A 54,557-nucleotide genomic window follows, 5' to 3' on the forward strand; every position below is an offset into this window, starting at 1 on the left:
TCAGATATTTGCCGTCCGGCGACAGCTGCACCGCGCGGGGGGCGGGACCGTCCAGCGAAGGGCTGGCAAAGATGCGCTGCAACGTCAGTGCCTGCGCGGGCTGGGCCTGCGCCCCGGCGTCAGCCATGCCGGCCCCCATTGCGATCGCGGCCACGGCAACACCCAGCATCCATTTGCGCATCCAACACTCCGACATGCCGGCACCCTGCGGCCGGTGCGGGCTGGTTTATCGTCGCGGCTCTGCGCGTAAAGGGGTGAAGGTGGGCGGGCGGCACGATTCGCAACCGGGCGCGCGATGGACAGGCTTCGCAAGCATCCTATCCACGATCCTGAAATTTCGCACGAATCTGCACGCCGAAGAATATCTTCTTACTTCACTATGAATATACTCGACGTGGAGCTTAACTATGTTAATATGGCATTCAACTTGAGTATAACAATATTGACTAGGCCAATCAGGCTAAAAGCGGGCGCGTCTGATTGCTGTGGAGAAATTGCCGCATGTCCGTCGATGGTCTTGCCTCGATGCGTAATCCCGCTCCTGCGGAGTATGCTGCACGGCTACTCCAGCAGAACTGGCCTGGATTCATCCAGCTCACGCCCGCCGATATCGGCCTCAGTAATGGCGAACAGGGCGCAGCGGATTTCCTGGCGGTGGTCGCGTCGCTCAGCGACGCGGGCTATCTTTCGTACGAAGCGCTGCTCTTGAACGCGGAAGGGCCGATCCTGGTGGATGCCACCCTTACCGCGCGCGGACGCGCCGTTCTGACGCCCCCCACCGATCTGGCACACTGACCGGCCAGGACCGAGTCGGCTGCGTCAGTGAATGCTGACGAAGTTGCGCTCCACCTGGCCCGCCAGCGCGCGCAGTACGGCGACATCGGCCTCATGGAACGAGCGCGAGTCGCGACCGAGGACGGCCAGCGCGCCCACGCGGCGACCGGCATTCCACAGGGGGACCGAAAGCTGGCTGCGATAACCGAGCGCCAGCGCCTCCAGGGGATCCGCCAGCGCCCTGGCGGACTCCGCGGCATCGATACCATCCGCGGTCGCGAGCACCGAGCGCGATCCCGCCTGAAGTACCGCAACATCCCCGCGCAAAAGTGCCACCGCCGCGCGGGCAATCCGGCGCTCCTCCTGCCAAGGATTTGCCTCCGCCACCTGCTCGACACTGCCACCGGCAGCGATATTTACCATACTCCAACGCGACATTTCGACACCCCGATGAAAACGGTTGTCTTTTATGCGACTCGTGTAGTTGCGGGCAGTACGGACTTTTACCATTGGGCAAATCCCGCGCGGCGATCGACGCGCTTGTTCCAGATCGAGACGCGCCGAGATAGTTATCAACCGGTTAATTCGTTACGCTGGCAAACCGCATCTAGGCAAAATTTGCCGCGCGACGTAAACGGCCCGCGACGCTACGGCGGCGCGTACGAATCGACTGATTCGCGTCTCCGCAGCTGCATGAAAATTGTGCAACACGTGCGTCGTGTCCCGAAGCGACTCCGCCCGGACTGGCGGAAACATGGCTGAATGCGCCGCCGCATGGCGCGTCCGGCCTGGGCTGCAATCATGGTTCTGAGGAGGAATGCATGTCGATGAGCGTGGAGGGAGGCGATGCGTTGAATGCGCTCGATCCGCGCTGCATCACAGCCATCGCCGACGCATTGCAGCGCAGCTGGCCCGGCAGCGCGACCCTGAGCCCCACCGCGCTCGGGCTGGAGGCATCGCTGGACCGCCACCATGCCTTTATCGCCGCAATCCAGGGACTCTGCGACCGGGGCTTGCTCGCCTATGAGGCCCTGCTGATCGGCATCGGCGGACCGGAAGTCCGCGATGCGGCGCTCACCGCGCGTGGCCGCGCCCTTCTCCAGAACGACATGCTGCGCGCTGCCGCCTGAGCGGCGGCCTGTGTCGAGATCGCTGCGAAAGCGCGTCGGGGCCCTGGGCGTCGGCGCCTACTCTCGCGCGCAGTGTCGGCCAGTCCGGCACTGCAGGGCCGATGACGAAAAAGGGCGTGCGAACCGCTCGGTCCGCACGCCCCTTCGCATTCTGGGAAGACCAGCCTTATTCGGCGGCCTGCGCCTCGGTGCGGGTGTCGCGGCGCTCGGCGATACGCGCCGACTTACCGGTACGACCACGCAGATAGTAGAGCTTCGCACGACGCACGACACCGCGACGCACGACCTCGATCGAATCGATGTTCGGCGAATAGAGCGGGAACACGCGCTCCACGCCTTCACCGAACGAGATCTTGCGGACGGTGAAGTTCGAACCCATGCCCTTGTTGGCGCGCGCGATGCACACGCCTTCGAAGTTCTGCACGCGGGTGCGCTCGCCTTCGACGACCTTCACACCGATGCGGACGGTATCGCCCGGGCGGAATTCCGGAATCTTCTTGGCTTCGTTGAACTTGGCAATCTGCTCGGCTTCGAGCGTCTGGATGAGGTTCATCTCAGTCAGTCCCATGTTTTCGCCGCGCGCCAGAGGGAGACTGGACCCGAACGCCCTCATGGCGTTCCCAAAGGTCTGGCCTCCTTAGCCGTGTATCGGTCTCCGCCATGGCGCGACGCCAGGCTTCGATCCTCGCATGATCCCCCGATCGCAGCACTTCGGGGATCGTGCGCCCTTCCCATTCAACAGGTCGGGTATATTGCGGATATTCGAGCAGCCCCGTTTCGAAGCTCTCGTCCATGCCGCTGGAAGCCGCGCCCATTACGCCGGGAACGAGCCGAATGCAAGCATCGAGCAGGGTCAGCGCCGCCATTTCGCCGCCCGAAAGGATATAGTCGCCGATCGAGACCTCCTCGATCTCCCGCGCCTCGAAGATGCGTTCGTCGAACCCCTCGAAGCGGCCGCAGAGCACGATCGCGCCGGGCCCTGCCGCCAGGTCCCGCACGCGGTCCTGGGTCAGCGGCCGCCCGCGCGGTGTCATGGCGAGCAGCGGCCGCCCTTCCCGCGCAACGCTGTCGATCGCCGAAGCGACCACGTCCGCACGGAGCACCATCCCCGCCCCGCCCCCGGCCGGCGTATCGTCTACCGAACGGTGCTTGTCGGTCGCGAAGTCGCGGATCTGCACCGCCTCCAGCGACCACAGTCCCTCGCGCAGGCCGCGCCCGGCAAGCGAAATGCCGAGCGGGCCGGGGAACATCTCGGGGTACAGCGTCAGGATCGTGGCAGCGAAGGTCACAGCGTCCAGTTCTCAAGCTTGAGGTCGGGGATGTCGGCGAAATCCCGTTCGTTGTTGGTGATCAGCGTCAGGCCGGCCGCCAGCGCCTGCGCCGCGATCAGCCGGTCGCGCCGGGCCCGGCGGAAGGGCAAACGCGCATACACCTCCGCGGCGGCGGCGTCGAACGGTAGCAGCACGACGTCGCGAAGAAAGCTTTGCAAGGCGCGCTCGGCCTCGGGTGCACGAATGCCGAGCCGGACCTCTGCATAGCTGATGGCAGATACGGCAAGACTGCCGCGCACCTGCTTGCGGACCCGCGCATTGAGCGGCACAACCGAACCCTGAAGCAGGTAGATGCAGATATTGCTATCGAGCAGAAAGACCGGATCAGACATCGCGCCCTAGCTTGCGCAGATCCCAGTCCAACGCGCGCTCTTCCAGTTCTCGATCCTCGTCGGGGATCAACTTCAGATTCGGAAGTGCGCCGATCCAGTCCCCGCCGATCGTCTCCTCGCCGTCCACCGGCTCCACCGAAAAGCCGCGGCGTTCCTCGCGCAGTACGACTTCCGCGCCTTCCTTCAGGCCGAGCGCCTTGGGCAGGCGCAGTGCCAGCGAATTGCCCGACTTGAAGATCCTGGCGCGATATTCCTCGCCCATGGGCCACCTCCGTATATACGGGATGTATATACATTCACACCGAAGCGCAACGCGCTCAGAACCAGTCTTCGATCCGCAGACCCGGCACCGCACGGAAATCGCGACCGTTGCGGGTGACCAGCGTCGCACCCAGCGCGAGCGCATGTGCCGCGATCAGTCGATCGTGCCGGCCGCGCGCGGCGCGAGCAGCGGGGAAAGCCCGTGCCGCCATCGCATCGAAGCCCAGCACCGGAACCTGCTCGAGCAGCGCGTCCAGCGCGGCACCGTCCTGCCCCGCTCCGTCCATCAGTTCCGCGAGGCTGATTGCCGAGATCGCAATGGCGCTCGGCCCGGCCGCCGCGATCCGCCGCGCGACCGGCGCGCCGCCGCCGCGCAGCAGGCGGATGCAGACGCAGGTATCGAGCAGATAGTCGGGCACGGCCATGCGCCGCCCTACACCGGATTACGGAACCTGTCGCAAGCCCAAGCGCTGGCGGGCGATGGACGATTGCATCATCATCGGCGGCGGGCCCGCGGGGCTTACCGCGGCGATCTATCTCAGCCGCTATCACCTGAAGATCCGCCTGTTCGATTGCGGATCGAGCCGCGCCGCGCTGATCCCCTGCACGCACAACCATGCCGGTTATCCCGAAGGCATCTCGGGGATCGACCTGCTCGCGGCGATGCGGGTCCAGGCAGAGAAATACGGAACCGTGCGCGAGGCAGCGAAGGTCACCGGCCTGCATCCGATCGAGGGCGGGTTCGCGGCGCGGATCGGCGACCGTGAGATACGCGCGCGATCGGTGCTGCTGGCAACCGGCGTGATCAACCACCGCCCGCCGATGCCCGACGACCTGCACGACATGGCGCTGGCGCGGGGACAGCTACGCTACTGCCCGGTGTGCGACGGCTATGAAGTCACCGACAAGCGCGTCGCCGTGTACGGCACCGGCGAACATGGCGCGCGCGAGGCGCTGTTCGTCCGCAGCTTCACCAAGGACGTGACGCTGATCGCCCCGGATCGCCACGACTTGCCGCCGGCGCAGATCGACCAACTGGAGGCCGCAGGCGTGGCGCGCATGGAGGGTCCGGCGAGCGACTGGGCGCTGAAAGACGATCAGATCGTCCTGACCCTGCCGAGCGGGCGCCAGCGGTTCGACAGCCTCTACCCCGCGCTGGGATCTCATATCCGATCCGAGCTTGCCGTCCAGGCGGGCGCACGCGCCGACGAAAGCGGCTGCCTGGAGGTGGACGACCACCAGCACACCTCGCTCCCCGGCCTTTTTGCCGCGGGCGACGTCGCCAAGGGGCTGGACCAGATCAGCCACGCCATGGGGGAAGCGGGAGTCGCCGCCACGACCATCCGCAACATGCTGAATGCCGAGAGGCCGCTGTGGCGCTAGCCGCGCAGACGCCCGCCCGGCTGTTCCTCGGCAACAAACCGAATCCGCGGCGAAGGCAAGCAACGAAAGCGCCCCGCACCATGCAGGGATCGTCACGCCCGGCGGATCGCAGAAGAGGGTAGACTAGGCCTCGAGGAAAACGCTCGCCACGACGAGCTTTTCGCCATCCCAACTCGGCACCGCCTCGGGCCGCATCGGCACCATGAAGCGCTTGCCGTCGGGGCGTTCGATCTCGATCACGTCGCCCGCGCCGTAATCGTCGATCGCGACGACGCGGCCGATCGGCGCCCCGTCCTCGCCCAGCACGGGCAGGTCGAGCAGGTCGATATGGTAATATTCACCCTCGCCCAGCGGCGGGAGGGCGGAACGCGGCACCGTCAGTTCGGTGCCGCGCAGGGCCTCGGCGGCGTTGCGATCCGCCACTTCGGCGAAGCGCGCGATCACGCCATTGGATCCCCCGCGCACCGACTTGAGCGTCAGCGCGCCGCCGTTGAAGCTTGTATGCGCCGCCAGATCCTCGGCGAACACCTTCAGCCGCACCTCGCCGGCGATGCCGTGCGCACCGATCACGGCGGCAAGCGTCACCGGGCGATCGCCGCGGTTCGAGGAAGCGGAAGGTTCTGCCATGAGGGAGATCTGCGATGCACAAGGCATCCCTCCCGCCGATGACGGGAGGGACGTTCAGCCTCAGGCCTCGGCAGCCTCTTCGGCCGGTGCGGCAGCGGCTTCGGCAGCTGCCTTGGCCTTCTCCGCACGCTCCTCGGCGCGCTCCTTGGCCTTCTCGCCCGGAACCGCCTTGTTCGGGTTGTTGCGGGCCGCACGCTCCTTGACGCCGGCAGCGTCGAGGAAGCGGGCAACGCGGTCGGTCGGCTGCGCGCCGACGCTCAGCCAGTACTTGGCGCGCTCGCCGTCCAGCTTCACGCGCTCGGGCGAGTCCTTGGCGAGCAGCGGGTTGTAGGTGCCGATCTTCTCGATGAACTTGCCGTCGCGGGGCGCACGACCGTCGGCAACGACGATCCGGTAGTACGGGCGCTTCTTGGAGCCGCCGCGCGACAGACGCATGGAGAGAGCCATTCTACTTCACTTCCTTCTAGAGATACGATTGAAACAGGTTGAACTAAATTACTTTTTCTTCAGCAAATTCTCGAAGCCCGGCGGCAGCTTGGCACCGCCCGGCAGACCCGGCAGGCCGGCGCCCACCTTGTCCATCATCTCGCCCATCTCGGCCCCGCCCAAGGCGTTGCCGATGCCGCCCATGCCACCGCCCGGACCGCCCTTGGCGAGCATGCCCAGCATGCCCTTCAGGCCGCCCATCTTCTTCAGGCGCTTCATCGCGGTCTGCATCTCCTGATGCATCTTGATGAGCTTGTTGACGTCCTGCACGGTGAGACCGCTGCCCTTGGCGATGCGGATCTTGCGCTTGGCGTTGAGCAGCTCGGGCTTGGCGCGCTCCTTGGGCGTCATCGAACCGATGATCGCGTCCATGCGGATCAGCACCTTGTCGCCGCCGACCTGGTCGACCGCGGCCTGCGCCTTCTTCATGCCGGGGATCATCCCCGCCAGCGCGCCGATGCCGCCCATCTTGCGCATCTGGTTCAGCTGCGCGCGCAGGTCGTTCATGTCGAACTGGCCCTTGGCGAGCCGGTTCGCCATGCGCTCGGCGTCTTCCTGCTCGATCGACGCCGCGGCGCGCTCGACCAGGCTGACCACGTCGCCCATGCCGAGGATTCGGCCGGCGACGCGCTTCGGGTGGAACGGCTCGATCTGGTCGAGCTTCTCGCCCATGCCGGCGAACTTGATCGGCTGGCCGGTGACCGCGCGCATCGACAGCGCCGCACCGCCGCGCGCATCGCCGTCCATACGCGTCAGGATCACGCCGGTCAGCGGCACCTGCGCAGAGAAGTTGCTGGCGACGTTCACCGCGTCCTGGCCGGTGAGCGAATCGACGACGAGCAGGATTTCCTGGGGCTTCGAGATGTCGGCCACCGCCTTCATCTCGTCCATCAGCGCCTGGTCGACGTGGAGACGTCCGGCGGTGTCGAGCATCACCACGTCGAAGCCCTGGAGCTTCGCCGACTGGAGCGCCCGGCGCGCGATCTCGACCGGCTGCTGGCCGGTGACGATCGGCAGCGTCGCCACTTCGGTCTGCGTGCCGAGGACCGCGAGCTGCTCCTGCGCGGCCGGACGATTGACGTCCAGCGACGCCATCATCACCTTCTTGCCCTGCTTCTTCAGCAGCTTGGCAAGCTTGGCGGTGGTGGTGGTCTTGCCCGAGCCCTGCAGACCGACGAGCATGATCACCGCCGGCGGCGTGACGTCGATATGCAGCTCGGCGGTGTCGGCGCCGAGCATGTCGACCAGCGCGTCATGGACGATCTTGACGACCTGCTGGCCGGGCGTGACCGACCGCAGCACCTGCTGGCCGACGGCCTGCTCGGTTACCTTGTCGACGAACTCGCGGGCGACGGGCAGCGCGACGTCCGCTTCCAAGAGCGCCACGCGCACTTCGCGCATCGCGGTCCGGACATCGGCCTCGGCGAGCGCGCCACGTCCGCGCAGGCGCTCGAAGACGCCGCCCAGCCGATCGCTCAAACTCTCGAACATGATGCCCAGATCACTCCAAATCAGTCATTGCCCCGCCAAACGCAAAACACGCCGGCGGACGAAACCTCGTCGGCCGGCGTCACCCCTTGGGGTGGCAAATGTCTCGCGTCCACGACGGAACGGTGGGTCCCCTTAGCGAGAGTGGCAGCGGAAAGCAACCTCCTAGGGTTTAACCCGATCTACACGCCTCGCATGGGATTACACCGCTTCATTTGTATGAGGGGCGTAGTGCGTCGATGACGCGGCATCAGCAACAGGACCGGCATCCGCCCCGCAAGGATCGCACGGGATCGGTTTTCGGCGCACTCGGCATCGCCTCGCTGCTGCTGGCAGTTGCGATCGGCGTGTTGCTCACCTTCGACGGCGTTACCACCACCGTGCCGCAGACCTGGCTGATCGGCGCACAGCTGCTCAATATCGGGCTGATCCTGTCGTGCTGGCGCCGCCTTGGCGCGCGCGAGGTCCGGCACCCCACCGGCGATCGCATGCAGGGATTGTACAGCCGGGATGCGCTCACCGGATTTCTCAATCGCCACAGCCTGACGGAGGAAGGCGCCGCCATGTTCGCCCGCGCGCATCGCCGCAGCCAGGCGGTGGCGATGCTGGTGTTCGACCTCGACCGGTTCAAGGCAATCAGCGATCTGCATGGACATGCCATGGGCGATGCGCTGGTGCGCATGGTCGCCCAGGCGGTAACGGAAGCCCTGCCCCAGATGGCGCTGGCGGGGCGCCTGGGGGTCGACGAATTCGCCTGCGCCTTTCCCTTCGATCCCCGCGAGCCCGCCATCGTCGAGCGGATCGCCGAACGTATCGTCGCCCGGATCGGCCAGCCTTTCGACGTGGACGGCACGCCGCTGCACATCAGCTGCTCGCTCGGCATCGCGCGCTCCGACTTCGACTGCCCGAACATCGACGCGCTGCTGCGCACCGCCGACATCGCGATGCATCAGGCCCAGAAAGCCGGCAGAAATCGCTTCGCCTGGTTCGATCCGGCGATGGAGCGGGCGCTACAGGTACGCAGCGCGCTGGAGAGCGGCCTGCGCCTCGCCGTGCCGCGGCAGGAGATCGTGCCCTATTTCGAGCAGCAGATCGATCTGGCGAGCGGGCGACTGCACGGCTTCGAGGTGCTCGCCCGCTGGGAGCATCCCAGCCACGGCATGATCCCGCCGGACCGGTTCATTCCCGTTGCCGAAGACACTGGCCTGATCGGCGACCTCTCCCTCTCGATCATGCGCCAGGCGTTTCATGCCGCGCGCGATTGGGATCCGGGCCTCAACCTGTCGATCAACATCTCGCCCGTGCAGCTGCGCGATGCGTGGCTGGCACAGAAGATCATCAAGGTACTCACCGAAACCGGCTTCCCTGCGCACCGGCTGGAAGTGGAGATCACCGAGAGCGCGCTGTTCGACAATCTGGCGCTCGCCCAGTCGATCGTCGGCAGCCTGAAGAACCAGGGCGTCCGGCTGGCGCTGGACGATTTCGGCACCGGCTATTCGTCGCTGGCGCATCTGCGCGCCCTGCCCTTCGATCGCATCAAGATCGACAAGAGTTTCATCCTCTCGCTCAACGAGAGCGCCGACTCCGCCGCGATCGTCAACACCATCCTGCGGCTGGGCGAGAGCCTGAACCTGCCGATTACCGCCGAGGGCGTGGAAGACGCCGCGATCGAGGAGCGGCTGCGCGCGATCGGCTGCGCCAAGGCGCAGGGCTGGCTCTACGGCAAACCGCTGTCGATCGCCGGCGCCCGGCGCCTGCTCGCCGAGCGACGGCTGATCCTGCAGCCCGGCCCGCGCCTGGAAGGCGGCGACGCTACCAGCCAGCTCCAGGCCGGCTGAGATAGTCCAGCTCGTCCGGGGTCGAGATCCTGCCCAGCGCCTCGTTCCGCGCCGGGAACCGGCCGAAGCGGCGGATCGCCTCTTCATGATCCCGCGCATAGGCGAGCCATTCATACTCCCCCAGCGCGGTGAACAGGCGGAGGCTCTGTACCTGCAGGGCAGGATCCTCGGCATGTTCGAACGGCAGATACAGGAACAGGCGTTGCTCCTTCGACATCCTCTGATCCCACCCCCGCGCCACCGCCGCCTGCGCAAGCCGCTGCGCCAGGGCATCGCCGGCAAAGGCCTCCGCCTTGCCGCGATGGATGTTGCGGGAGAATTGATCGAGCAGGATCACCGCGGCGAGCAGCGTATCCGGATCATCGTCCCACCCCGCCGCACCGCATGCCAGCACGGAGTCACGCAGTTCGCCGAACAAGTCGGCAATCTCCCGGTCGAGCCCGTCGGACTTCAGAAACCACTGTTCAGGCAGAAGCGCATCGAACCAGAACGCCAGCACTTGCCGGGCCTGGTGTTGGACTTCTGCGGTCGGCGTCCTTAGATCGCTCGCCAATGTCCCTCTCCTCGCCCCTTATCCTTAACATGGGTTGCCGGCTGAACCTAGCCGAAGGCGAGTCGATCCGTGCGCTGCTAACCGGGCGGGACGCGATCGTGGTGAACAGCTGCGCCGTGACCAACGAAGCGGTGAAGCAGACGCGGCAGGCGATCCGCCGCGCGCGCCGCGAGCGGCCGGATGCGGAGCTGGTCGTCACCGGCTGCGCGGCGCAGATTGATCCGCAAGCCTTCGCGGCGATGCCCGAGGTGGACCGCGTGATCGGCAATGCCGAGAAGCTGCTGCCGGAGGCGTGGGCATCCGAGGCGAAGGTGCAGGTGCAGGACATCCTCGCGGTGCGCGAGACCGCGCCGCACCTCGCCGCCAGTTTCTCCACCCACGCCCGCGCGTTCGTCGAGGTCCAGAATGGCTGCGACCATCGCTGCACCTTCTGCGCCATCCCCTTCGGCCGGGGGAACAGCCGCTCGGTGCCCGCGGGCGCGGTGATCGACCGGATCGCGATGCTCGCCGAGGCGCATGGCGAGGTGGTGCTGACCGGCGTCGACCTCACCAGCTACGGCCATGATCTGCCCGGCGCTCCGACGCTGGGGTCGCTCGTGGAGCGCATCCTGAAGCACGTACCCAGGCTTCAGCGACTTCGGCTGTCCTCGCTGGATGGGATCGAAGTCGACGATCGGCTGTTCGCGCTCCTGACCCAGGAGCCGCGCCTCATGCCGCACGTTCATCTGTCGCTCCAGGCGGGCGACGACCTGATCCTCAAGCGGATGAAGCGCCGCCACAGCCGCGCGCAATCGGTGGCACTCGCCGAACGCCTGCGCGCCGCACGGCCGGAAATCGCGATCGGCGCCGATCTGATCGCCGGCTTTCCGACCGAAGACGAGACGATGTTCGCCAACACGCTTGCCCTGATCGCCGATTGCGGCGTGGTGCATGCACACATCTTCCCCTATAGCCCGCGCGCCGGCACGCCCGCCGCGCGCATGCCGCAGGTGGCCCCCGCCACGATCCGCGACCGCGCCGCCCGGCTGCGCGCAGCGGCGGCCGAGCAGCGGGCGAACTGGCTAGAGACGTTGGTCGGCAGCCGCCAGCAGGTGCTGATCGAGCGCCCGGGCGACCGCGGCCATGCAGAGAATTTCGCCGAGGTGCGGCTGACCGCGCCTCGGCAGACTGGAGAAACGGTGAACGTGACGATTGCACGCGTCGAAGACGGAAAGCTGGTCGCATGAGCGGACCCGGCTGGCATGAAAAGCTGCTCGGCGGCTTTCGCAAGACGTCGGACCGGCTGCTCGGCAACCTCGCCGGCCTGTCGCTCGCCCGGCTGGACGAGGCGACGCTGGACGAGATCGAGGAGGCGCTGATCGCCTCGGACCTCGGCCCCGCCACCGCCGCCAAGGTGCGCGCGCGGCTCGCCGAGGGGCAGTTCGAGCGCAACCTGGAGGAACTCGGCATCCGCGTGATCGTCGCCGAGGAAGTCGCCAAGGTGCTGGAGCCGGTCGCCAAGCCGCTGGAGATCGAGGCGTTCCCGCGCCCGCAGGTGATCCTGGTCATCGGCGTCAACGGATCGGGCAAGACGACCACGATCGCCAAGCTGGCGAACCAGCTGCTGGAGCAGGACTACAGCGTGATGCTGGCGGCGGGCGACACCTTCCGCGCCGCCGCGATCGGCCAGCTGAAGACCTGGGCCGAGCGCATCGGCGTGCCGATCATCTCGGGCGCCGAGGGCGGCGACGCGGCCGGCATCGTGTTCGAAGCGGTGAAGCGCGCGACCGAAATCGGCACCGACGTGCTGATCGTCGACACCGCCGGCCGCCTGCAGAACAAGCGCGAGCTGATGGACGAGTTGGCCAAGGTCCGCCGCGTGCTCGGCCGCCTCAATCCGGCCGCGCCGCACGACGTGGTGCTGGTGCTCGATGCGACCACCGGCCAGAATGCGCTCAACCAGATTGAGGTGTTCAAGGAAGTGGCGGGTGTGACCGGCCTGGTCATGACCAAGCTCGACGGCACCGCGCGCGGCGGCGTGCTGGTCGCGGCGGCCGAGAAATACGGCCTGCCGATCCACGCGATCGGCGTCGGCGAGAAGGTCGACGACCTGCGCGGCTTCGACGCGAACGAAGTCGCCCGCATCATCGCCGGCGTGGAGGACGTTACCCATGGCTGATGCCGCCACGCCCCCAAAGGCATCCGCCGGCCTGCGCATGGCGCTCGATTACGGGCCGCTGATCGTGTTCTTCGCGGTCAACAGCCTCGCCCCCGGCATCCAGCTCCAGCGCATTCTCACCGCGACCCTGGCCTTCATGATCGCGATGGCGGTGGCGATCGCGGTCTCGTGGTGGAAGACCCGCCATGTCTCCCCGATGCTGTGGATCACCGGCGTGCTGGTGCTCGTGTTCGGCGGGCTGACCCTCTATTATCACGACCAGACCTTCATCCAGGTCAAGCCGACCATCGTCTACGCGATGTTCGCGGTGATCCTCGGCTATGGCCTCATCACCAACAAGCCGCTGCTCCAGACCATGCTCGAATCCGCCTATCCGGGCCTGAGCGCCAAGGGCTGGCGGCTGCTGACGATCAACTGGACCGTGTTCTTCGTCGCGATGGCAGTGCTCAACGAAGTCATGCGCCACATGCTCGACTGGGATCGCTGGGTGACGTTCAAGACCTGGGTGGTGATCCCGCTGACTTTGGTGTTCGCCATCGCCAACATCCCGATGCTGCTCCGCCACGGCCTGCAGCTCGAAAAACCCGAGGACGCACCGCTCCCCCCGGAGGGCTGATCCCAGGATGCGCCCGCTGCGCCACCCGGCAACATTCCGTGCGGTGCGCGCGGCGAACAGTCTGCGCCGGCAGATCCGGTCGAACACGCTGCTGTTCCTGCTGCTGGCGATGGGCGTGGGCGCAGCCGCGGGCCTTGCAGCGATCGCGATCGGGCAGACCGCGCGCGGCATGCAGCGTCTCCTGTTCGGTCTGGCGATCGGCGAGCATCTCAGCGCCGCGAGCCATATCGCGCCGCTGCGGCTGTTGGCGCTGCCGGTCGGCGGGGCGCTCCTGGGCTGCACGCTATGGCTGCTCCGCCGCCGCAAAACGGTCGACGTGGTCGAGGCGAATGCGCTGCATGGTGGACGCATCCCGGCGCGCGACACTGCGACCGTGGTGGGCCAGACCCTCCTTTCCAACGGCTTCGGCGCCTCGGTGGGACTGGAAGCAGCCTATGCGCAGGCCGGAGGCGGCCTCGCCTCGCTGCTCGGCCAGCGCCTGAAACTACGCCGTGCCGACCTGCGCACGCTGATGGCCGCCGGAGCCGGCGCGGGCCTCGGTGCCGCGTTCGGGGCACCGCTCACCGGTGCCTTCTATGCTTTCGAAATCGTGCTCGGCGCCTACACGCCCGCCATCGTCGCCCCGGTGGTGGTCGCGTCGCTGACCGCCGCGACCATCGCCCGCGCGCTCGGCATCCACCCCTATGTGATCAGCGCGGGCGGCGCCCATCCCATTGGTACCGCGGATTACCTCCTCTATGCGCTGCTCGGCGTGCTCTGCGCCGGCTTCGGCATCGCGCTGATGCGGCTGGTCTCGCTGGTGGAGGCAGGCGTACGGCGCAGCCCGATCACTACCGCCTGGGCGCCGCTGGTCGGCGGCGTGCTGATGATGCCGCTCGCCCTGCTCTCCCCGCAGGTCCTGTCGAGCGGCCACGGCGCGCTGGACATCAACCTGGCTGCACAGGCGACGATCGCCTCGCTGGGGCTGGTGATCCTGCTCAAACTGCTGGGCTCCGCCGTGTCGCTCGGATTCGGCTTTCGCGGCGGCCTGTTCTTCGCGTCGCTGTTCCTCGGCGCGCTGGTCGGCCGCTTCTACCAGCTGGCGCTCGCGGACGTGCCGGGCCTGCACGCCCTCACCCCCGATGATGCGGCGGTGGTCGGCATGGCGGCGCTCGCGGTGGCGGTGGTCGGCGGGCCGATGACGATGTCGCTGCTGGTGCTGGAGATCACCCATGATTTCAGCATCACCGGCGTGACCATCGCCGCGACGCTGATCGCCAGCACGATCGTACGCGAAGCGTTCGGCTACAGCTTCTCCACCTGGCGCCTCCACCTGCGCGGCGAAACGCTGCGCAGCGGCCGGGATGTGGGCTGGGTCCGTGCGCTAACGGCCATGCGGATGATGCGGCGCGACGTGTCGACCATCGCCGCCGATACGGATATCGCGACCTTTCGCGCGCGCTTCCCGCTGGGCTCGACCAAGCGCGTCGTGCTGCTGGACGCCAAGGGCCATTACGCCGGCATCGCCGAAACCGCGGCGGTGTGGAGCCCGTCCGCCGATCAGGCGGGCCGCGTCGGCAGCATGGCGAAGTTCGTGGATAGCGCCCTGTCGCCGGACATGACGATCGCGGAAGTGCTGGAAGCCTTCGACGCGAGCGTGGCGGACGATCTGGCGGTGCTGTCGAGCGACGGGCAGGTGCTGGGTCTCATCACCGAGAGCCATGCGCGCCGCCGCTATGCCGAGGAGCTGGAGAAGGCCCAGCGCGATCTATACGGGGAAAACTGATCCCCCCACCCGGCAACCGGGCGGGGGGATCGAAAGAGCTTCAGCCCTGCTGGTCGGCGCGGGCAGCGCCCTCGCCGTCGAGGTTCTGGGCAACGAAGTCCCAGTTCACCAGCTTGGTCAGGATGGTGTCGACGAACGACGGGCGCGCGTTGCGATAGTCGATGTAATAGGCGTGTTCCCACACGTCGATCGTGAACAGCGGCTTCACGCCGTGCGCGACCGGCGAGTCGCCGTCATGGAACGAGGTGACCTTCAGCGTGTCGCCGTCGAGCACCAGCCAGCCCCAGCCGCTGGCGAAGTGGCCGACCGATTCCGCCTTCAGCTTCTCGAGCAGCGCCTCGTGGCTGCCGAAGTCGCGGGCGATCATCTCGGCCAGCTTGCCGGTGGGCGCCACATAGTCCGGCGTCAGGCACTGCCAGAAGAAGCTGTGGTTCCAGATCTGCGAGCTGTTGTTGAACAGGCCCTTGTTGCCCTTGTCCTTGGCATAGGCGATCACGTCGGTGAGCTTCGCGCCGGCCAGCTCGGGAATGTCGGCAACCAGCTTGTTGCAGTTGTCGACATAGGCCTTGTGATGCTTGCCATGGTGGAAGTCGAAGGTCTCGGCCGACATGTGCGGCGCGAGCGCGTCCTTGGCGTACGGCAGTTCGGGAAGTTCGAAGGCCATGTCATGCTCCTCTGGCATTGGTAAGCTTGTTCGCTCGCCTAACGCACGGGACGGCATCGCGCCGCAACATTTTTTGTTTCGCCCCTGATCGACCGGGCCGATCAGGGGCGACGCTTCATCGGATGTCGAGCATCACGATCGCCTTGGCCGGCACCTGCACGGTCAGCGTGCCGCCGGAGAGGCTGGCACCGGTGAACGGCATGGGCTGGATCGCGTTCGGCGCGGCGAAGTCGTTATGCGCGTCCATCCGCTCGCCGGTGAGGATGCGGCCGGCCACCTGGGCGCCGGTCACGCCGTCCAGCTTCACGCTGACGCTGGCAGGCCGATTCGGATCGACATTGACCAGGCCGACATGCACCACGCCATCGGTGCCGCGGACCGCGCTGGCGCTGACCGCGCGCATCGTCCACTGGTCCTTGTTGTACCAGCGCGACTGCACGTCCACCGGCAGTACGGTGCCGTCCTGATAGTCCTTGTACAGATCGAATGCCCAGTAGGTCGGCGTCTTCACCATCTTCGCGCCGTCGGTGAGGAGCATCGCCTGCAGCACGTTGACCATCTGCGCGATGTTGGCGCCGCGCACACGATCGGCATGGCGGGCGAAGATGTTGAAGTTGAGCGCGGCGACCATCGCGTCGCGCAGGCTGTTCTGCTGGTAGAGAAAGCCCGGATTGGTGCCCGGCTCGACATCGTACCAGGTACCCCATTCGTCGACGAGCAGCGCGACCCGCTTCTTCGGGTCGTACTTGTCCATGATCTTGCCGTGCTCGGTGAGCAGCTCCTCCATCTTCAGCGTCTTAGAGAGCGTCCGCGCCCAGCTTTCCTCGTCGAACCCGGTTGCCGCCCCCTTCTTCTCCCACGGTCCGGGCACGGTATAGTAATGCACGCCGATACCGTCGATCTTGTCGCCGGCCTTGCGCATCATCACGTCGGTCCAGGTATAGTCGGCCCCATTGGCGCCGCTGGCGATCTTCATCAGCTTCTGGCCTTCGGGCACCTTGAGGAAGGTGGCGTAGCGGCGGGTGACGTCCGCGGCATAGTCCGGCAGCATGTCGCCGCCACAGCCCCACAGCTCGTTGCCGATGCCGAACATCGGCAGCTTCCACGGCTTGTCGCGGCCATTGGCGCGGCGCTGGTTGGCGATGGTCGATTTGGTCGGCGAGGTCATGTACTCGACCCACTCGGCCATTTCGCTGGGCGCGGCGGAGCCGACATTGCCGGAGACATAGGCTTCGGCACCCACCACTTCGGTAAAGTCCATGAACTCGTTGGTGCCAACGGCATTGTCCTCGGTGACGCCACCCCAGTTGGTGTTGACCTTCACCAGGCGCTTGGCCTTGGGGCCGATGCCTTCCCGCCAGTGATACTCGTCGGCGAAGCAGCCGCCCGGCCAGCGGATCACCGGCACGCGGATTTCCTTCAGCGCGTCGATCACATCGCGACGGAAGCCCTTCACGTTCGGGATCTTGCTGTCGGTGCCGACCCAGAGTCCGCCATAGATGCCGGTGCCGAGATGCTCGGCGAACTGGCCGAACAGGCGGCGGTCGAACTTGGCGCCCGGCTGGTCGCCGTGCACAGTGACGGCATCGCTGCCGCTCTGCGCCATGGCCGGCAGGGCCGCGATAAGCGCGATCGCGCTGATGAAGCTTCGCATCATGGAGTCTCCGTTGCGCGACCGGCGCGCCTTGGCTGGGGTGATCGCTTGGCGCCCGCGTGCGGCGCGGCAGGAAATCGGGGCTGAACGGATCGCGCGGCCGGCTTTGGCGCCGACGGCATATCCAATGCTGTAGCCGGCCATCGCCGTGCGCATCCCCTCGCTCCCCCAACGCCCGCAGGCATTCTTATTGTCCGACATGATACGGGGCCGCCATGCGGAGGCAAGCACCTTCCCCTCGGGGTCTGTAATTTTTCTTTGCTGCGAGCCCGCACCTTGCAAACCGACCTTTCCAGACGGCCGGCGACACCCGCGCCGTTGACGCCCCGCGCGCACGCTTATAGCCAGACAAAAACATCAGGAGATATGGATGTCGAGCGGGACGCTTCGTACAGACGGTATCGGCCGGCGCGGCCTTTTGCAGGGCGCGGCGGCGCTGGGTGCGCTGGCAGCGGCTCCCCCTGCCGGAGCAGCGGCGAAGGCGCCGCAGCTCGCCCCGACGCCGCCGATGGGCTGGAACAGCTGGAACAGCTTCGCCACGACGATCACCGAAGCGCAGGCGCTGGAGACTGCCGCCATCCAGGCACGCGAGCTGCTGCCGTTCGGCTACACCATCTTCACCATCGACATCCAGTGGTACGAGCCCGAGGCCAGCAGCTACACCTACAACGCCAAGCCGATGCCGACGCTGGACGCATTCGGCCGATTGCTGCCCGCCCCGAATCGCTTTCCCTCCGCCGCGGGTGGTGGTGGCTTCACCGCCATCGCGAAGCAGGTCCATGCGCTGGGACTGCGCTTCGGCGTGCATCTGATGCGCGGCATCCCGCGGCTGGCGGTGGAGCGCAACCTGCCGGTGCTGGGTGCGAACGGCATCCGTGCCCGCGACATCGCCGACACCGGCAGCACCTGCCCGTGGAACCCGGACATGTTCGGCGTCGACATGCGCAAGCCCGGCGCCCAAGCCTATTATGACAGCGTCTTCGCGCTGTTTGCCGACTGGGGCGTGGATTTCGTCAAGATGGACGACATGAGCCGGCCCTATGACGCGCACGCACCGGAGATCGAGGCGGCGGCACGGGCGATCCGGGCAAGCGGGCGGCCGATGCTGCTCAGCCTCTCGCCGGGCGAGACGCCGGTGCCACGGGCCGAGCATGTCGCACGCCATGCGCAGATGTGGCGCATCTCCGACGATTTCTGGGATGAGTGGACGCTGCTCGACGCACAGTTCACGCGACTGGAGAATTGGAGCGCCTATGCGCGTCCCGGCGCGTGGCCGGATGCCGACATGCTGCCGCTCGGCCGCCTCGCGCTGGGGCAGCGCGATACCAAGTTCACGCCGGACGAGCAGCGCACGCTGATGACCCTCTGGTCGATCGCGCGGTCACCGCTCATCATGGGTGGGGATCTGCGCCACCTCGACGCGCCGACCCGCGCGCTGCTGACCAATCGGGAGGTGCTGGCGGTAAACCAGGCGAGCAGCGAGAATCGCCCCTGGTTCGTCGCCGATCATCGACGCGTCTGGACCGCCCGCGCGCCGCAGGGCGGGCATTATGTCGCGCTGTTCAATACCGGGGACAAGGATGGCGAAGCCACCTTCGACCTGCGGCTGCTCGGCCGCACCGGCGCAACGCATGTCAGGAATTTGTGGGAGGGTCGGGACGAGGGGCCCTGCGCCGTACGCATGGTCCGAACGCTGCCGTCGCACGGCGCAGGGCTGTATCACATCGCCTAGGGCCCGCCGGGTCCCGGCTCGACCCTACAGAAAAAGGGCCGGAACTTGCGTTCCGGCCCTTCCTCAAATCACTCGGCGTCGGCCTTCTTCTTGGCCGCTGCCTTTTTCGGCTTCGGCGCGGCTTCCTCGCCCTCGCCTTCCGCCTTGGCCGCCTTCTTGGCAGCCGGCTTCTTCACCGGCTCGGCATCGCCTTCGGCGGCCGGCTCGGCGTCTTCCGCCTTGGCCTTCTTGGCAGCCGGCTTCTTGGCGGGCTTTTCTTCACCGGCCTCGTCCGAAGCATCGGCCTTCTTGGCGGCCTTCTTCTTCGGCTTGTGGTTGTCGTGATCGTGGACGTGGGTGCCCGACGAGAAGCCGTCTTCGCTCTCGATTGCGGCTTCCAGCTCTTCCTTGGTCACTTCGCGATCGGTGATCTCGGCCTTGTCGAACAGGAAGTCGACAACCTTGTCCTCGAACAGCGGCGCGCGCAGCTGGGCAGCCGCCATCGGCTCCTGCTGGACATACTGGATGAAGCGCTGGCGATCCTGCGGGCCGTACTGCTGCGCGGCCTGCGCGATCAGGCGGTTCATTTCCTGCGCGGTCACTTCGACGCCGTTGGCGGTGCCGATTTCGCTGAGCAGCAGGCCCAGGCGCACGCGACGCTCGGCGATGGCACGATATTCGTCGCGCTCGCCTTCCAGCTCGGCGAGGGCCGCGGCCGGATCTTCCTCATGCTCGGTCTCATGAACGAGCTGGTGCCAGATCTGGTCGAACTCGGCTTCCACCATCGACGGCGGGACCGGGAAGTCGTGGCCGGCGGCGAGCTGGTCGAGCAGCTTGCGCTTCATGTGCGTGCGGGTCAGGCCGTTGAGCTGCTGCTCGATCTGGCCCTTCAGCAGGCCGGTAAGCTGCTCCAGATCCTGGAGGCCGAACGCCTTCGCCATGGCGTCGTCGATCACGGTCTCGCCGGCGGTCTGCACCGCGGTGATCTTGACGTCGAAGGTCGCGGCCTTGCCGGCGAGATCCTTGGCGCCGTAATCGTCCGGGAAGGTCACGTTGAGCTGCTTCTCGTCGCCGACCTTCACGCCTTCGAGCTGCTCCTCGAAGCCCGGGATCAGGCGGCCCGAGCCGAGCTCGACGGCCATGCCTTCGCCGGTGCCGCCGTCGAAGGCGACGCCGTCGACCTTGCCGGCAAAGTCCATGACGACCTGGTCACCCGTGGTCGCGGCATGGCCCTCGGCGGCATCGTCCCAGCGCTTCTGCTGGTCGGCGAGCTGCTTCAGCTGCTCCTGCACTTCCGAATCCTGCACCGGCACCGTCAGGCGCTCGAGCTTCAGGCCTTCGATCGACGGAGTCGGGACGTCCGGGAGCACTTCCAGCTCGACCTTCACTTCCGCGTCGCCGCCGGGCGCATACTCGCCCTCGAGGCTGACCGACGGCTGCATCGCAGGGCGCAGCTTGTGGTCGGCGATCAGCTGCTGGATGCCTTCCTGGATCGAGCTGTTGAGCGCGTCCTGCATCAGCGCTTCGCCGTGCATCTTGCGAACCAGGTTGGTCGGCACCTTACCGGGGCGGAAGCCGGGCATGCGAATCTGCGGCGCGACCCGCTTGACCTCGGCATCGACCTTCGAATCGATGTCCTGGGCGGTGATCTTCAGCGTGAAGGCGCGCTTCAGGCCCTCGTTCAACGTCTCGACAGTCTGCATTCTCAGGCCTTCTAAAAGAATCGGAATTGCGGTGTACCACACATCAGCCGCGAAGGACTGGTGCGGGCGAAGGGAGTCGAACCCCCACATCTTTCGATACTGGAACCTAAATCCAGCGCGTCTACCAGTTCCGCCACGCCCGCAGGGGACACCGCCGGTCGGCGGGCTCTATAGCAGTCATGGGGTTCGGGGCAAGTACGAAGCAACGATTGGGTGTCGCAAGGCGTTGGGGCTGAAACGAACAGGAGATGTGCCATGCCGGTAGAGCCCCCCATCCAGCCGACCACGCCCCCGCCCGAAGCCCCGGCGCCGGATCCCGGCCAGCCGGGCGGTCCACCGCCGGAGATCAATCCGCCGGGCCCCGACGTCGACGTGCCGGCCCCCGAGACTACCCCGAGCATCGATCCGGGCATTACCCCCGGCCAGCCGGTCGCGTAAACGGAAAGGACATGACCATGCCAGACATCACCAACGATCGCGACGATCCGCGCCCCGATATCCAGCAGGCCGTGGAAGCCCGGTCCGACGCCGCCGATGCTGCCGCCAAGGAAGGCATGCCGCTCACCAAGGCGGTGCCGCTCGGCGCTGGCGGCGAGAACGGCGCCGACGGGGTCGTGAAGAATCAGGACCTGAACCAGCAATAGCCCCCTGCCCTAACCTGCGATGGCAGCGGCCCACCGACATGGCAGGGCCACTGTCACCGGTCGGAGAATATCGTCGCGATGATCGAACGTCACCTGCGCAAGCTCCGGCTCCGCGACACGATCGACGCCGCCGAAGAGGCTGCGTTGCGGGGTACCATCGTCGACACCGTGGTACATCCGGCGGGCCGCACCATCGTGCGTGCCGGCGAGGAGCTGAACTATTCCACCCTGCTGCTCGACGGACTGATCGGGCGGTACAAGGATCTCAAGAACGGGCAGCGGCAGATCACCCATGTGCATGTCGCCGGAGATTTTGCCGACCTCCATGGCTTCACGCTCAAGCGCCTTGATCATGCCCTGCTCGCGCTGACGCCCTGCACGATCGCGCGGGCATCCCACACGCGGCTGCGCGAGATAACCGAGACGCTGCCGCACCTGACGCGGATGATGTGGTACTCCACCAATGTCGACGCGGCGATTCACCGGGAATGGGAGGTATCGCTTGGCCGCCGTTCGGCGATCCAGCGGGCGGCCCATCTGTTCTGCGAACTCCATGTTCGCCTGGGCATCGTCGGGCTGTCGGACGAGAATGGATATGGGCTTGCCATCAGCCAGGCCGAGCTGGCCGAGTGCCTGGGCCTGACACCCGTCCACGTGAATCGCGTGCTGCGAGAGCTTCGCGAGCGCCACCTCGTCGAATTCCGCAACGGGCGTGTCTCGTTCGAGGATCTGCCGGCGCTGCGGCGACTCGCCGAATTCGACCCGGGCTATCTTTACCTGACGCCGCAGCCGCTCTGAGGCGGATCAGCCGGCGACCCGGCGCGCCGAGACGATCTTGACCGGCGCCTCGGGCACTTCGCCCTTGAAGCTTCCCATGATCGTCTTGGTCGGCGACGTGGGCGCGTCGAAGATCTTCAGCAGCACATCGCGCCCCTCGATCACGCGCCCAAAGGCCGCGTAGCCGAGATTGTCGCCGGGCTTGCTCGGGTCTGCGTCGAAGGACGGCTGGTCGCCGACCATGATCGTGAACTCCCCCCGCGCGCTGCCCGGCGCCAGGCGCGGCAGGGACAGCGTGCCGTCGAGATGCTTGATACCCGTCTCGGTCGTAGGCTCATGCTTGATCGGCGGGTACATCTTTGCGGCAGCGTTCTGGATGCCGAACTGGACGAAGCCGAAATTCTCCGCCGGCTTCACGGTGCGGTAGAACACCACGCCGTCCAGCCGCTTCGCATCGACATAGCGCAGGAAGTTTCGAGCGGAGACCGGCGCCTTGTCGAGATACACCTCGACCACCATCCGGCCTGCGCTCGTCTCGATCGCGACCTTGGGATTGGTAGCCGGGGACACCGGCGGGGTCTGCGCCGAAGCCGCGAGCGGAAACAGGCACAGGGCCAGGACGACCAGTCGACGCAACATCCCCTCGCCTCCCTTAGCTCAGCGCCTTCTTCAGCAGCTCGTTGACGACCGCCGGATTTGCCTTGCCGGCCATCGCCTTCATCGTCTGGCCCACGAAGAAGCCGAACAGGGCCTCCTTGCCGCCGCGATACTGTTCCAGCTGGTTCGGGTTCTTGGCCAGGATCTCGGCGATCACCGCCTCGATCGCGCCAGTGTCGCTGGTCTGCTTCATCCCGCGCTCTTCGACGATCTTGCCCGGCGCATCGCCGGTCTCCAGCATGATCTCGAACACCTGCTTGCCGAGCGTGTTCGAAATCGTCCCGTCGGCGACCAGCGCGAGCAGCTCGGCGCCCTGTTCGGGGCTGACCGGGCTCTCCTCGATGCCCTTGCCGAGGCGATTGAGCGCGCCGTACAGGTCCGAGAGCAGCCAGTTGGCCGCGGCGCGCGCGACTTCCTGCTCGCCCTTCTTCTGGATCCGTGCGCTCTCGGCGAGCAGCGCCTCGAACCAGCGCGCCGTTTCCGCCTCGGCGGTCAGCACCGCGGCGTTGTACGCGGAGAGACCCAGCGACTCCTCATAGCGGCGACGCTTGGCGTCGGGCAGCTCGGGCAGGCTGGCGCGGCATTCCTCCAGGAAGGCATCGTCCAGCTCCAGCGGCAGCAGGTCGGGATCGGGGAAGTAGCGGTAATCCTGCGCGTCTTCCTTGGAGCGCATCGACCGGGTTTCGCCCTTGTCCGGATCGAACAGGCGCGTTTCCTGGACGACGCGGCCGCCGCTCTCCAGCACCTCCACCTGACGACGCGCCTCATATTCGATCGCCTGCATCACGAAGCGGACCGAATTGACGTTCTTGGTCTCGGTGCGCGTGCCGAGCGCGTCGCCGGGCTTGCGGACCGAGACGTTCACGTCGGCACGCATCGAGCCCTGGTCCATGTTGCCGTCGCAGCTGCCGACATAGCGCAGGATCGAGCGGAGCTTGGAAAGATACGCGCCAGCCTCCGCGGGCGAGGCCATGTCCGGCTTGGAGACGATCTCCATCAGCGCCACGCCGGCGCGGTTGAGGTCGACATAGGATCGGGTCGGATGCTGGTCGTGCATCAGCTTGCCGGCATCCTGCTCGACATGAATGCGCTCGACGCCGATCGCCTTCACCTCGGCTTCGGGATCCTTCTCGTCCAGACTGATCGTGATCTGCCCCTCGCCCACCAGCGGGTGGAAGAGCTGGCTGATCTGGTAGCCCTGGGGATTGTCCGCGTAGAAATAGTTCTTGCGATCGAAGCGCGACCATTTGTTGATCACCGCGCCGATCGCCATGCCGCTGCGCACCGCCTGGCGGATGCACTCGCCGTTGAGCACCGGCAGCATGCCCGGCATCGCGGCGTCGACCAGGCTGACTTGGCTGTTCGGCTCGGCCCCGAACGCCGTTGCCGCGCCGGAGAACAGCTTGGCCTGCGACGTGATCTGGGCATGGACTTCGAGGCCGATCACGACCTCCCATTCGCCGGTGTCGCCCTGGATTCGGTAGCTCGATGCAGTCTTGGTCGCCATGTGCTCTTCACAAGGTAATGGGATATATGGTGCCAAGCCTATCGCGCGTCGCGGCGCTCAGGTCCAGCGGGCAATTGGCGGGCGGGCGGGGCAACGATTTCACGCGCCGCGGGGATCCCGTCTCACGAGACGGTTCCCAGACGGGACAAACCGCTGTTATCAACGATTTCTTCGGCATTGCACAACGAGAGTCGATCCACTACCCAGCCCGACGATATCGGATTCAAGCATGCCAATAAACGGGGGTAGCACCATGTCGCCGCAAGACACCACAGGTGCCGGACGCTTTTCCGGACTGAAAATCGCCGTGCTGCTTCCTTGTTACAATGAAGAAGTAGCTATCGGCAGGACGGTCGCTGCATTCCAGGCCGCGCTTCCGGAAGCGACGGTCTATGTTTACGACAATAACAGCCGCGATCGGACCTGCGAAGTCGCCGCCGAAGCCGGTGCGGTCGTCCGCTCGGAGCGGATGCAGGGCAAGGGCAATGTCGTCCGCCGCATGTTTGCCGATGTCGAGGCAGATATCTACGTACTGTCCGACGGCGACCTGACCTATGATGCCGACGCCGCGCCGCAGCTCGTGGAACGCCTGATCGAGGAGCAGCTCGACATGGTCGTCGGCGCCCGCAAGTCGGAGGTCGAGCTGGCCTATCGCCGCGGCCACCGCTTCGGCAATGCGATGCTGACCGGCATGCTGGCCCAGCTGTTCGGCCGCAGCTTTACCGATATCCTGTCGGGCTATCGCGTCTTCTCGCGTCGCTTCGTAAAGAGCTTCCCAGTGCTTTCGGCCGGTTTCGAGATCGAAACCGAGATCAGCATCCACGCGCTGGAGTTGCGCATGCCGGTGTCGGAGATCGTCACCAACTATGCCGCGCGCCCGGAGGGTTCGACGTCGAAGCTCTCCACCTACCGCGACGGCTGGCGCATCCTGCGCACGATCGTGAACCTGTTCCGCATCGAGCGGCCGGTGCTGTTCTTCGGGGCCCTTGGCGGCATCGCCATCCTGCTGGCGGTCCTGCTCGCGATCCCGCTGGCGATCACCTATGCGCAGACCGGCCTCGTGCCCCGCCTGCCGACCGCGGTGCTGGTGACCGGCCTGACGATCGTCGGGTTGTTGAACCTCTTCACCGGCCTTATCCTCGACACGGTGGTGCGCGGCCGGCGCGAGATTCGGCGCCTTGCCTATCTGGGCGTGCCGGCACCGCGCGCTTGAGGAACCCGTTTCGGGACGGAGCATTGCTTCGTCCCGTACGATTGAATGTACGGAGCGGATTGTCGGTCGCAAAATGACCACTTCCGCAGGCTTGCATGGCAATGCCACACTCCGAGCTGCGCATCGCGCAAAAGAGGAACTGGGCGGACCATGACGGTTGCACGATGGAAGCTGACGGACCTAGTTTTCGCCTTCCTCGCGCTGCTGCTGTTTCTGGTGCCCGCCGCGCTGAACCATAGTCCGATTCTCTACCCGGACTCGCTCGGCTATTTCCAGGCCGGGCGCGCCGCCACCCATGCGGCCCATATCCAGCTGCCCGCAGCGCCCGCCGCGCCCAGTCAATCGGAATCGATGACCAAGCTCGGCATCGAAACCGCGGACGGCGTGTCGGACGCGCGATCGGTCTATTATGGCGCCGCCTTCGTCATCGCCTGGTCGCTGTTCGGGATCTGGGCGCTACCGCTGGCGCAGGCGATGCTGTGTGTCGTCGCGATCTACGCGGCACTCCGCAGGCTTGCGCCCGATTCCACCCGGCTGCAGCGATGGGCGGTGGTAGGCGCCATCGGCCTGTTCGGCGGCGCCGGCGCCTTTGCGACGACGATAATGCCGGACGTCTTCGCCGGGCTGCTGATCCTGAGCGTCGTCATCCTCGCCATATATGGCCGGGCGCTATCCCGAACCGAAATTGCCTTGTGGCTGGCGCTCGGCGTCGCGGCAGTATTGTTCCACAAGACTCATCTGCTGCTCGCAATCGGGCTGCTGATCGCGCTGTTCCTGTTGGGGCTGCTGACGCGGCGCATGCGCTGGCGAGGGATCGCCCTCGTCGTCGTGCTCATCGGGATGGGCGGGCTCGGCCAAGTGGCGTTCAACATGGCGGTGCGGCATGCGGGTCTGTCGACCTATTCGCCGCCCTTCCTGATGGCGCGACTGATCGGGGACGGCACCGCGGAGAAATATCTGCGGGAAGCCTGCCCGCAGCGGCATTATACGAGCTGCCGTTTCCTGCCCGCGATGCCGATGACGGAGAATGAATTCCTGTGGGCCGGCAATCGACAGCCGGCAGCCGGATTTGCAGCCCTCAGCGCAGCGGACAAAGCGCGTGTGTGCGACGAGCAGATGGCCATCGTGCTCGGGACGCTGCGAACGCACGGGCTGGAACAGCTCGGCAAGAGTGTCGCGGCCATATTCCGGCAGCTCGGCACCGTCGGCATCACGGAATATTCGGTGGTCCCGCGCGATGATCGGCAGCAACTGCTTCACCCCGACATCGCCGCCTACCAAGGCAGCGCCATCGCGACCCATACCATGCCGCTGCAATTGATCAGCGGATTGATGCTGGCATCTTACGTGCTCGGCGGGCTGGTACTGATCGGGACCTTCATCCGGCTGCGGCGCGGCGCTGGCCTTTCGGCAAAGCAATCCGGCTGGCAAACCTCCCTTTTCGACGGGACCTTGCTGATGGGGTTTGCCGTATTGATGAACGGTGCGATGTGCGGCGCGATTTCCGGTGTTTTCGATCGCTATCAGGGGCGCGTCGCCTGGCTGGTGCCGCTGTTCGCACTGGCGGTGCTGCTGCAGCTTCGTGCCAGCAAGCGCCCCATTCTCGAACCCCGGCAATGACGCCCGCTTTCGCTCGCCTGCAAGACCGTACACCGAACCGCGCCTCCATGACCATGGCCCGGCCGGATCTTTGTGACCATGTTGCTGCGTCGAGGAAGACGGCAGCGGACGCACATCCTGGGAGACACGCATGACCGCGCGACGCTGGCTGAACTGGCCGCTCCTCTTCGTGATTGGCGCATTCGCGATGCGACTGATCTGGGTATTGGCAACCGGTCGGTTCATCGCCATCCCCACCGAGAACCAGCGCGTGGCCGCCAGCCTGGCCGAACATGGCACCTTTGCCGACGCTTATGGGTTCGGCACGGGCGCAACAGCCCATGTCGGGCTGCTCACGCCGCAGATTGCCGCTGCAATCTATGCGTTGTTCGGCGTCGGAACTCCGATCGCCGAGTTCCTTCTCAGCGCGATCGCCATCTTCCTCGTGTGCCTGAGCTTCTGGCTCGCCTGGCGCTGCTTCGAAGAAGCCGGGGCACCACGGCTGGCCGGATTGATCGCGCTGGCGATCGTGTGCTTCCTGCCGATCCAGTTCAGCCTCGAAGCGGTGGAGCTCCGCGCAGGCGAACAACCGATCGCGGCGTGCATGCTGCTCGGCCTTCTGCTCGCGGTGCTGAAGATCGACGGGCGCGCGCAACTTCCCACGGCACGCGATCTCGTGCTGCTAGGCCTGTTGACGGCGATCTCCTTCCTCATCAGCCCCTCGGTCGGGCTGGGGGCGGCCGCCATGTTCACGCTGGTATTCCTTCGGCGTGGTGCCTGGAAGCCGCTGTTCCTGGTGGGCGGCACCGCGGCGCTGACGGTTGCGCTGGTCGGCGCCGCCTGGGCTGTCCGCAACGAGCACGCGATCGGCGCTCCGATCTGGCTGCGCAGCAACATGGGCCTGGAACTGGCGCTTGCGAACCATGACGCAGCGGTTGCCCCGCGCGACCCCAAGAAGGTGTATATCGACCGGCTGTACGAGATCCACCCGTCGGTCAACATGGCGCCGCTCAAGGCTGCCGGAGGCGAGGTACCCTATAGCCGGAAGCTGATGGAGCAGACCAAGGCCTGGATCGCCGCCCATCCGGATCGCTTCCTGCGACTGGTCGGCCAGCATGCGGTCGAATTCTATCTGCCGCCGCGTTGGTTCTGGGGCACGTTCGGCGGCTCGGCGGCCGGGATCCCGATCCCCGTTCGACAGGCGATGCTGGTCGGCGCAGGTCTGCTCGGCCTCCTGGCGATTCCCTTCCTCGCGTGGCGGAACCGCAAATATCGCTATGTGGCGCTGGCATTGGTACTGCCCGCACTGCCGTATCTGATCACGCAGCCGATCCTGCGCTATCGGTATCTGATATCGACCCTGCTGATCTTCATGGCCGTGGACGCACTCGTGCGCCTCTGGTTTTACCTCCGCGCGCGATCGGCGGCGGCTCCGGCAACAACGCCGGCCTGAGCCGCGCGCGACCGGTTCCGGACCGGTGGGCACGCAGCCCTATGCCGCGTCCATACGACGGCACGGCCCATGCGTTCGCACCTGTACCAGAAAGAAAAAGGGCGAGGCCTAGGCCCCGCCCCTTTCGCTGTTACCACCAGGCCTGCGGCCGTGCGGTGAAGCCTGCGCGCTGTTCCAGCGCCAGGCCGGCGTTGAGCACGCCCTGCTCGTCGAACGGCTTGCCGATGATCTGCAGCCCCAGCGGCAGACCCGCCGCATCCAGACCGCCCGGCACGCTCATCGCCGGCACGCCGGCAAGGCTCGCCGGCACCGTGAACACGTCGTTGAGGTACATCGCAAGCGGATCGACCTTCTCGCCCAGCCCGAACGCCGCGCTTGGGGCGGTCGGGGTCAGCAGCAGGTCGCACTGGCTCCACGCATTGTCGAAATCGCGCGCGATCAGCGTGCGGACCTTCTGGGCCTGGGTGTAATAGGCGTCATAGAAGCCGGCCGAAAGCACATAGGTACCGATCAGGATACGGCGCTTCACCTCTTCCCCGAACCCCGCGGCGCGGGTGGCGGCGTACATGTCCTGCAGGTTCTGGCCCTCGGCCAGATCGCGCAGGCCGTAGCGAACGCCGTCATAGCGGGCGAGATTCGACGAGGCTTCGGCCGGTGCGATGATGTAATAGGCCGGCAGCGCATATTTGGTATGCGGCAGGCTCACGTCGACGATCTCGGCACCCGCATCCTTCAGCCAGGCGATGCCCTGCTGCCACAGCGCCTCGATCTCCGCGGGCGTGCCGTCCATCCGGTACTCGGCCGGGATGCCCACGCGCTTGCCGCGCAGATCGGCGGAAAGGCCCGCCTCCCACTGCGGCACGGGCATGTCGAGCGAGGTCGAATCCTTGGGATCGAAGCCGGTCATCGCTTCAAGCAGGATCGCGCAATCGCGCACGTCACGCGCCATCGGGCCGGCCTGGTCGAGCGACGACGCGAACGCTACCACGCCCCAGCGCGAGCAGCGGCCGTAGGTGGGCTTGATACCCGAGATGCCGGTGAAGGCCGCGGGCTGGCGGATGGAGCCGCCGGTGTCGGTGCCGGTTGCCGCCGGGCAAAGTCGTGCGGCAATGGCCGCCGAGCTGCCGCCCGAGGAGCCGCCCGGCGCGAGCGGCGTGTTGCCGCCGTCGTTGCGCCGCCAGGGCGAGATGACGTTGCCGAAATAGCTGGTCTCGTTCGACGAGCCCATCGCGAACTGGTCGAGGTTCAGCTTGCCGAGCATGCCGGCACCGGCTTCCCACAGCTTGTGCGAAACGGTCGATTCGTAGACCGGCGTGAAGCCTTCCAGCATGTGGCTGGCGGCGGTGGTCTGCACGCCCTTGGTCGCGAACAGATCCTTCATGCCGATGGGCACGCCGGCCAGCGGCTTGAGCGTCTCGCCCGCGGCGCGCGCCTTGTCCGCCGCGTCGGCGGCAGCGAGCGCATGCTCGGGGGTCTCGACAATGAAGGCGTTGAGCGCCTTGGCGCCGGCCACGGCAGCGTTGAATGCCTCGGCTACTTCGCGCGCGGAGAAGTCGCCATCGCGCACGCCATCGCGGATGGCGGCGACGCCCAGATCGGTCAGCGTGCTCATTCCACCACCTTCGGAACCGTAAAGAAGCCATGCTCGCCCTGCGGCGCGTTCGCCAGCACCGCGTCGCGCTGGTTGCCATCCGTGATCACGTCCGGCCGAAGGCGCAGCGTGTTCGGCATCACGGCGGTCATCGGCGCGACATCCTTGGTGTCGACTTCGCCGAGCTGCTCGATCCAGCCCAGGATATTGTTGAGTTCGGGCGCGAGGCGCTCGGCGTCGGCGTCGCTGATCGCGATACGCGCCAGGTTCGCCACTTTCTTCACGGTTGCGGTGTCTACGGACATGGTCCTGCGCCTATCAGCGCAGCCCCGCCCCTTCAAGCGTCCGCATCGCGCATCGCCACTTGCGATTGCATCCTTCGCACGCAACACTGCCAGGAACGCGATTGCGTCACCGCTCGTTTATGCTGCAATGCACAATGGAGAGGCCGATTGGCCCGGAAATTTCTTTATGCGGTTGCGATCCTGATCATGCTCGGCGTTGCTTCCATGTTCGCCTATCGGCTCTACGGCATCCAGCTGATGCGCCAGTTCATGGTGCCAGCGGGGGACGCCGCGGATCTGCCGCCGGTTTCGCCCCGAGACTATGCCAAGGCAGCAATGTGGATCGCGCGGCCGGACAAGCCGGGCAATCCGGCATTGTGGACGCCAGCCGGGCACGCGCCAGCCCCGAGTCCCCGCGCGGCGCTGTTCTTCATCCACCCGACCTCGTTCCTGGACACGAAGCAGTGGAACGCGCCGCTCGACAATCCGGATGCGAATGCGCGCGCCGAGCTGTTCCTGCGCGGTCAGGCGAGTGCGTTCAACGCCAGTGCCGCTATCTGGGCACCCCGCTATCGCCAGGCAACCTTCGGCGCGTTCCTGACAAGCAAGGCGCAGGCGCAAAAGGCGCTCGACCTCGCCTATCGGGACGTGGCGGCCGCGTTCGAGGAATTCCTTCACGAAGCCGGCGATCGGCCGATCATCCTGGCCGGCCACAGCCAGGGTGCGCTGCACCTGTCCCGGCTATTGGCCGAGCGAGTCGCGGGAACCCCTGTCGCGAAACGGGTGGTCGCCGCCTATGTCGTCGGCTGGCCGGTGTCGCTGACCGCGGATCTGCCGAAAATGGGTCTGCCCGCCTGCACCGGCCCGGACCAGGCCGGTTGCATCCTGTCCTGGCAGAGCTTTGCCGAGCCGGCCGACCCCGCGCTGATTATCGACACCTTCGACGCGAGCACCGGTTTCACCGGCCAGCCGCGCGCGGGCACCCGGATGCTCTGCACCAACCCGCTCACCGGCAAGCCGAACGACTCGGCACCCGCCAGCGCCAATCTCGGTTCCCTGATCCCGGACCTGAACCTGCAATCCGCGCATCTCGAAGCCGGCCGCGTGCCCGCTCGCTGCGACGGGCGCGGCATCCTCACGATCGGCACCGCGCCGCCCGACTTCGGCCAATATGTGCTGCCGGGGAACAACTATCACGTGTTCGACTACAGCCTGTTCTGGGCAAACGTCCGCGCCGATGCCGCGCGCCGGCTCGCTTCGTTCGAGAAGCGCGACGGCTGACCGCGGTTACGCCATCGCCGGCGCCCGAACCCGCCCGGCGGCGATGGCTGCGCGCGCGAGGCTGTCGGCGGCGACATGCGGCGGCAGCCCCTGCGCTTCCGCGTGGTCCAGCACCGCGGCAAGCCGCGCGCCCGTGGCCTCGACGCGGGCCGTCACCTCTTCCGAGGTCCAGCCGAGATATTCCCCTGCCACGTTGATGATGCCGCCCGCATTCACCACGTAATCGGGCGCATAGAGGATGCCGCGCCGCGCGAGGCGCTCCCCGTCCCCCGGCGTCGCCAACTGGTTGTTCGCCGCGCCGCAGACCAGTTGCGCGCGCAATGCCTCGACCGATCGCTCGTTGATGACCGCGCCGAGCGCGCAGGGCGCGAAGATGTCCGCCTGGGCCGCCAGAACCTGCGTCGTCGAGGCGACTTCGGCACCCGTCGCGACCGCCACGCGCGCGACGCGATTCGAGTCGACATCCGCAACAATCAGTCGCGCGCCCGCGCCATGCAGCAGATGCGCCAGCGCCTCGCCGACATGGCCCACGCCCTGGATCGCGACGGTGCATTCGGCAAGCTCACGCCCCAGTCCGCGGCGCGCGGCATGCGCCATGGAGACGAATACTCCGAGCGCGGTGTGCGGCGAGGGATCGCCTCCCGGGCGACCGGCCCGCTGCGGGAGGCCGGCGACATGCTGCGTCTCCCGGGCAACCACCTCCATGTCGGCGACGCCGGTGCCCACATCCTCGGCCGTGACGTAGCGCCCGCCTAGCCGTGCGACCGCGCGACCGAAGGCGCGGAACAGCGCCACACGATCGAAATCGCCCGCCGGCCGGCGCAGCACGGCCTTGGCCCCGCCCAGCGGCAGGCCGGCCATCGCATTCTTGTAGCTCATTCCCTCCGCCAGCCGGGCAGCATCGGTGAACGCGGCATCGCCATCGGCATAGTGCCACAGGCGGCAACCGCCCGCGCCGGGTCCGAGCACTGTCGAATGGATCGCGATCACTCCGTCGAGCCCGGCATCCACATCCTTCAGCATCACGAGTTCGTCGACCAGGCTATCACCCTGTACCTGCAACACCATTCTGCACACTCCCTCTTCATCGATGCCGACAATCTGGCAGATGCCCGAGGGTAATGTTCTCCTCATTCGGGCACCGAGCACCGATTAAGAGATGATTTTCTCCCGATAATCGGCCATAACGGGATAATATGACCGACCTTGATGCGTATGAACGAAAGATTCTCCGCGAGCTGCAAAGCGATGCCAGCCTGACCACGGCCGAGCTGGCGGAGCGCATCGGGCTCTCCCCTTCCCCTTGCTGGCGCCGCGTGGACCGGCTCGAGCGTGAAGGCGTGATCCGCAAGCGGGTGGCATTGATCGACCGCCGGAAGGTCGGGCTCAACGCCCATGTCTTCGCGCAGGTGAAGCTCAATGCGCATGGTCGCGCGAATCTCGACGAGTTCAGCGCGGCCATCCGCGGCTTCCCGGAGGTGCTGGATGCCTATGTGCTGATGGGAACGATGGATTTCATGCTGCGGATCGTCGCCGAAGACATCGACGCCTATGAACGCTTCTTCTTCGACAAGCTGAGCAAATTGCCCGGCGTGCAGGAAATCAACTCGATCGTCGCGCTGTCGGAGATCAAGTCGACCACCGAATTGCCGATCTGAACCCTCGCGCCCCGCGGCGCAGCGCCGTATAGGACCGCGCGTGATCACCACTGTCCCCAGCGATTTCCGCACCGCGCTCCCGGAAGGCGGCCGCCTCATCGGCCTAGATGTCGGTACCAAGACGATCGGCACCGCGCTTTGCGACGCCGGCTGGAGCTTTGCGAGCCCCGCCCAGTTGATCCGCCGTTCCAAGTTCACCAAGGACAAGGCGGCCCTAGCCGAACTGATCGCCGCCCAGCAGGTGCGCGGCATGGTGATCGGGCTGCCCCTCAACCTCGACGGTACCGACAGCCCGCGCACCCAGTCGACCCGCGCCTTCGCCCGCAACGTGGAGGACATGGGCCTGCCGATCCTGATGTGGGACGAGCGCTGGTCCACCGTCGCGGTCGAGCGCACGTTGATCGAACAGGACGCAAGCCGTGCCAAGCGCGCGGAGCTGATCGACAAGATGGCCGCGGCCTATATCCTGCAGGGCGCCATCGATGGGCTGGTGAACGTCTGAACGGGTTGCGCGCCAGCCCTGCGGGCGTTAGGCGGCGGCTTTAATGCAGACCTCCGATCATCGCCCCGGTGCCCAGATACAGGGCAGCGCCGTTTTCCCGCACCGGCACCTCACCGGCATTTCGGGACTCCAGCCGCACGAGATCATGTTCCTGCTCGACGAGGCGGAACAATGGGTCGAGGCAAACCGCAGCCGCGCGAAGAGCGACAAGCGCCTGGAAGGCCTCACCCAGATCAACGCCTTTTTCGAGAATTCGACGCGCACCCTGCTGTCGTTCGAGATCGCCGGCAAGCGGCTGGGCGCCGACGTCGTCAACATGCACGCCGCGCAGAGCAGCGTGAAGAAGGGCGAGACGCTGATCGACACCGCGGTGACGCTCAACGCGATGCGCGCCGACGTGATCGTGATCCGCCACGCCAGCTCGGGCGCGGTGCGGCTGATCGCCGACAAGGTCGATTGCCCGGTGCTCAACGCCGGCGACGGCTGGCACGAGCACCCGACACAGGCGCTGCTCGATGCCCTCACGATCCGGCGACGTCGCGGATCGGTCGCCGGTCAACGGGTGGTGATCTGCGGGGACATCCTCCACAGCCGCGTCGCCCGATCGAACATCCTTGCCCTTACCGCGCTGGCCGCGGAAGTGCGCGTGGTCGCCCCCTCGACGCTGATGCCGCCGGCGATGGACCGGATGTTCGTCACCCCCTTCACCGATTTCGATGCCGCGCTGGAAGGCGCCGACGTGGTGATGATGCTCCGCGTCCAGAACGAGCGCATGGCCGGCGGCTACATCCCTTCGACTCGCGAGTTCCACATGCGCTACGGCCTCACCCCCGAACGTCTCGCCCGGGCCAAGCCCGATGCACTGGTGATGCATCCCGGCCCGATGAACCGCGGGGTCGAGATAGACTCGATCGTCGCCGACCATCCGGAGCGCAGCGCGATCACCGAGCAGGTCGAGATGGGCGTGGCGGTGCGCATGGCGTGCCTCGACGTGCTGACAAGGCGGTCGCGCGGCGTGGAGGGCTGGGCATGAGCAGCATCCTCTTCCGCAATGCGAAACTGGTCTGCCCCGAGGGCGGGCTGTCCGACGGCGATCTGCTTGTGCAGGGCGACACCATCACGGCGGTCGGCCAGGTCGATGCGCCCACCGATGCCGAGGTTGTCGACGTCGCCGGCAAGCTGCTCGCCCCGGCGCTGATCGACCTCGGCGTGTTCGCGGTGGACAAGGGCGCGTGCCGCTTCGGCGGGATCGCCCGCGTGGGGCTGATGCCCGACCAGTCGCCGGTGCTCGACGATCCCGGCATCGTCCGCCGCGCCGCCGTCTCCGGCAAGCCGCAGCTCTGGGTTCATCCCCTCGCCGCCGCGACGCAAGGGTTGAAGGGCGAGGATCTGGCCGAGATCGCGATCAATGCCTCGGCGGGCGCGCGCGCCATCGCCACCGGCCGACGCTGGATCGCCAACACGGGCACGATGCGCAAGGCGCTGCTCTACGCGCGCGATCTCAACCTCACCGTCGTTACCCATGCGGAGGATGGCGGCCTGGCAGACGGCACCGTCGCGACCGCCGGCGAGACCGCGGCACGCCTCGGCCTGCCGAGCGCGCCCTCGATCGCCGAGCCGCTCGCCATCGCCCGCGACCTGATGCTGGCCGAGGAAACCGGCGCGAAGCTCCACTTCCGCCAGGTGACGACGGCGGCAGGCTTCGACCTGATCCGCGCCGCCAAACGCCGCGGCGTGCAGGTCACCTGCGGAATCACGCCTGCGCACCTGCTGCTGTCGGACATTGCGATCAGCGACTTCCGCACCTTCGCCCGCCTCTCGCCGCCGCTGCGGGACGAGAGCGACCGCCAGGCGGCGCTCGCCGCGGTGGCGGACGGCACCATCGACGTGATCGCCTCCGGCCATGATCCACGCGGGCCCGAGGCCAAGCGCCTGCCCTTCGCGGACGCCGAACCGGGCATGGCGGGGGCGGAGACGCTGTTGGCGCTGTCGCTTACCCTGGTGCGTGACGGCAAGCTCAGCCTCGACCGGTTGTTCGCGCTGCTCGCGGCCAACCCGGCAAAGATCCTGGGGCTGGAGAGCGGTACGCTGAAGCCAGGCCTGCCCGCCGACTTGATCGTGCTCGACCCGGAAACGCCCTGGGTGATCGATGCGCGCAAGATGAACGCGCGCGCCGGCAACACGCCGTTCGATCGCCTGCCCACCCAAGGGCGGGTGCTGCAGCTCTACAAGGGCGGCGCGCTGGTCTGAACGGTCAGCGCGCGGCGAGGCCGACGCGGGCCGCAGGCTTGTACCAGCTCGCCACCGCGTCGCCCGCGGCGATGCGCACGAAGCAGGTGCCGCCCCCCGTCTTCACCGCGCGACATAGCGCATCAGCGTCGTTGCGCACGAAGCCGCCCACCGAAAGGCGGTACAGGCTGGCGCTGCCGCTCGGCACGGTCGCTCCCTGGGGCTTGAGCCGCCCCAGTGCCGGCACGCGGCCGCTGAGCTTCTGCCAGGCGTCGCGGGCGACTCCTGCGTTGGCGAAGGCGCCCAACTGCACCACAAAGGGGCCGACGGCAGCCCGCACCGGTGCGGGGCTGGCGACGGCCGGCTTGGCGGGCTTGGCTGCGGCTACCCGCGTTGGGGTCGGTTTGGCCAAGGGCTTGGCAGCGGGGGTCCGGGCCGGAATCGGCACCGGCGTGAACATTGGCGCAGGGGCAGGCTCGCTGACCGGAATTGGCGCGGGGTCCAACTCGACGGACAACGTCGGCGTCGGAGTCGGCGTGGGCGCGGGTGTCAGCGCGGCGAAGTCGGGCTGCTTGGCGAGTGCAAGCGCGACCGGCTGGCCGGCATCCTGCACCGCACGCACGCCCAGCAGCGCGGCGACCTGATCATAGGCATTGGCCGGGCGGGCGAAGCTCGCCCATTGCACCAGCCGGGCGTTGAGCTGGTCCGGTGCGATGTCCATCGCCGCGACGGCCTTGGCCTCGCCCCAACGGCCCGCCAGCGCCAGCGCGAGCGCAAGGTTCTGCCGCGTCCGCGCGGTTGCGTCCGGCGCACGTACCGCCGCCGCCAGAATCTCGATCGCGCTCCCCGGATCCCCGGCCAGTGCCGTCGCCAGCCCACGATCGGTGGCGGGAATCTGCGCCGCATGGGTCTGGAGCAGCGTGCGCGCGCCGCCCCAATCGCCGGTGCCGATGCTGGCAAGCGCCAGGTTGAGCGCTGCGGTGCCATTGTCCGGATCCAGCGCCAGCGCGTCCCGCAGCGCCTGGGCGGCGGCGGTGAAGCGGCCGGATCGCAGATATGCCTGCCCCAGCAGGGTGCGATAGTCCGCGCGGCGGGGATCGTTGGCCACGGCTTGCTCGGCGTGCGCCACCGCAGCCTCGGCCTTGCGTGCGGCAAGCGCCTTTTGCGCCGCGCGGGCTTCCTGCGCCGCCTTCTTCGCATTGGGTGCAGCCGTCGCCAGGGCGGTACTGCGCACGATGACCCCCATCGCGGCGGTGCCGCCCAGCGCCAGCATCGCCGCGCCGATCGAAAGCAGTTTACGGGGCTTCATGTTCATCCTCGTCCTTCGATCGCCGCGACCCGGCGCGCGAGCGGTTCCAGCTCGGCCATGTCGCCAAGCAACGTGTCGATCGCCTCGGTCACCAGCTGCTGCGCCGAGCGGCCGGTAAGCGCCGCCGCCAGCCGCAGCCGCAGCCGACGATCAGCGTCGAGCCGCAGCGTGAATGCCGCCTTGTCCTTGGTCGCCCGCGCGGTGCGCGAGAGCTGCTCGGCCAGCATGTCGGAGATGTCGGGCACCTCACCGAGCATCCCGCGCTGGCGCAGCGGCGCTACCGCCTCGCCCTCCGCAAAGGCGAGCACCGGCTTGCGGGCCAGTCCTTTTCGGGCGAGCAGGCCGGCGCTCAGCGCGGCCATCGGCTTGGGAAGGTCGGACATCGCGTCAGCTCGTCACCCGGCGGCCGAAGCCGCCTGCCGGGCGCGCCGCCGCAAAGGGCGTCGCTGCCGCAGGGGCGGCGAACACGGTGCGACGGAAGTTCTTTTCGAGCCGATCGGACACATAGGCCCAAAGGCTCTCCACCTCCGCAGCCGACTTGCCGCCGGGATCGACTTCCATCACGGTCCGGCCGTCGATCATCGATCCGGCGAAATCGGTGCGATGGTGGAGCATGATCGGCGCGACGGTGCCGTGTTGCGACAGCGCCACGGCAGCCTCGGCGGTGATCCGCGCCTTGGGCGTAGCGGCATTGACCACGAAGAGCAGCGGCTTGCCGGCGCGTTCGCATAATTCCACCGTCGGGCCGACAGCGCGCAGATCGTGCGGGCTGGGTCGGGTCGGGATCAGGATCAGCTCGGCCACCTGGATGACGGTGAGGATCGCCGGCGTAATCGCGGGCGGCGTATCGATCACCACCAGCTTGAAGCCCTGTTGGCGCAGCGCGTCGAGATCGGCGACCAGCCGCGCGACCGCCGTCTGCGCGAGCGCGGGCAGTTCGGCCTCGCGCTCGTTCCACCAATCGGTGAGCGAGCCTTGCGGATCCAGGTCGATCATCGCCACGGGTCCCGCGCCGCTGCGCTGTGCCTGCACCGCCAGATGGCCGGACAAGGTCGTCTTGCCCGAACCACCCTTTTGCGAAGCAAGCGCCAGAACGCGCATCCACCCTCTCGAAATCACCGGAATATCGCGCAATGCTTGGCATGGTCGCGGATAAGATCGGGTTAACGGAAGCCGCATAAGCCGCTACGTCACCGGCGCCGCATCCAGACGGCTTCAACAGGGGAATTCACCGCAATGCGCACGCCTGCCGCCCTTTTCCTTCTGGCCAGCCTTTGCCTGCCCGCTACGGCCTCGGCCCAGAACGCCGCGGTGAAGGCCGGAGTCGAGGCCTATGAGCGGGGCGACTATGCCGGCGCTATGCGCGCCTGGCGCCCCGCCGCCGAGAAAGGCGATGCCGACGCGCAGTATAATATGGGGCAGATCTACAAGCTTGGCCGCGGCGTGCCGGCCGATATGGTAGAAGCCGAGAAATGGTACCGCCTCGCCGCGTTGCAGGGCCATGACCTGGGCGAGGCGAACTACGGCATGGTATTGTTCGAAAACGGCAAGCGCGAAGCCGCGGTGCCCTGGCTCGAACGCGCCGTGGCGCATGGCGAGCCGCGCGCACAATATCTGCTGGGCGTGATGCTGTTCAACGGCGACGGCGTGCCGAAGAACTGGGTGCGCGCCTATGCGCTGATGCTGCGCGGGTCGGCCGGAGGGCTGGAAGCGGCTACCCGCACGCTGGCCCAGATGGACCAGTATATTCCGCTCGCCGACCGGCAGGCGGGTCAGGAACTCGCCAAACGCTATGCCAGCGCAGGGCGTGTGGAGGCGGTACCCGTGCCGAAGGAAACGCCTGCGCGCCGCGGCCCCGCGCTCAGCGCGGATTCGACCGTGGCGACCGCGCCCGCCTCCCCTGCACGGCCTGCGCGCGCGCCGCGTCCCGCGCCGGCGAGCACGGCCGCTGCGCCGGTGGCGCGAGCCGTCGGCAATTGGCGGGTGCAGCTGGGCGCCTTCGCCGCACCGGGCGGGGCCGAACGGCTTTGGGGGCAGCTCCACAGCCGCTTCCCCGGCCGCCAGCCCTATTATTTGAAGTCCGGCGCCCTCACCCGCCTGCTCGTCGGTCCCTATGCATCGCAGGCCGAAGCGGAAAAAGCCTGTGGCGCGGTGAAGCCCTGCATGGCAGTGCAGCGATGATAGGGAGACAGACAATGCAGCGATCGATCATGTGCGCGGGTGTGTTGCTGGCGTTCGCGGTGCCGGCACATGCACAGTCCGGCGACGGCGAGACCGCGCCGCGGCGCTATCGCGTTGCGATCGGCGCCCAGGCAGTGCCTAGCTATCCAGGGGCGGACCACAACGCCGTGCGGCCGTTGTTCGACCTGTCGACCGCGCGCGGCGACGCCCAGTTCGAATATGAGGCGGCCGACGAAAGCCCCAATGTCTCGCTCTACAACAAGAACGGCTTCGAGGCCGGCATCGCCGTCGGCTTCCAGAGCGCCCGGACCCGGCGGCGCGTGGGCGCCGACATCAGCAAGGTCGGCTTCACCGTCGAACCCGGGGTGTTTGCGGGCTATTACCTGGCCCCGCAGGTCCGCGCCTATGCCGAGGTGCGCAAGGGCATCGGCGGACATGAGGGCGTGGTGAGCATGCTCGCGCTCGACTATATCCAGCGCGACGGCGATCGCTGGCTGCTCGCGATCGGGCCGCGTGTGAACCTTTCCGACTCGAAGTATCGCCGCGCCTATTTCGGCGTCACCCAGCGCGACGCGACTGCCGCCGGGATCCCGGTCTATCGCGTCGGCGACAATGTCGTGCACAGCGTCGGCCTCGCCACGACCGGCATCCGCCAGCTGACGAAGCGCTGGGGCCTGTACGGCTATCTCGCCTATGACCGGCTGACCGGCGATGCCGCCCGCTCGCCGATCACCGAACGTCTTGGGTCGAAGAACCAGTTCTCCGGCGGCCTCGCGCTCAGCTACACCTTCGGGCGGGGCGTGCGCTAATCCTCAGGCGGTGATCCAGTCGGCGCGTGCAATGCCCTGGGCATAAAGCAGCGCGGTAAGGTCGCCATGATCGATCCGCGCGCCAGCGGCGGCGGCGACGATCGGCTTGGCGTGATAGGCGACGCCCAGCCCGGCCTTGCGGATCATCGCCAGATCGTTGGCGCCGTCGCCCACCGCCATGGTCTGCTCGGGTGCGAGTCCCAGTTCCGCCATCGCGCCGAGCAGCGTGGTCTCCTTGGTGCTGCTGTCGACGATCGGCTTGGTAACGGTGCCGGTGAGCTTGCCGTCTTCGATCTCCAGCACATTGGCGATACGGCGATCAAAGCCGATCTTCGTGCCGACCGGCTCGGCGAAGCGGGTGAAGCCGCCGGAGACGAGAATCGTGTGGGCGCCGCGCGCGCGCATCGTCTTCACCAGCGCTTGCGCCCCCGGCATCAGCCGCACGCGTTCTTCCAGGCACTGGTCGATCGCGCGTTCCGGCAGGCCCTTGAGCAGGGCGACGCGGGCATCGAGCGCCTCGGCAAAGTCGAGTTCGCCACGCATCGCCCGCTCGGTGACCTCGGCGATCTGCGGCTTGATCCCGGCATAGTCGGCCAGCTCGTCGATGCATTCGACGGTGATCATCGTCGAATCCATGTCGGCGACGAGCAGCTTCTTCTCGCGATGCGCGGCGGGCTGGATGACGACATCGGTCCGATCGAAATAGGGCGAGAGCACGCCATGGGCCCAATCGACATCCCCGTTGAAATGGATGTCGGCAGCCCGGCCTTCATCGAGCCAGGTCCAGCCGCTGACCTCGCAAAACGGGTGCATCTTCTCGATTGCATCCAAAATATCGCGTTCGACGATCGATTCGGCTGCTATCAGCGTCGCAATGAACATGATTTCCCCTGGGCTACCGCGCGTCGCGCTCATTGCAGGGCCGACGGCCAGCGGCAAGTCCGCGCTGGCGCTGGCGCTCGCCGAAAAGCATCGCGGCACCGTGATCAATGCGGATTCGATGCAGGTCTATGCCGATCTGCGCATCCTCACCGCGCGTCCATCCGAGGCGGAAGAGGCCCGCGCACCGCACCGTCTGTTCGGCCATATCGACGGCGCCGAGGCATGCTCGGCCGCGCGCTGGGCCGGCGAGGCACGCGCCGCCATCACGGAAGCGCATGCCGAGGGCCGCCTGCCGATCCTGGTCGGCGGCACCGGGCTCTATCTCCGTACCTTGATCGACGGCATCGCCCCCATTCCCGGAATCGATCCCGCCATCCGCGCCGATGTCCGCGCCCTGCCCGTGGCCGATGCATATGCCGCGCTGCGCCTTGCGGATCCGCTCGCCGCCGCACGGCTGAACGCTACCGACAGCAGCCGCGTCGCCCGCGCGCTGGAAGTCATCCGATCCACGGGGCGGACGCTCGCCGACTGGCAGGATCGTCGCGAAGGCGGCATCGGCGGGGACATTCATCTGGGTGCCCTGATCCTCCTCCCCGATCGGGAATGGCTCGGCGAGCGGATCGAGCGGCGCTTCGGCACGATGCTGGCCACCGCGAAGGACGAGGTTCGCCGCCTGCTCTCGCGCATCGACGTGCCGGGCGACGCGCCGGTGCTCCGTGCGATCGGGGTGGACGAGATCGGGAAGGTTCTCGCCGGCGAGTGGCGCGAGGAAAAGGCCCTGGCAGCAGGCGCCACAGCCACACGCCAATATGCCAAGCGACAATATACCTGGTTCCGCCGTCAGCCCCCTGGGGGATGGGAACTGACGACGGAGACAGATACGTACAGGAATCTATCCCATATTGAAAGGAAATTATTTCTTTAGGGGTTGACGCATCATATTCGTGCGGGTAGCAGCCCCTCTCCGACGGAAGCTTTCCGTACAGTACCCTTTTTTAGCGATTGCGTGGAGGCAAAGGTGACCGAGAAGAGCGGCGCAGACATCCTGATCGAGGCTTTGACCGACCTCGGGGTGGAAGTCGTGTTCGGCTATCCGGGCGGTGCCGTGCTCCCGATCTACGACGCCCTGTTCAAGCAGGATCGGATCAAGCACATCCTGGTCCGCCACGAACAGGCAGCGACCCACGCCGCCGAGGGCTATGCCCGTTCGACCGGCAAGCCGGGCGTCGTCCTCGTCACCTCGGGCCCGGGGGCGACCAACGCGATCACCGGCATCACCGATGCGCTGCTCGATTCGATCCCGATGGTCGTCATCACCGGCCAGGTCCCGACGACCCTGATCGGTACCGACGCCTTTCAGGAGGCGGACACGGTCGGCATCACCCGCCACTGCACCAAGCATAATTATCTGGTGAAGCGACCGGAGCTGCTCGGCGCGACCGTCCATGAGGCGTTCCATATCGCCGTCTCGGGCCGCCCCGGCCCGGTCGTGATCGACATCCCCAAGGACGTCCAGGTCGCCACCGCGCGCTACGAGGCGCCGGGCCCGATCCAGCACAAGACCTATCGCCCGACGACCGAGCCGGAAGCGGCGAAGATCCAGGAAGCGGTCGACATGCTCGCCGCGGCCGAGCGCCCGGTTTTCTACACCGGCGGCGGCGTGATCAATTCGGGCCCCGAGGCCACGCGCCTGCTGCGCGAGCTGGCGGCGCTGACCGGCGCGCCGGTCACCTCGACGCTGATGGGCCTGGGCGCCCTGCCCGCCTCGTCGGACCAGTGGCTGGGCATGCTCGGCATGCACGGCACCTATGAAGCCAACATGGCGATGAACCAGGCCGACCTGATCATCGCCGTCGGCTCGCGCTTCGACGATCGCGTCACCGGGCGGCTCGATGCCTTCGCGCCGAACAGCCGCAAGGTGCATATCGACATCGATCGGTCGAGCGTGAACAAGAATGTCCGCGTCGATCTGCCGATCATCGCCGATTGCGCGCGGGCGCTCGACGCGATGGTGGAGAGCTGGAAGGCGCGCGCCCATCCCAAGCCCGATCTCACCGAGTGGTGGAGCCGCATCCAGGGCTGGCGCGCGCGCCGCTGCCTCGACTTCCCCGAGGCGGGCGAAGCGATCATGCCGCAACGCGCGATCCGTGCGCTGTACGAGGCGACCAAGCATCGCGCACCGATCATCACCACCGAGGTCGGCCAGCACCAGATGTGGGCCGCCCAGCATTTCGGCTTCGAAGCGCCCAACAAGTGGCTGACCAGCGGCGGTCTCGGCACGATGGGCTATGGCCTGCCGGCGGCGATCGGTGCGCAGCTGGGCAATCCGGGCGAGCTCGTGATCGATATCGCCGGCGAAGCCTCGATCCAGATGAACATCCAGGAACTTGCGACCGCTACGCAATATCGGTTGCCGGTGAAGATCTTCATCCTCAACAACGAATATATGGGCATGGTCCGCCAGTGGCAGGAGCTGACCTACCAGTCGCGCTATTCGGAGAGTTATTCGGATGCGCTGCCCGATTTCGTGAAGCTCGCCGAGGCCTATGGCTGGAAGGGCATCCGCATCGAGAAGCGCGCGGAGCTGGAAGACGGCATCCAGGCGATGCTGGACCATGACGGCCCGGTGCTGGTCGATTGCCGCGTGGCGAAGCTGGCCAATTGCTTCCCGATGATCCCGAGCGGGGCTGCGCACACCGAGATGCTGCTCCAGGCGAGCGAAGTCTCCGGCGAGATGGACGACGAGGCCAAGGCGCTGGTTTGACCGGATTTTGGATCTTCCCCATGCGGGAGGATCGAAGGGGTAGAAATGCACATCAAGGAAGAAGCCATCGAGCGCCACACGCTGGCGGTCATCGTCGACAACGAGCCCGGCATCCTCGCGCGGATCGCCGGCCTGTTCACGGCGCGCGGCTACAATATCTCGTCGCTCACCGTGTCGGAGATCAGCGACGACGATCTGATCAGCCGCATCACCATCGTCACCTTCGCCTCGGCGCCGGTGATGGAGCAGATCATCGCCCAGCTCGAGCGGCTGGTGCCGGTCCACAAGGTGGTCGACCTCACCACCAAGGGCGAGCATGTCGAGCGCGAGCTGGCGCTGGTGAAGGTGGTCGGCACCGGCGATCACCGGATCGAGGCGCTGCGCCTGGCCGAAGTCTATCGCGCCCGGGTGGTCGATGCGACCATCTCCAGCTTCGTGTTCGAAGTGACCGGCACGATCGACAAGATCGACAAGTTCGTCGAGCTGATGCGCGAAGTGGGGCTGATCGAAGTCGCCCGCACCGGTATCGTCGCGATCTCGCGCGGCCGCGAAGCCGCCTGACTTTAAACCCCTCTCCCCTTGGGAGAGGGAGGGGCCCATGCGCAGCATGGGAGGGTGAGGGCGAATGCCCTCGTGCCCCGCCACCCTCACCAACTTCGACTAGCCAACCGGCTGACGCCGGCCGGCAAGTCTCCGTATCCTCTCCCAAAGGGAGAGGAGCAGAAAGGGAAATTAGAATGCGTGTCTATTATGATCGCGACGCCGATCTGAACCTGATCACCGACAAGAAGATCGCCATCCTCGGCTATGGCAGCCAGGGCCATGCGCACGCGCAGAACCTGCGCGATTCGGGCGTCAAGGAAGTCGCGATCGCGCTCCGCCCGGGTTCGGCCTCCGCCGCCAAGGCCGAAGCCGCCGGCTTCAAGGTGCTGCCGAACAAGGAAGCGGCCGCCTGGGCCGACATCCTGATGATCCTGGCGCCCGACGAGCACCAGGCGGCGATCTGGGAGGCCGATCTCAAGGGCAACATGAAGCCGGGTTCGGCGCTCGCCTTCGCGCACGGCCTCAACGTGCATTTCGGCCTGATCGAGCCCCCGGCGAACATCGACGTGATCATGATCGCGCCCAAGGGCCCGGGCCACACCGTGCGCAGCGAATATGTCCGCGGCGGCGGCGTCCCCTGCCTGATCGCGATACACCAGGACGCCTCGGGCAACGCACATGACGTGGCGCTGGCCTATGCCTCGGGCGTCGGCGGCGGCCGCTCGGGCATCATCGAGACTAACTTCCGCGAAGAGTGCGAGACCGATCTGTTCGGCGAGCAGGCCGTGCTCTGCGGCGGCGCGACCGCGCTGGTCCAGGCCGGCTTCGAGACGCTGGTCGAGGCGGGCTATGCCCCTGAAATGGCCTATTTCGAGTGCCTCCACGAGCTCAAGCTGATTGTCGATCTGATGTACGAAGGCGGCATCGCCAACATGCGCTACTCGATCTCGAACACGGCCGAGTATGGCGACATCAAGACCGGCCCGCGCATCATCACCGAAGAGACCAAGAAGGAAATGAAGCGCGTGCTGGCGGACATCCAGTCGGGCCGCTTCGTCAAGGACTTCGTGCTCGACAACCGCGCCGGCCAGCCCGAACTGAAGGCCAGCCGCATCGCCGCCAAGCGCCACCAGATCGAGCAGGTCGGCAGCGAACTGCGCGCGATGATGCCGTGGATCGGCGCGAACAAGCTGGTCGATCAATCGAAGAATTGATCACGGGCGGAAACTTTAGGTTGCCGGCTGCGCACTAGTATTGCGCGGCCGGCGGCCTCATTACGGGAGCGACGCAACCACCCGAAGGGAACACTCATGCGCGCTCTCCTTGCTCTCGCTCTTTTCGCGGCCGCTCCGGTCGCCTTCGCCCAGGAATTGCCCGGTCAGGCCGACGCCAGCCGCGTTCCCGCCGGCACCTATGTCGTCGACACCGGCCACACCCAGGTCGACTTCCAGGTCAATCATTTCGGCTTCAGCCAGTTCACCGGCCAGGCCGGCGGCGCCACCGGCTCGCTGACGATTGATCCGGCCAAGCCGAACGACGCCAAGCTGGACATCACGATCCCGACCAGCGGCATCGTCACCACCGTCGCGGCGCTCGACAAGCACCTGGCCTCGCCGGACTTCTTCGATGCGGCCAAGTATCCGACGATCCGCTTCGTCTCGACCAAGGTCGTCGTGACCGGCACCAAGGCGCAGATCACCGGCGACCTGACGCTGCACGGCGTCACCAAGCCCGTCACGCTCGACACCACGCTCGTCGGCGCCGGCACCAACCCGATGATGAAGAAGCTGAACTTCGGCTTCGAGGCGACCACCACGATTCAGCGCAGCGCCTTCGGCATGGACAAGTATGTCCCGTTCGTCTCGGACGACGTGAAGCTGCACATCAACGCAGCGTTCTCGGCCAAGTAAACCCTTGGTTTAGTTGCTCCGCGCTCCTGCCTGCGCCACCACCGGCGTGGGCAGGAGAACGGATATGCGGGACCAGGAAGGCCGCGACGGCGCCAAGCGCGTCGAGGCGTTTTCGGATGGCGTGATCGCCATCATCGTAACCATCATGGTGCTGGAACTGCACGCGCCGGAGGCTCCCGGTCTGCGCGCCCTGGCGGCCCAATGGCCCGTATTCCTCGCCTATGCACTCAGCTATGCCTATGTGGCGATCTACTGGGTGAACCACCATCGGCTGTTCCAGTTTGCCACCCGTGCGGGCAATGCGCTGCTCTGGTCGAACATCGTACTGCTGTTCACGCTATCGCTGATCCCGTTCGCCACCGCCTATCTGGGCGAGCAGCATTTCAGCGGCGAAGCGACCCTGCTGTACATGCTGGTGATGCTCCTCCCCTCCTTTGCCTATAACTGGCTGCAGCGAGTGATCCGGCACACCGGCGCCGGCTCGGCCGAAGCACAGCGCTATCATCGGCGCACGCTGCGCAAGAGCATGCTTGCGTGCTGCCTGTACCTCGTGGGCATCGCGGTGGCGATCGCTTCGCCGACGGCAGGTCTCGCCTGCGCAGCGTTGGTCGCCTTCCTCTGGTGCCTCGCCGACGGCCCACTCGACCGCCTGTTCGAACGTTGACCCAGAGCTAGAAGCCGAACTTCGCCCGGACCCCATAGAAGCGCGGCGTGCCTGGATAGCCGGCGTAATTGCCATTCTGCTCCGGCACACCGAAACCGCTGATGAAGTAATGCTGGTTGGTAAGGTTCTGCACCCAGAATTGCAGGCTGCGCCGCCCGTCCGGACTCTGCACCCCGATCGCTGCGGAAATCAGCGGATATCCCTGATTATAGAGTGCGTTGCGGCCGTTAGCGTCGGGCGGACTGGAGGGTATGTTGACTTCGCTGTTGTAGCGCATGTCGACATGCAGCAGACCGTTGATGCCCTTGGCGATCGGCGGCGTCCAGGTACCGGCGATGGTCACCGTATGGCGTGGCTGATTATCGAGCTGAAGGTTCCCCTTGCCCTGCAGCGGCGTGCCCGCGAAGTTCCTCCCGTCATCATCGTAGCGCGCGTCGATATAGCTGTACCCGAGCTGGAAGATCAGGTCGCGCTCGGGCTGGATCGTCGCTTCGGCCTCGACGCCCTTGCTCGTCGTTTTCGGCACATTCTGCACCACGAAGTTCGTGCCGCTGAACACCAGGCTCTGGAGATTGTAGAATTTGGAATAGAAGCCCGCGAGATTCAGCGTGAACTTGCGGCTGACCTGCGTCTTCAACCCCAGTTCGAAGGCATCCACCGTCTCCTTGGAGAAATGCAAGTCGCCCGCCTGCGCGCCGTTGCCGCCGAGCAGTGCGGAGTCGAACGTCGCCTGGTCGAGATTGTAGCCGCCTGACTTGTAGCCGCGATCATAGCTTGCATAGCCGAGAATGCGCGGGCTGAACTTGTAGGCGAGTTTCACCGTGCCGGTCAGCTGGTCCTCGCTGCGCTTGTCGGCATAGCTGCCGTTGAATTCGCTATTCACCGCCGGGTTACAGCTAAGCAGGAAGAGGTTGCTGAACAGTCCCGGCACCTGGCGCAGGATATTGGCATAGGCGGCCGCCGCCGCATTCCCGGCTCGCGCCTGATTGAAGAAGGTGCAGGCGCCGGTGTTGCTTGCAATGGTGGCGGTCAGGTCCTTGCTCTCATGATTCCAGCGCGCGCCGAGCGTCACTGACAGCTTGTTGGTGACATGCACGATATTGTGCGTGAACAGCGCAAAGGCGTTGGTCTTTACGCGGAAATCGTCGTTATTGTTGCCCTGGCCGGAGACGTTGCCCGGCAGCGGCTGAAGCGCCAGCGCGGCAAGGCCGGGGACGACCGCCACCCCGGCGATCGGAGCAGTGCCGGCCTGTGCGCGGAACAGCCGGACCAGCGGGGCGAGCTGGCCGTAGGCGGCAGGCGGGGCCGCTGGATTAAGGAGGACCTGCCCGAAGGTCGGCACCGCCGCCCCCAGCGATCCGTAGAATTGCACCGGCGTGCCGAACAGCGGCCGCAGCTGCGCTGAGAACACGCTGTCGACATAGCGATTGGAATCATTGCCCACGCGAACCGTGTCGCGCAGCGTGTTGGTCTCGTTCAGATAGAAGGCGCCGACCAACCAGTCCAACCTGCTGCCGAACGCCGATCCCTGCAGCCGCACTTCCTGGGTGAAATCGGACAAGGCATTGCGATAGCCGTCGCGATAGGCGCGATCGATGCCGGAAAAGTCGATGTCCTGCGAACGCAGTACCCGCCACCGCCGGTACGCGGTGATCGACGTGAGCTTGGCGCCGCCCAGGTCATAGTTCAGCTCACCCGAGAACCCATAGTCGCGTATCTTTTCCCCATAGGTTCGGTTGGGCGACATCGCCTGTACGCGGTCATCCGTGGAACCGGTGTAGAGCCCCACCAGCCCCTGCGCCGCCGCAATGCCTTGGATCACCGGGGCGAGCGGGCCGCGCGCGGCGGAGACGACGCCGCAGCACTGCTCGTCCGTCTCATAATAGTCGGCGATCAGCCGCACGCTGACCGGTCCATTGCGGAACAGCGCCTGGCCGCGCACCAGCCAGCGATTGATGTCGTTGACAGACCGATCGCTGTTCGCATCTTTCAGATAGCCGTCACGCTTGCGATAGGCACCGTCCAGCCGCAATGCGACGGTCTCGCTGACCGGCCCGGTCAGCGCCCCGCGCGCCTCATAGGCATTGTAGTTGCCATAGCCTGCCTCGGCATAGCCGCCGGTCTCGAACTGCGGCTGTGCCGTAAAGATGCTGAGGGCGCCCGCCGAGGTGTTGCGCCCGAACAGCGTACCCTGCGGCCCACGCAGGATCTCGACACGCTCCAGCTCGGGCAGCTCCGAGATCGCGACGCCGGAGCGCGACCGGAACACGCCGTCGATGAACACGCCCACCGCCGGCTCGAACCCCGGATTGTCGCCGCCCGTGGTGATGCCGCGAAGATAGATGGTGGTGCCGGTCGCAGACGATTGCCCCGTCGAGGATTGCAGCGACGGCGCCAGCTGCTCCAGGTCGCGAACATTGTCGACGCCCGCATTTTCCAGCAGCTGCGGACTGATCGCGGTGATCGCGACAGGCACGTCCTGCACCGTCTCGTTGCGGCGGGTGGCGGTGACGATGATCTCGTTGGCGGAAACATAGCCCTCATCCTGCGTCGCCTGGGCCGTCGCCGCGGCGCGCTCCTGCGCAAATGCGGATGCAGGTGCGGCCAGCGCCAGCACCATAGCCGACGCGCCAAGCAGATCCCCCTTGGTCATGACCATCGCTCTCCCTTGTCGCGCCGATCTTGCGTCGATCGCGACTTTGCTGTTTTTGCGGGAACAAGCTAACGCTCCGTTTTTCGGGGCGTCAACGAGCTTAACGTTGCCAAAGCCGCGGAAATCCCCCCTTTTCTGCCGCTCGCCATTGGTCGCGTAAGCCGCGGAGCAGCAAATCAAGCGTGCCGTAAGGGAAGGCGGAACGGCGAGCGAAAGGAACAAAAATGCACGACCATCACGCCGAGCCCGAAGATGGCGATCTGGTCTCCCCGCCGGCCAAGATTCCCGTACCCGACCATGTCGCGGATGCGATTCGGACGCTGATCCGCTGGACGGGTGACGACCCCGATCGCGAGGGCCTGCTGGACACGCCCCAGCGCGTCGCCCGCGCCTGGAAGGAATATTGTGCGGGCTACGCGGATGATCCCGCCCACCATCTCTCGCGGGTGTTCGAGGAAGTGGGCGGGTACGACGAAATCGTGCTGTTGAAGGACATTCCCTTCCAGTCACATTGCGAGCACCACATGGCGCCGATTACGGGCAAGGCATCGATCGCCTATCTGCCCAGGAACCATGTTGTCGGCATCTCGAAACTCGCCCGCGTGCTCCACGCCTTCGCCCGCCGCCTGCAGGTGCAGGAGCGGCTCACGGCGGAAGTCGCCGACTGCATCTGGAACAATCTGCACCCGGTGGGGGTCGCGGTCGTGATCGAGGCGCAGCATGGTTGCATGACTGGTCGCGGGGTGCGCACGCCCGGCGTGGGCATGGTCACCAGTCGAATGATGGGCGTGTTCCGCGAGGACGAGCGCAGCCGCGCCGAAGTGCTCAAGCTGATGGGCTATTGATGCCCGGGCGGGTGCTGGTAACCGGCGGCGCACGACGGATTGGCGCGGCAATCAGCCGTGGCCTGGCCGCGCGCGGCTGGACAGTGGCCATCCACCACCATCACTCGCCCGATGAAGCCGAGGCATTTGCGAACGAACTCCGTGACGGCGGCGCGGAGGCTGCGGTTGTTTGCGGCGAACTTGCCGATCCGGCTACGCCCAGGGCCCTTGTGGAGGCGTGCCGGCAAGCCTTCGGGGCGCCGCTGGACGCGGTTGTCAACAATGCCTCGCTGTTTGCGTATGATGAAGCGCCGATCGCCGACTACGCTCTTCTCGACCGGCACATGCATGTGAACCTGGCCGCGCCGGTAGGCCTCGCGATGGCGCTCGCCGCCCAGCAGGACCTTATGGAAGGCGCGGTGGTGAACCTGCTGGATCAGAAGGTCGGCAACCTGAACCCCGACTTCTTCAGCTATACCTGCTCCAAGCTGGCGCTGCACGGGGCGACGCACATGCTGGCACAGCAGCTGGCGCCACGGGTGCGGGTCAATGCGGTTTCGCCGGGGCTCACCCTGCCCAGCCTGGACCAGAGCGAGGACGAATTCGCCCGCACGGGCACCCAGAACCTCCTGCGCCGCCCCGTCGCCCCTGCCGACATCGCCGCGACCGTGGCACATCTGCTCGAATGCCGCAGCGTTACCGGGCAGAATGTCTATGTCGATTGTGGCCAGCATTTCCTCGCGCGCGACAGCGACGTGATGTTTGAAGGACGCGAGCACCGCCCCGATGCCTGAGTATGTGATTCATCTCGAAGCGCTGGAAGTCAGCATGGGGCTTGGTATCCACCCGCACGAGCGGGCCGAGCCGCAGCGGGTACGGATCGATGTGGCGATGACCTGCCGCTACCCTGCGATACCCGAGGACAGGATCGACGCCGTCGTCGATTATGACTTCCTGCGCGAGGGCATCCATGCCCTTGTCCGCGCACGCCATTTCGAGTTGCAGGAGGTGCTGTGCGAAGAAGTGGCGACGCTCGCGATGCGCGACAAGCGCGTGACTGCGGTCCGCGTGCGCTCTGTGAAGCAGGACATCTACCCCGATGCCCGGGTAGGATGTGAAATTATCCGTAATCTTACGACTGTGCAGGAATAATCCCGAGTCGGGAATCCTGCATCCCTCCTCCGCAGCTATAATCCCAAAAGGGCTTCCATGCGGAGGGCCGTACAGGGACCCGTGCGCCTGCGATCAGAGGAACGTGGATGTCGATTGCAAGTTTCGTTCGCAACAGCGCTTTGGCCATGATGGCGCTTCTGGTTGTCGGCGGCTCGCTCGCCGCCTGGCGTCTCGATCGCATTCGCATGGGCGGCGAGGTGCAGCTGCACCAGCAGGTGAACGCGGATCTCATCGCCGACATCCTTCCCCCGCCTGAATATATCATCGAGCCCTATCTCGAGGCGACGCTGATCGCGCGGAACCCGGAAACGGTCGGCATGCACGCCGAGAAGCTCGGGGCGCTCCAGAAGCTCTATTTGGAGCGGAACAAATATTGGCAGACGGCCTCGGTCAATGACGATCTGCGGAATCAGTTGCTCCAGCAGGCACATCCCGCGGCGCAAGCATTCTGGAACGAGATGGAGCAGGGCTTCCTCCCGGCCGCTCGCAAGGGTGACCGTGGCGCGATAGACGCAAGCTACGCCAAGCTCTCGAACCTTTACGAAGCGCATCGCGCCGCGGTGGACCGCCTGGTCGAGATGGCGCGCGCCGAGCAGGAGAAGGTGCAGGCAAATGGTGCCTCCGAATTCTACCTGGCGATCGGCATCGTGCTCGTACTGGCGCTGGTGGTGGGCGGTCAGGCGGCGCACTTCTACATCACCATGTACCGCCGCGTGCTCGAGCCCGTCGGAACATTGTCAGCGCTCACCGACCGGCTGGCCAAGGGCGAGGTTGCGACGATTCCCTATCAGGATCGCACCGACGAGATGGGCCGCATCGCCTCCGGCCTGGAGCATTATCGCGCGGCTGCAGCGGCACAGAGCGAGGCCGACGCCTGCAAGCTGGAACAACAGCGCGAAGTGACCGAAGTGCTCGGCAACGGCCTTCTCGCGCTGCGCGAGGGCGATCTCAGCCGCACGATCGACACCCATTTTCCTGCCGAGTACGAGGTGCTGCGGCAGAATATCAACGAGGCGATCGCCTCGCTTCGCGCGCGCGTGCAACTCGTCAGCGAAAGCGCGGACAACATCCGCAACACCTCGTCCGAGGTCGCGCATGGATCGGAAGATCTGGCGCACCGCACCGAAAAAAGCGCCGCCAACCTCGCCCAGGCGACCGAGGCGCTGGCCAAGATCGAGGAGCGCCTGCGCGCCACCATGATCGCGGCCGACAATACGGTGAAGCGCGCCGGCGAAGCCACGACGGCACTCCGCGACGGCCGCGGCACCACCGCGCGTGCCGTTCAGGCGATGGATCGGGCGAGCGGCAGTGCGAAGAATATCGACGGCGTGATCGAGGGCCTGGACAAGATCGCCTTCCAGACCCGCGTTCTCGCGATGAACGCCGCCGTAGAGGCCGGACGCGCCGGTGAGGCCGGTCGAGGCTTCATGGTGGTCGCCGATCTGGTCGCCGCGCTGGCCCTGCGCGCCGAAGACCAGGCCAAGCAGGCCCGCGACATGCTCAGCGAAACCCAGGCCGACATCATCCAGGCCGCCGACGCGGTGCACGACACCGACACTGCGCTCGACACCATTTCGGGCGACGTCGAAGCCGTGCACGACCTGATCGCCGCGATCGACCACGACAATCACGCCCAGTCGGCGGCAGTCAGCCAGGTCGCAACGGCAATGAAGGCGATGGATCTGGTGACCCAGCAGAATGCCGCGATGGTCGAAGAGACCTCGGCAGCGATCCGCAACCTATCGAGCGAGGTCAATGCCCTTGCGCAGCGTGCGGGCGCCTTCCGCTTCGAGCGCACCAACGGCATGCGCACGGCCACGCCGCAACGCGAACTCGCAACCGTTCACTGATCGGGCGACGCTATCCTCCCGGGTTTATGGGAGGATAACGTTGTGGCCCGCGATCAGGCGCGGTTGGCCGCACTCAGCACGGCCCGGACCGACGCCGTCGCGATATCGGCATCGATGCCGACGCCGAAGACGGTCCGCCCATCTTCCGTACGACACTCGACATATGCCGCCGCCTGCGCATCCGCGCCGCCGCCGATCGCGTGCTCGCTGTAATCGACCACGTCGAGCCGCGGTCCCGTCGATACCGCGAGCGCGTCGACCACACCCGAGATCAGGCCGTTGCCACGCCCCGAGATCGACTGCGCGGCACCGTCGATGGAAATGCGGCCCACAAAGACTCGGCTGCCAGCGCTGCCGGTTTCCTCATAGTCGACCAGCGTGATCCGATCCTTGTCACCGGGCAGGTACACCCGCTCGAACAGGCCCCAGATATCGGCAGCGTTGAGCTCCCGGCTGGTGTCGTCGGCCAGTGCCTGGACGTGCTTGGAGAACTCGGCCTGCATGCGCTTGGGGAGCTTCAGCCCCTTGTCCTGCTCCAGGACCCAGGCGACGCCCCCCTTGCCCGACTGCGAGTTCACGCGGATCACCGCCTCGTAATCGCGGCCGAGATCCTTGGGATCGATCGGCAAATAGGGCACGTCCCAAACCTGATCGTTGCGCGCCGCCTGCGAGGCGAAACCCTTCTTGATCGCGTCCTGATGGCTGCCCGAGAAAGCCGTGAACACCAGGTCGCCCGCATAGGGGTGGCGCGGGTGGACGGGGAGCTGGTTGCAATATTCGACGGTCTGGATGACCTCGTCGATATCCGAGAAGTCGAGGCCCGGGTTCAGCCCCTGGGTGTACATGTTGAGTGCCAGCGTCACGAGATCGACATTGCCGGTACGCTCGCCATTGCCGAACAAGCAGCCTTCGACGCGGTCCGCACCGGCCAGCAGCCCCAGCTCGGACGCGGCAACGCCGGTGCCGCGATCGTTATGCGTGTGCAGGCTGATGACGACGCTCTCGCGGTTGCGGATGTTGCGGCAGAACCACTCGATCTGGTCGGCATAGATATTGGGCGTCGCCGCCTCGACCGTGGCCGGCAGGTTGAGGATCAGCGGACGCTCCGGCGTCGGGCGCAGGATAT

The 54,557-nt window shown here is 66.5% G+C and carries 57 protein-coding genes and 1 tRNA gene (2 of these 58 cut by a window edge); 32 read left to right on the top strand and 26 right to left on the bottom strand.

Translation table 11 applies throughout. The features are described 5' to 3' along the window. Window positions 1–181, bottom strand: the 5' portion of a protein-coding gene (locus tag A7X12_RS00430; protein WP_064309667.1) for a S9 family peptidase. It extends 2,051 nt beyond the left edge of the window; only the first 181 of its 2,232 coding nucleotides appear in the window; the start codon lies at window positions 179–181; the stop codon falls past the left edge of the window. A 320-nt stretch (window positions 182–501) separates the two neighbouring features. Between A7X12_RS00430 and A7X12_RS00435 the strand changes: the two genes are divergently transcribed. Continuing rightward, entirely contained in the window at window positions 502–795 is a 294-nt protein-coding gene (locus A7X12_RS00435) for a hypothetical protein (RefSeq protein WP_064309668.1), read from the top strand. A gap of 24 nt (window positions 796–819) precedes the next feature. Here A7X12_RS00435 and A7X12_RS00440 read toward each other — a convergent pair whose 3' ends face one another. Next, window positions 820–1,212 (bottom strand): GAF domain-containing protein, encoded by a 393-nt coding sequence (locus tag A7X12_RS00440; protein ID WP_232318199.1) that lies wholly within the window; start codon window positions 1,210–1,212, stop codon window positions 820–822. Window positions 1,213–1,595: 383 nt separating this feature from the next. On the opposite strand from A7X12_RS00440, the gene A7X12_RS00445 reads away from it, so the two are divergent. After that, entirely contained in the window at window positions 1,596–1,904 is a 309-nt protein-coding gene (locus A7X12_RS00445) for a hypothetical protein (protein ID WP_084444922.1), read from the top strand. 166 nt (window positions 1,905–2,070) lie between these two features. Here the strand turns inward: A7X12_RS00445 and rplS are convergent, their stop codons facing one another. Genes rplS through A7X12_RS00470 form a run of 5 tightly spaced genes read right to left on the bottom strand, consistent with a single transcriptional unit; the run spans window position 2,071 to window position 4,253 of the window. After that, window positions 2,071–2,457 (bottom strand): 50S ribosomal protein L19, encoded by a 387-nt coding sequence (gene rplS, locus A7X12_RS00450; RefSeq protein WP_064309669.1) that lies wholly within the window; start codon window positions 2,455–2,457, stop codon window positions 2,071–2,073. Window position 2,458: 1 nt separating this feature from the next. Further along, entirely contained in the window at window positions 2,459–3,193 is a 735-nt protein-coding gene (gene trmD / locus A7X12_RS00455; protein ID WP_064309670.1) for a tRNA (guanosine(37)-N1)-methyltransferase TrmD, read from the bottom strand. Further along, window positions 3,190–3,567, bottom strand: a complete 378-nt coding sequence (locus A7X12_RS00460) for a type II toxin-antitoxin system VapC family toxin (protein ID WP_064309671.1) — start codon at window positions 3,565–3,567, stop codon at window positions 3,190–3,192. Before A7X12_RS00460 ends, trmD begins: the two co-directional genes overlap by 4 nt. Then, window positions 3,560–3,829 (bottom strand): AbrB/MazE/SpoVT family DNA-binding domain-containing protein, encoded by a 270-nt coding sequence (locus A7X12_RS00465; RefSeq protein WP_064309672.1) that lies wholly within the window; start codon window positions 3,827–3,829, stop codon window positions 3,560–3,562. Before A7X12_RS00465 ends, A7X12_RS00460 begins: the two co-directional genes overlap by 8 nt. 55 nt (window positions 3,830–3,884) lie before the next feature. Then, window positions 3,885–4,253 carry a type II toxin-antitoxin system VapC family toxin gene (locus A7X12_RS00470; RefSeq protein WP_064309673.1) on the bottom strand — a complete coding sequence of 123 codons (369 nt, stop codon included), beginning with the start codon at window positions 4,251–4,253 and terminating at the stop codon, window positions 3,885–3,887. A gap of 55 nt (window positions 4,254–4,308) precedes the next feature. On the opposite strand from A7X12_RS00470, the gene A7X12_RS00475 reads away from it, so the two are divergent. Then, window positions 4,309–5,211, top strand: a complete 903-nt coding sequence (locus A7X12_RS00475; RefSeq protein ID WP_064309674.1) for an NAD(P)/FAD-dependent oxidoreductase — start codon at window positions 4,309–4,311, stop codon at window positions 5,209–5,211. A 123-nt stretch (window positions 5,212–5,334) separates the two neighbouring features. Here the strand turns inward: A7X12_RS00475 and rimM are convergent, their stop codons facing one another. From rimM to ffh, 3 genes are read right to left on the bottom strand one after another with little or no spacing between them, the layout of a single operon-like run. Then, window positions 5,335–5,838: a ribosome maturation factor RimM gene (gene rimM, locus A7X12_RS00480; protein WP_064309675.1), complete on the bottom strand. Its 504-nt coding sequence runs from the start codon at window positions 5,836–5,838 to the stop codon at window positions 5,335–5,337. Between the two features lie 60 nt (window positions 5,839–5,898). Continuing rightward, complete coding sequence (gene rpsP, locus A7X12_RS00485; protein ID WP_198161799.1) at window positions 5,899–6,285, bottom strand: 30S ribosomal protein S16; 387 nt, start codon at window positions 6,283–6,285, stop codon at window positions 5,899–5,901. A gap of 48 nt (window positions 6,286–6,333) precedes the next feature. Beyond that, window positions 6,334–7,815, bottom strand: coding sequence for a signal recognition particle protein (gene ffh / locus A7X12_RS00490; RefSeq protein ID WP_064309677.1), 1,482 nt, complete (start codon window positions 7,813–7,815; stop codon window positions 6,334–6,336). A 236-nt stretch (window positions 7,816–8,051) separates the two neighbouring features. Here ffh and A7X12_RS00495 point away from each other — a divergent pair, with 236 nt between their 5' ends. Further along, window positions 8,052–9,650 carry a putative bifunctional diguanylate cyclase/phosphodiesterase gene (locus A7X12_RS00495; protein WP_064309678.1) on the top strand — a complete coding sequence of 533 codons (1,599 nt, stop codon included), beginning with the start codon at window positions 8,052–8,054 and terminating at the stop codon, window positions 9,648–9,650. Here the strand turns inward: A7X12_RS00495 and A7X12_RS00500 are convergent. After that, entirely contained in the window at window positions 9,625–10,203 is a 579-nt protein-coding gene (locus tag A7X12_RS00500) for a DUF924 family protein (RefSeq protein ID WP_084444924.1), read from the bottom strand. The two genes, A7X12_RS00495 and A7X12_RS00500, sit on opposite strands and share 26 nt — an antisense overlap. On the opposite strand from A7X12_RS00500, the gene mtaB reads away from it, so the two are divergent. The 4 genes from mtaB to A7X12_RS00520 are packed head-to-tail and all read left to right on the top strand — an operon-like array spanning window position 10,203 to window position 14,742. Next, window positions 10,203–11,429 carry a tRNA (N(6)-L-threonylcarbamoyladenosine(37)-C(2))-methylthiotransferase MtaB gene (gene mtaB / locus A7X12_RS00505; RefSeq protein ID WP_064309680.1) on the top strand — a complete coding sequence of 409 codons (1,227 nt, stop codon included), beginning with the start codon at window positions 10,203–10,205 and terminating at the stop codon, window positions 11,427–11,429. The two genes, A7X12_RS00500 and mtaB, sit on opposite strands and share 1 nt — an antisense overlap. After that, window positions 11,426–12,361, top strand: coding sequence for a signal recognition particle-docking protein FtsY (gene ftsY, locus A7X12_RS00510; protein ID WP_064309681.1), 936 nt, complete (start codon window positions 11,426–11,428; stop codon window positions 12,359–12,361). Before mtaB ends, ftsY begins: the two co-directional genes overlap by 4 nt. Then, window positions 12,354–12,977, top strand: a complete 624-nt coding sequence (locus tag A7X12_RS00515; protein WP_269747787.1) for a septation protein A — start codon at window positions 12,354–12,356, stop codon at window positions 12,975–12,977. Before ftsY ends, A7X12_RS00515 begins: the two co-directional genes overlap by 8 nt. 7 nt (window positions 12,978–12,984) lie before the next feature. Next, window positions 12,985–14,742, top strand: coding sequence for a chloride channel protein (locus A7X12_RS00520; RefSeq protein ID WP_064309683.1), 1,758 nt, complete (start codon window positions 12,985–12,987; stop codon window positions 14,740–14,742). 40 nt (window positions 14,743–14,782) lie between these two features. On the opposite strand, the gene A7X12_RS00525 is transcribed toward A7X12_RS00520, so the two are convergent. After that, a complete protein-coding gene (locus A7X12_RS00525) occupies window positions 14,783–15,406 on the bottom strand; it encodes a superoxide dismutase (protein ID WP_064309684.1) in 624 nt (207 codons plus the stop codon). Window positions 15,407–15,521: 115 nt separating this feature from the next. After that, on the bottom strand, window positions 15,522–17,060 hold the full coding sequence (locus A7X12_RS00530) for an alpha-N-arabinofuranosidase (protein ID WP_064309809.1): 1,539 nt from the start codon (window positions 17,058–17,060) through the stop codon (window positions 15,522–15,524). A gap of 370 nt (window positions 17,061–17,430) precedes the next feature. On the opposite strand from A7X12_RS00530, the gene A7X12_RS00535 reads away from it, so the two are divergent. After that, complete coding sequence (locus A7X12_RS00535) at window positions 17,431–18,792, top strand: glycoside hydrolase family 27 protein (protein ID WP_064309685.1); 1,362 nt, start codon at window positions 17,431–17,433, stop codon at window positions 18,790–18,792. A gap of 68 nt (window positions 18,793–18,860) precedes the next feature. Here the strand turns inward: A7X12_RS00535 and tig are convergent, their stop codons facing one another. Both tig and A7X12_RS00545 read right to left on the bottom strand, forming a co-directional pair. After that, window positions 18,861–20,474: a trigger factor gene (gene tig / locus A7X12_RS00540; protein WP_064309686.1), complete on the bottom strand. Its 1,614-nt coding sequence runs from the start codon at window positions 20,472–20,474 to the stop codon at window positions 18,861–18,863. Between the two features lie 58 nt (window positions 20,475–20,532). Next, window positions 20,533–20,617, bottom strand: a tRNA-Leu gene (locus A7X12_RS00545). Window positions 20,618–20,729: 112 nt separating this feature from the next. On the opposite strand from A7X12_RS00545, the gene A7X12_RS00550 reads away from it, so the two are divergent. From A7X12_RS00550 to A7X12_RS00560, 3 genes are all read left to right on the top strand, one after another. Next, a complete protein-coding gene (locus A7X12_RS00550) occupies window positions 20,730–20,912 on the top strand; it encodes a hypothetical protein (protein WP_064309687.1) in 183 nt (60 codons plus the stop codon). An 11-nt stretch (window positions 20,913–20,923) separates the two neighbouring features. Next, window positions 20,924–21,118 (top strand): hypothetical protein, encoded by a 195-nt coding sequence (locus A7X12_RS00555; protein ID WP_232318201.1) that lies wholly within the window; start codon window positions 20,924–20,926, stop codon window positions 21,116–21,118. A 78-nt stretch (window positions 21,119–21,196) separates the two neighbouring features. After that, window positions 21,197–21,916 (top strand): Crp/Fnr family transcriptional regulator, encoded by a 720-nt coding sequence (locus A7X12_RS00560; protein WP_064309688.1) that lies wholly within the window; start codon window positions 21,197–21,199, stop codon window positions 21,914–21,916. A gap of 6 nt (window positions 21,917–21,922) precedes the next feature. Here the strand turns inward: A7X12_RS00560 and A7X12_RS00565 are convergent, their stop codons facing one another. Both A7X12_RS00565 and gatB read right to left on the bottom strand, forming a co-directional pair. Beyond that, entirely contained in the window at window positions 21,923–22,534 is a 612-nt protein-coding gene (locus tag A7X12_RS00565) for a peptidylprolyl isomerase (RefSeq protein WP_064309689.1), read from the bottom strand. A gap of 13 nt (window positions 22,535–22,547) precedes the next feature. Beyond that, entirely contained in the window at window positions 22,548–24,059 is a 1,512-nt protein-coding gene (gene gatB, locus A7X12_RS00570; RefSeq protein WP_064309690.1) for an Asp-tRNA(Asn)/Glu-tRNA(Gln) amidotransferase subunit GatB, read from the bottom strand. 253 nt (window positions 24,060–24,312) lie between these two features. On the opposite strand from gatB, the gene A7X12_RS00575 reads away from it, so the two are divergent. From A7X12_RS00575 to A7X12_RS00585, 3 genes are all read left to right on the top strand, one after another. Next, the gene (locus A7X12_RS00575) at window positions 24,313–25,272 is read left to right on the top strand and encodes a glycosyltransferase family 2 protein (protein WP_064309691.1); all 960 of its coding nucleotides are present in this window, start codon (window positions 24,313–24,315) and stop codon (window positions 25,270–25,272) included. A 150-nt stretch (window positions 25,273–25,422) separates the two neighbouring features. Continuing rightward, a complete protein-coding gene (locus A7X12_RS00580; protein WP_064309692.1) occupies window positions 25,423–26,892 on the top strand; it encodes a hypothetical protein in 1,470 nt (489 codons plus the stop codon). A gap of 130 nt (window positions 26,893–27,022) precedes the next feature. Then, a complete protein-coding gene (locus A7X12_RS00585) occupies window positions 27,023–28,324 on the top strand; it encodes a hypothetical protein (RefSeq protein WP_064309693.1) in 1,302 nt (433 codons plus the stop codon). A 130-nt stretch (window positions 28,325–28,454) separates the two neighbouring features. Here the strand turns inward: A7X12_RS00585 and gatA are convergent, their stop codons facing one another. Both gatA and gatC read right to left on the bottom strand, forming a co-directional pair. Next, window positions 28,455–29,936 (bottom strand): Asp-tRNA(Asn)/Glu-tRNA(Gln) amidotransferase subunit GatA, encoded by a 1,482-nt coding sequence (gatA, locus tag A7X12_RS00590; RefSeq protein ID WP_064309694.1) that lies wholly within the window; start codon window positions 29,934–29,936, stop codon window positions 28,455–28,457. After that, the gene (gene gatC / locus A7X12_RS00595) at window positions 29,933–30,220 is read right to left on the bottom strand and encodes an Asp-tRNA(Asn)/Glu-tRNA(Gln) amidotransferase subunit GatC (RefSeq protein ID WP_064309695.1); all 288 of its coding nucleotides are present in this window, start codon (window positions 30,218–30,220) and stop codon (window positions 29,933–29,935) included. Before gatC ends, gatA begins: the two co-directional genes overlap by 4 nt. A 147-nt stretch (window positions 30,221–30,367) precedes the next feature. Here gatC and A7X12_RS00600 point away from each other — a divergent pair, with 147 nt between their 5' ends. Beyond that, window positions 30,368–31,480: a DUF3089 domain-containing protein gene (locus A7X12_RS00600; protein WP_064309696.1), complete on the top strand. Its 1,113-nt coding sequence runs from the start codon at window positions 30,368–30,370 to the stop codon at window positions 31,478–31,480. A 6-nt stretch (window positions 31,481–31,486) separates the two neighbouring features. On the opposite strand, the gene A7X12_RS00605 is transcribed toward A7X12_RS00600, so the two are convergent. Beyond that, entirely contained in the window at window positions 31,487–32,548 is a 1,062-nt protein-coding gene (locus tag A7X12_RS00605) for a Glu/Leu/Phe/Val family dehydrogenase (RefSeq protein WP_064309697.1), read from the bottom strand. Window positions 32,549–32,676: 128 nt separating this feature from the next. Here A7X12_RS00605 and A7X12_RS00610 point away from each other — a divergent pair, with 128 nt between their 5' ends. The 4 genes from A7X12_RS00610 to A7X12_RS00625 are packed head-to-tail and all read left to right on the top strand — an operon-like array spanning window position 32,677 to window position 35,890. Next, window positions 32,677–33,138: an Lrp/AsnC family transcriptional regulator gene (locus A7X12_RS00610; protein WP_064309698.1), complete on the top strand. Its 462-nt coding sequence runs from the start codon at window positions 32,677–32,679 to the stop codon at window positions 33,136–33,138. 40 nt (window positions 33,139–33,178) lie between these two features. Then, the gene (gene ruvX / locus A7X12_RS00615) at window positions 33,179–33,640 is read left to right on the top strand and encodes a Holliday junction resolvase RuvX (protein WP_064309699.1); all 462 of its coding nucleotides are present in this window, start codon (window positions 33,179–33,181) and stop codon (window positions 33,638–33,640) included. A gap of 43 nt (window positions 33,641–33,683) precedes the next feature. After that, window positions 33,684–34,673, top strand: a complete 990-nt coding sequence (locus tag A7X12_RS00620) for an aspartate carbamoyltransferase catalytic subunit (RefSeq protein ID WP_064309700.1) — start codon at window positions 33,684–33,686, stop codon at window positions 34,671–34,673. Beyond that, window positions 34,670–35,890: a dihydroorotase gene (locus A7X12_RS00625; RefSeq protein WP_064309701.1), complete on the top strand. Its 1,221-nt coding sequence runs from the start codon at window positions 34,670–34,672 to the stop codon at window positions 35,888–35,890. The genes A7X12_RS00620 and A7X12_RS00625 overlap by 4 nt, the downstream gene beginning before the upstream one ends. Before the next feature lie 4 nt (window positions 35,891–35,894). On the opposite strand, the gene A7X12_RS00630 is transcribed toward A7X12_RS00625, so the two are convergent. From A7X12_RS00630 to A7X12_RS00640, 3 genes are read right to left on the bottom strand one after another with little or no spacing between them, the layout of a single operon-like run. Next, window positions 35,895–37,178: an SPOR domain-containing protein gene (locus A7X12_RS00630; RefSeq protein WP_064309702.1), complete on the bottom strand. Its 1,284-nt coding sequence runs from the start codon at window positions 37,176–37,178 to the stop codon at window positions 35,895–35,897. A 2-nt stretch (window positions 37,179–37,180) separates the two neighbouring features. Next, on the bottom strand, window positions 37,181–37,561 hold the full coding sequence (locus tag A7X12_RS00635) for a hypothetical protein (RefSeq protein WP_064309703.1): 381 nt from the start codon (window positions 37,559–37,561) through the stop codon (window positions 37,181–37,183). A 4-nt stretch (window positions 37,562–37,565) separates the two neighbouring features. After that, window positions 37,566–38,279 carry a ParA family protein gene (locus A7X12_RS00640; protein WP_064309704.1) on the bottom strand — a complete coding sequence of 238 codons (714 nt, stop codon included), beginning with the start codon at window positions 38,277–38,279 and terminating at the stop codon, window positions 37,566–37,568. A 135-nt stretch (window positions 38,280–38,414) separates the two neighbouring features. On the opposite strand from A7X12_RS00640, the gene A7X12_RS00645 reads away from it, so the two are divergent. Then, window positions 38,415–39,359, top strand: coding sequence for an SPOR domain-containing protein (locus tag A7X12_RS00645; protein ID WP_064309705.1), 945 nt, complete (start codon window positions 38,415–38,417; stop codon window positions 39,357–39,359). Window positions 39,360–39,373: 14 nt separating this feature from the next. Further along, window positions 39,374–40,168: a MipA/OmpV family protein gene (locus A7X12_RS00650; protein WP_064309706.1), complete on the top strand. Its 795-nt coding sequence runs from the start codon at window positions 39,374–39,376 to the stop codon at window positions 40,166–40,168. Window positions 40,169–40,171: 3 nt separating this feature from the next. Here the strand turns inward: A7X12_RS00650 and serB are convergent, their stop codons facing one another. Then, entirely contained in the window at window positions 40,172–41,050 is an 879-nt protein-coding gene (gene serB, locus A7X12_RS00655) for a phosphoserine phosphatase SerB (protein ID WP_064309707.1), read from the bottom strand. Here serB and miaA point away from each other — a divergent pair. The 6 genes from miaA to A7X12_RS00685 all read left to right on the top strand — a co-directional run bounded on the left by miaA (window position 41,049) and on the right by A7X12_RS00685 (window position 46,931). Further along, window positions 41,049–41,975: a tRNA (adenosine(37)-N6)-dimethylallyltransferase MiaA gene (miaA, locus tag A7X12_RS00660; protein ID WP_064309811.1), complete on the top strand. Its 927-nt coding sequence runs from the start codon at window positions 41,049–41,051 to the stop codon at window positions 41,973–41,975. The genes serB and miaA overlap by 2 nt on opposite strands. Before the next feature lie 93 nt (window positions 41,976–42,068). Further along, a complete protein-coding gene (locus A7X12_RS00665) occupies window positions 42,069–43,814 on the top strand; it encodes an acetolactate synthase 3 large subunit (RefSeq protein WP_064309812.1) in 1,746 nt (581 codons plus the stop codon). 45 nt (window positions 43,815–43,859) lie between these two features. Beyond that, window positions 43,860–44,375, top strand: coding sequence for an acetolactate synthase small subunit (gene ilvN / locus A7X12_RS00670; protein WP_064309708.1), 516 nt, complete (start codon window positions 43,860–43,862; stop codon window positions 44,373–44,375). Between the two features lie 176 nt (window positions 44,376–44,551). Further along, a complete protein-coding gene (gene ilvC / locus A7X12_RS00675; protein ID WP_064309709.1) occupies window positions 44,552–45,571 on the top strand; it encodes a ketol-acid reductoisomerase in 1,020 nt (339 codons plus the stop codon). Between the two features lie 96 nt (window positions 45,572–45,667). Then, on the top strand, window positions 45,668–46,267 hold the full coding sequence (locus A7X12_RS00680) for a YceI family protein (RefSeq protein ID WP_064309710.1): 600 nt from the start codon (window positions 45,668–45,670) through the stop codon (window positions 46,265–46,267). Between the two features lie 64 nt (window positions 46,268–46,331). Continuing rightward, complete coding sequence (locus tag A7X12_RS00685) at window positions 46,332–46,931, top strand: TMEM175 family protein (RefSeq protein WP_064309711.1); 600 nt, start codon at window positions 46,332–46,334, stop codon at window positions 46,929–46,931. 7 nt (window positions 46,932–46,938) lie between these two features. Here the strand turns inward: A7X12_RS00685 and A7X12_RS00690 are convergent, their stop codons facing one another. Then, entirely contained in the window at window positions 46,939–49,584 is a 2,646-nt protein-coding gene (locus A7X12_RS00690; protein WP_232318203.1) for a TonB-dependent receptor, read from the bottom strand. Between the two features lie 224 nt (window positions 49,585–49,808). On the opposite strand from A7X12_RS00690, the gene folE reads away from it, so the two are divergent. From folE to A7X12_RS00710, 4 genes are all read left to right on the top strand, one after another. Beyond that, on the top strand, window positions 49,809–50,429 hold the full coding sequence (gene folE / locus A7X12_RS00695; RefSeq protein WP_064309713.1) for a GTP cyclohydrolase I FolE: 621 nt from the start codon (window positions 49,809–49,811) through the stop codon (window positions 50,427–50,429). Continuing rightward, window positions 50,429–51,202 (top strand): SDR family oxidoreductase, encoded by a 774-nt coding sequence (locus tag A7X12_RS00700; protein WP_064309714.1) that lies wholly within the window; start codon window positions 50,429–50,431, stop codon window positions 51,200–51,202. The genes folE and A7X12_RS00700 overlap by 1 nt, the downstream gene beginning before the upstream one ends. Next, the gene (locus tag A7X12_RS00705; protein WP_064309813.1) at window positions 51,195–51,560 is read left to right on the top strand and encodes a dihydroneopterin aldolase; all 366 of its coding nucleotides are present in this window, start codon (window positions 51,195–51,197) and stop codon (window positions 51,558–51,560) included. The genes A7X12_RS00700 and A7X12_RS00705 overlap by 8 nt, the downstream gene beginning before the upstream one ends. Window positions 51,561–51,667: 107 nt before the next feature. Then, window positions 51,668–53,431, top strand: a complete 1,764-nt coding sequence (locus A7X12_RS00710) for a methyl-accepting chemotaxis protein (RefSeq protein ID WP_064309715.1) — start codon at window positions 51,668–51,670, stop codon at window positions 53,429–53,431. Between the two features lie 53 nt (window positions 53,432–53,484). On the opposite strand, the gene leuA is transcribed toward A7X12_RS00710, so the two are convergent. Then, window positions 53,485–54,557: the 3' portion of a 2-isopropylmalate synthase gene (gene leuA, locus A7X12_RS00715; protein WP_064309716.1), read on the bottom strand. The gene runs 586 nt beyond the window's last position; only the last 1,073 of its 1,659 coding nucleotides appear in the window; its start codon lies beyond the right edge, outside the window; the stop codon is at window positions 53,485–53,487.

The sequence above is a fragment of the Sphingomonas sp. TDK1 genome (assembly GCF_001650735.1).
GTDB lineage: Bacteria > Pseudomonadota > Alphaproteobacteria > Sphingomonadales > Sphingomonadaceae > Sphingomonas.

Coding starts and splice junctions, on each gene's coding strand:
- A7X12_RS00650 (WP_064309706.1), top strand. CDS start 39,374: ATGCAGCGATCGATCATGTGCGCGGGTGTGTTGCTGGCGTTCGCGGTG.
- rpsP (WP_198161799.1), bottom strand. CDS start 6,285: ATGGCTCTCTCCATGCGTCTGTCGCGCGGCGGCTCCAAGAAGCGCCCG.
- A7X12_RS00475 (WP_064309674.1), top strand. CDS start 4,309: ATGGACGATTGCATCATCATCGGCGGCGGGCCCGCGGGGCTTACCGCG.
- mtaB (WP_064309680.1), top strand. CDS start 10,203: ATGTCCCTCTCCTCGCCCCTTATCCTTAACATGGGTTGCCGGCTGAAC.
- A7X12_RS00635 (WP_064309703.1), bottom strand. CDS start 37,561: ATGTCCGACCTTCCCAAGCCGATGGCCGCGCTGAGCGCCGGCCTGCTC.
- A7X12_RS00690 (WP_232318203.1), bottom strand. CDS start 49,584: ATGACCAAGGGGGATCTGCTTGGCGCGTCGGCTATGGTGCTGGCGCTG.
- A7X12_RS00535 (WP_064309685.1), top strand. CDS start 17,431: ATGTCGAGCGGGACGCTTCGTACAGACGGTATCGGCCGGCGCGGCCTT.
- A7X12_RS00625 (WP_064309701.1), top strand. CDS start 34,670: ATGAGCAGCATCCTCTTCCGCAATGCGAAACTGGTCTGCCCCGAGGGC.
- A7X12_RS00525 (WP_064309684.1), bottom strand. CDS start 15,406: ATGGCCTTCGAACTTCCCGAACTGCCGTACGCCAAGGACGCGCTCGCG.
- A7X12_RS00530 (WP_064309809.1), bottom strand. CDS start 17,060: ATGCGAAGCTTCATCAGCGCGATCGCGCTTATCGCGGCCCTGCCGGCC.
- A7X12_RS00585 (WP_064309693.1), top strand. CDS start 27,023: ATGACCGCGCGACGCTGGCTGAACTGGCCGCTCCTCTTCGTGATTGGC.
- A7X12_RS00605 (WP_064309697.1), bottom strand. CDS start 32,548: ATGGTGTTGCAGGTACAGGGTGATAGCCTGGTCGACGAACTCGTGATG.
- A7X12_RS00685 (WP_064309711.1), top strand. CDS start 46,332: ATGCGGGACCAGGAAGGCCGCGACGGCGCCAAGCGCGTCGAGGCGTTT.
- A7X12_RS00555 (WP_232318201.1), top strand. CDS start 20,924: ATGACCATGCCAGACATCACCAACGATCGCGACGATCCGCGCCCCGAT.
- miaA (WP_064309811.1), top strand. CDS start 41,049: ATGATTTCCCCTGGGCTACCGCGCGTCGCGCTCATTGCAGGGCCGACG.
- tig (WP_064309686.1), bottom strand. CDS start 20,474: ATGCAGACTGTCGAGACGTTGAACGAGGGCCTGAAGCGCGCCTTCACG.
- A7X12_RS00560 (WP_064309688.1), top strand. CDS start 21,197: ATGATCGAACGTCACCTGCGCAAGCTCCGGCTCCGCGACACGATCGAC.
- serB (WP_064309707.1), bottom strand. CDS start 41,050: ATGTTCATTGCGACGCTGATAGCAGCCGAATCGATCGTCGAACGCGAT.
- A7X12_RS00550 (WP_064309687.1), top strand. CDS start 20,730: ATGCCGGTAGAGCCCCCCATCCAGCCGACCACGCCCCCGCCCGAAGCC.
- A7X12_RS00520 (WP_064309683.1), top strand. CDS start 12,985: ATGCGCCCGCTGCGCCACCCGGCAACATTCCGTGCGGTGCGCGCGGCG.
- A7X12_RS00640 (WP_064309704.1), bottom strand. CDS start 38,279: ATGCGCGTTCTGGCGCTTGCTTCGCAAAAGGGTGGTTCGGGCAAGACG.
- A7X12_RS00680 (WP_064309710.1), top strand. CDS start 45,668: ATGCGCGCTCTCCTTGCTCTCGCTCTTTTCGCGGCCGCTCCGGTCGCC.
- ilvN (WP_064309708.1), top strand. CDS start 43,860: ATGCACATCAAGGAAGAAGCCATCGAGCGCCACACGCTGGCGGTCATC.
- ftsY (WP_064309681.1), top strand. CDS start 11,426: ATGAGCGGACCCGGCTGGCATGAAAAGCTGCTCGGCGGCTTTCGCAAG.
- A7X12_RS00620 (WP_064309700.1), top strand. CDS start 33,684: ATGCAGACCTCCGATCATCGCCCCGGTGCCCAGATACAGGGCAGCGCC.
- A7X12_RS00460 (WP_064309671.1), bottom strand. CDS start 3,567: ATGTCTGATCCGGTCTTTCTGCTCGATAGCAATATCTGCATCTACCTG.
- ilvC (WP_064309709.1), top strand. CDS start 44,552: ATGCGTGTCTATTATGATCGCGACGCCGATCTGAACCTGATCACCGAC.
- A7X12_RS00630 (WP_064309702.1), bottom strand. CDS start 37,178: ATGAAGCCCCGTAAACTGCTTTCGATCGGCGCGGCGATGCTGGCGCTG.
- rplS (WP_064309669.1), bottom strand. CDS start 2,457: ATGAACCTCATCCAGACGCTCGAAGCCGAGCAGATTGCCAAGTTCAAC.
- A7X12_RS00445 (WP_084444922.1), top strand. CDS start 1,596: ATGTCGATGAGCGTGGAGGGAGGCGATGCGTTGAATGCGCTCGATCCG.
- A7X12_RS00645 (WP_064309705.1), top strand. CDS start 38,415: ATGCGCACGCCTGCCGCCCTTTTCCTTCTGGCCAGCCTTTGCCTGCCC.
- A7X12_RS00470 (WP_064309673.1), bottom strand. CDS start 4,253: ATGGCCGTGCCCGACTATCTGCTCGATACCTGCGTCTGCATCCGCCTG.
- folE (WP_064309713.1), top strand. CDS start 49,809: ATGCACGACCATCACGCCGAGCCCGAAGATGGCGATCTGGTCTCCCCG.
- A7X12_RS00575 (WP_064309691.1), top strand. CDS start 24,313: ATGTCGCCGCAAGACACCACAGGTGCCGGACGCTTTTCCGGACTGAAA.
- A7X12_RS00435 (WP_064309668.1), top strand. CDS start 502: ATGTCCGTCGATGGTCTTGCCTCGATGCGTAATCCCGCTCCTGCGGAG.
- A7X12_RS00610 (WP_064309698.1), top strand. CDS start 32,677: ATGACCGACCTTGATGCGTATGAACGAAAGATTCTCCGCGAGCTGCAA.
- gatC (WP_064309695.1), bottom strand. CDS start 30,220: ATGTCCGTAGACACCGCAACCGTGAAGAAAGTGGCGAACCTGGCGCGT.
- ffh (WP_064309677.1), bottom strand. CDS start 7,815: ATGTTCGAGAGTTTGAGCGATCGGCTGGGCGGCGTCTTCGAGCGCCTG.
- A7X12_RS00705 (WP_064309813.1), top strand. CDS start 51,195: ATGCCTGAGTATGTGATTCATCTCGAAGCGCTGGAAGTCAGCATGGGG.
- A7X12_RS00565 (WP_064309689.1), bottom strand. CDS start 22,534: ATGTTGCGTCGACTGGTCGTCCTGGCCCTGTGCCTGTTTCCGCTCGCG.
- A7X12_RS00710 (WP_064309715.1), top strand. CDS start 51,668: ATGTCGATTGCAAGTTTCGTTCGCAACAGCGCTTTGGCCATGATGGCG.
- A7X12_RS00580 (WP_064309692.1), top strand. CDS start 25,423: ATGACGGTTGCACGATGGAAGCTGACGGACCTAGTTTTCGCCTTCCTC.
- gatB (WP_064309690.1), bottom strand. CDS start 24,059: ATGGCGACCAAGACTGCATCGAGCTACCGAATCCAGGGCGACACCGGC.
- A7X12_RS00515 (WP_269747787.1), top strand. CDS start 12,354: ATGGCTGATGCCGCCACGCCCCCAAAGGCATCCGCCGGCCTGCGCATG.
- rimM (WP_064309675.1), bottom strand. CDS start 5,838: ATGGCAGAACCTTCCGCTTCCTCGAACCGCGGCGATCGCCCGGTGACG.
- A7X12_RS00440 (WP_232318199.1), bottom strand. CDS start 1,212: ATGTCGCGTTGGAGTATGGTAAATATCGCTGCCGGTGGCAGTGTCGAG.
- A7X12_RS00700 (WP_064309714.1), top strand. CDS start 50,429: ATGCCCGGGCGGGTGCTGGTAACCGGCGGCGCACGACGGATTGGCGCG.
- A7X12_RS00465 (WP_064309672.1), bottom strand. CDS start 3,829: ATGGGCGAGGAATATCGCGCCAGGATCTTCAAGTCGGGCAATTCGCTG.
- gatA (WP_064309694.1), bottom strand. CDS start 29,936: ATGAGCACGCTGACCGATCTGGGCGTCGCCGCCATCCGCGATGGCGTG.
- A7X12_RS00495 (WP_064309678.1), top strand. CDS start 8,052: ATGACGCGGCATCAGCAACAGGACCGGCATCCGCCCCGCAAGGATCGC.